The organism is Micromonospora sp. NPDC049257 (assembly GCF_040678915.1).
Lineage (GTDB): Bacteria > Actinomycetota > Actinomycetes > Mycobacteriales > Micromonosporaceae > Micromonospora > Micromonospora antibiotica.
The window spans coordinates 1-57671 of record NZ_JBFAQU010000019.1 but is presented as its reverse complement, the minus strand read 5'-3'; the positions used below and the strand labels follow the sequence as shown (position 1 = coordinate 57671).

The following is a 57671-nucleotide window of genomic DNA, read 5'->3' as shown; positions in this document are numbered from 1 at the left end:
CGTAGTCGACGTAGCGGGTGACCGGCGGGGCGGGTGGTTCGCCACCGTCGCGCAGCGCGGCGTAACCGGCGGCGATCTCGCCGAGCAGCAGGTCCAACGACCATCCGTCGCTGACGATGTGGTGCATGGCCAGGTGCAGCAGGTGCTCGGTGTCGGCCAGCCGGACGACGAGCACCCGCAGCAGCGGCGCGACGGTGAGGTCGAACGGGGTGTGGACCGACTCGGCGACCAGCGCGTGGGCGGCGTCCCCCGTCACTGCGGCGGTGACGGTCACCGGCACCCGCACCTCGGGCAGCACCGTCACCACGGGCTCCCCGTCGACGCTCTCGGTGAACCGCATCCGCAGGCTGTCGTGCCGGGTGGCGGTGGCGTCGAGGGCGGCGCGCAGCAGGTCGACGTCGAACGGCCCGCGCAGCCGCACCGTCGCGTGCACGACGTACGCGGCGGTGCCGGGGGAGAGCTGTTCGGTGAACCAGATCCGTTCCTGACCGAATGACAGACGCGGAGTTCCGGTGGACCGGGGGATGGCGGAATGTGGCGGGGCGGCCCGCGTCGGTACGTCAACGTTCGTCACGCGGTGCCTTACTCGAAACGGTGCGGGCAGTGGCCAGTAGTGTGCACGTCGGGTGCGAACCGTCGGATCGGCTGATCGGTCCACTATGGAAAGCACCTTCGAGCGATTCGGCGACGGTCGTCACGTCGTACGGTCGGGAATGCGATTCGCCGACGCGGTGGTGCCTGCGCAATGGGCGTCCGAGACCCTGGTCCACGCCGAGTTCGCCGGCGCCGGTGCCGGGGTGGCTCCGTTGACCTGGGCCCAGCGGGTGATGTGGCGCTCGATCGCCCGCAACGGCTCGAACCACGTCTTTCTCAACCTGCGCCGTACCGTCCCGGTGTCCCGGCGGGCGGGGGCGGCGGTGCCCGGCGTCGCCCGCGCGGTGGGCGCGTTGGTCGGTCGGCACGGCGCGTTGCGCACCCGGGTCCGGGAGGTCGACGGGGAGCCACGCCAGGAGACGGCGGCGGCCGGGGCGCTGCCGCTGCTGGTCTGCGCCGGGGCGCACGACGGCGCAGAGGCCGCCCGGGAGGCCGCCGGCCGGCTCGGCGACGTCGCTTTCGACCACGCCGCCGAGTGGCCGCTGCGGGTCGCGCTGGTGACGGTCGACGACCGGGTACGACAGGTCGTGGTGGTGTTCAGCCACTCCACGGTGGACGCGTACGCCGCCGAGACGGTGCTGCGGGACCTGCGGCTGATCATGCTGCGTGGTGACGTGTCCACCCCCGCCGGACCGCAGTCGGCGGACGTGGCGCGGGGGCAGCACGGGGCCGACCGGGACCGCTCGGCGCGGGCGGTCGGGCACTGGCTGCGGGAGTTCGACCGGCTGCCGACGTCGCCGCCCGCGCAGCCGGGGCCGGGCCTGGCCCCGCCGTGGCGGCGCGGGGTGCTGGTCTCCTCCGCCGTCGACACGGCCACCCGGCTGATCGCCGCCCGGCACCGGGTCAGCGGCTCCGCGGTGTTGCTGGCCGGGGTGGTGGCGATGGCCGCCGGTGGTGACGGGCAGGACCGTCGCGGCTTATTCCCGATGGCCCACAATCGATTTCGCGCCGGGTACGCGAATGCCGTCGCCAATCTCGGCCAGATCGGTTTCGGTGTGCTGGATCTGTCCGGTCGCCCCCATTTCGGGGAGTTGTTGTCCCGGGTGTGGAGCGCCTCCCTGGACGGCCTGCGGCACGCGTATTACGACCCGGTCGCGCTGCGGCACGCATTCGTCGAACGGGGGGTCGACCCGGCGTCGGCGTTCCAGCCGCACTACTACTTCAATGACATCAGGTTGCCCCTCGGCGGGGTCGACCGGGTGCCGGTGGTGACCCGGGACGCGCTGCGGGCCGCCACGGGCCGGAGCACCTTCTCCTGGACGACGGGGCTCGACCAGGCGTCCTGGCAGTTGCTGACCCACGTGGTCGACGAGCCGTCGGGGGTGGGTGTCACACTCACGGTCGACACCCGGCACCGGACGCTGGACGCCGTCGAACCGTTCCTGCGCGGGCTGGAGGAGTTGCTGGTGGAGGCCGCTTTCCACGAGGTGCCCTGGCCCTGGTCTCCGGCCGCCGGGCCGTCCCCGGCCGCTGAGTCGGCGCTCACCGCCGGGCCGTCCCCGGCTGCCGGGCCGGTGCCCACCGGGGGGCCGGGCGGCGACGCCTGGCCCGGCGGCGACCGGGTGGCGTACGCCGAGTTCGACGGGGGTCGGGACGCGACCGCGCCGTTGACGTGGGGGCAGCGGGCGATGTGGCGGACGGTGGCGGAGTTCGTGGCGCCCGCCGCTTACCGGGTGCTGACCCTGCCGCGCACGCTGGCGGTGTCGGCACGGGCCGGGGTGGACGTGCCCCGGGCGGTGCGGGCGGTGGGGGCGCTCCTCGCCCGGCACGAGTCGTTGCGCACCCGGGTCCGCCCGCACGACGGGCAGCTGTGCCAGGTGGCGTCGGCGGCCGGGCGGCTGCCGGTCGGAGTGCACGCCGTACCCCGGCCGGCCGACGACCCGGACGGCGCGCGCACCGCGGCGGAGCTGGCCGCGCGGCTGGCCGGGGTGCCCTTCGACCACGCCGTGGCGTATCCGCTGCGGGTCGCGCTGGTCACCGTGGACGATCGGGTACGGCAGGTCGTGCTGGTGTTCAGCCACTGCGCCGTCGACTTCCACGCCGCCGGCATCGTCCTGCGGGACCTGCGGTTGCTGCTGCTACGGGGGGTGTTGGACAGCCCGCCCGGGCTCCAGTCGCTGGATCTCGCCGCGCGGGAGCGCACGGTGCAGCGGCGGCGTTCGCAGCGGGCGGTGGCGTACTGGACCAGGCAGTTCGCGGGCCTGCCGATGGACCTGGCCGATCCGACCGGAGCGGGGTCGACGCCCCGCTACCGGCGGGGTTCGCTGGTCTCCCCGGCCGTCCACCACGCGGTGCGGCTGGTCGCCGCCCGGCACGGCGTCAGCACCTCGACCGTCCTGCTGGCCGCGACCGCCGCGGTGCTGAGCGGGGGTGGGCAGGATGCCTGCGGGATGGTGGTGATGGCGAACAACCGCTTCCCGCCGGGGTACGACCAGGCGGTCGCCACCCTGAACCAGATCGGGCTCTGCCGGCTCGACCTGGTCGATCGACCGGACTTCGCCGAGTTGCTGTCCCGGGCCGGGCGGGCGGCCCTGGACGCCTACCGGCACGCCTACTACGACCCGGCCGAGTTCGAGCGTGCCTTCACCGAGCTGGGGCACGACCACCGTAGCGTGCTGGCCCCGCTGTGCTACCTCAACGACACCCGGCTCGCCCCCGAGGTCGGGCCCGGCGCGGCCGGTCCGGACGAGGCCGGCCTGCGGGCGATGGTGACGCCCGGCGCGTTCCGCTGGGTGGGGGAGCTGGACCGGTTCGCGTGGCGGTGCCGGGTGCAGGTGCTCGACGCCCCGGGCGCGGTGGAACTGGTCGTCACCGCCGACACCCGCTACCTGTCCGTCGGGCGGGCCGAGGGGCTGCTGTCCGGCATCGAGGCGTTGCTGGTCGAGGCGGCCTTCCACGGGGTGCCGTGGCCATGGTCCCCGGCGGGGTGAGGGTGCCCCAGAGGCCCGGAGGGACACCCTCACCCCATTGGCCGGGGCGTCGCGGTCCATCGTCCGCGACGCCCCGGCCGGCTCAGGCCGGGCTGCCGGTGACCGTGCTCCCGGACTTCGTGATCCGGTACGTCTTCTGCGTACCGCTCCAGAAGTGGAAGGTCAGGGTGACCGGGCCGTCGTTGACCTCGGCGAAGAACTCCGGCTTCAGCAGGATGGTGTTGGCGCTGTAGTCCGGTTGGAAGTGCGTCCAGAACTCCTTGTAGGAGGTCCAGTTGGCCGGTCCCGCGCCGCTGCCGTCGGCGTACTTGGCCTCCATGGTGGCGAGCTGGTCACCCCGGAACTGGGTGGGGATGGCGAACGAGCTGGTCGTGCCGCTGGCCGCCGACTGGGTCGGCGGGTCGTAGGAGATGATGCTGATCTGCCACGGCACGCCCTGGGAGAAGCGGGCCTCGATGGTGGCGTTGACCCCGGCGGCGCGGTTGCCGGCCAGCCGGCTCAGCGCCGACGCGGTCAGCGTGAGGGTGCTGCCGGAGACCGTGTAGTCGGTGCCGTTGACCAGGTTGGTGCTGCCCTGCCGCAGGCCCTGGAACGACGTGCCGTTGAGGTTGAGGGTGAGCGACCTGCTGGTGATGGTGCCGCTGCGCGGCAGGTAGACCTGGTCGGAGGACGCGGTGGCCGAGCGGGTGGTCAGGTTCGCCTTCATCAGGTCGTAGATGCCCTGGTCCCGCCACTGCAACGTGGGGCGGTTGAGGAAGGATCCCGCGTCCCAGAGCATGGTGGTGAGGTTGCGGGTGCGGGCGTGGTAGCCGACGGCCTCGAAGAACTTCAGCAGTTCGCCGCGTTCGATGATGCCGGGGCGGGTGTAGTCGTAGCTGAGCAGCGCCCACTCACCGATGATCACGGGGATGCCGCGGGCGACGAAGGAGGCGCGGGCCCGCTCGAAGGTGCCGACGAGGTCCTGCTCGACGTTGCTGTCGTAGCGGGTGCCGCCGGCGATGTTGACGCTGAACGGCCAGTACCCGTAGAAGTGGATGGTCGCGGCGATGTTGGGGTCGCGCAGCTGGCTGAGCGTGGTGTTCAGCGCGTCCATCCGGGCCTGCTCGCCACTGGTGTGCAGGGTGGGCAGTACCAGCAGCCGGGTGGCGTTGCCGCCGCCGGACTGGCGGATCAGGCGGACGAAGGCCAGGTGCAGCTCCCGCAGCACCTCGTCGCCCTGGGCGTCGTCGGAGGTGCCGGTGAACTGCGGCTCGTTGATGTTCTCGAAGACCAGCTTGGCCGAGTGGTCGCGGAAGGTGGCTGCGATCTGGGTCCACAACGCGTTGTACCGGTTCAGGACGGTGGTGCGGTCGCCCGGGTACGTGTTGATCCACTGCCAGGAGTCGTGATGCAGGTTGATCATCACGTAGAAGCCCTCGGCCAGCGACCAGTCGACCACCTGCCGGACCCGCGCCAACCAGACCGGATCGATGGTGTAGGTCGGCGCCGGACCGGTGTGGTCGGTCCAGGTCACCGGGATGCGGATGCTGTTGTAGCCCTGTGAGCGCACCTGGTGCAGCAGGGCCTGGGTGGTCAGCGGGTTGCCCCACGCGGTCTCGTCGGGAATGGCGTCGAGGGTGTTGCCCAGGTTCCAGCCGGGCTGCATCGCCGCCACCGTCGCCATCGGGTCCCCACCCGGCGACGGCGACGGGGAGGTCGTCGGCGTCGGGGTGGGGGTCGGCGTCGGCGTCGGGGTCTGGGTGGGGCTGGCGGTCGGGGTGCCGCTCGGGTTCCCGGTGCACGCGACGCCGTTGAGGGTGAACGAGGTCGGTACGGGGTTGCTGCCCGTCCACGACCCGTTGAAGCCGAAGGAGACCGTGCCGTTGGTGGCGATCGCCGCGTTGTAGCTCAGGTTCTTCGCGGTGACCTGGCTGCCGGCGGCGGTGACCGTCGAGTTCCACGCCTGGGTGACGCGCTGGCCGGCCGGGAAGGCCCAGGTCAGCGTCCAGCCGTTGATCGCGTCACCGAGGTTGGTGACCTTTACGTCGGCGGTGAATCCGCCCTGCCACTGCGACGGCACGGTGTACGCCACCCGGCAGCCGGCGGCGGCCTGGGCGCTGCCGGTGATCATCAGGCCCGCGAACAGCAGTGCGGCAAGTGCGCCGGCGAGCAGGCCGGCCCGCCGCCGCATTCTTCGGAGGTGGTGTGAACTCATCTGGGAACTCCTCGCCATGGTGGCACGGTGGTTGGGGTCGTCGGACGTCTCGCCGACCGGGCCGCCCTGACGGGTCCGGGGTGAACCGGATCGGGTGGGGCCACCGCACCGGGCCACCGCAACCGGGAGAACGGGGTTGCGCCGGGCGGGCGTGACTGTCCGACGGCACGGCCGGGCGTGGCGGATACGGACGCTGCCCAGTGCGTCCGTACGGAATGGCGAGGCTCCCGCCTGGAAACAATCGGAGGATGGACTCGGAAAGTTTCCGTCGCAGACCATACAAGTGTCGGTTGACGCACGTCAATGGAGGGGAAGTTCCCGGGTTGTCCGGGACCGGACTCGCTGGTCTGGCCCCGCTGGCGACACGGGAACACCGGAAGGTGCTTCGTTCAGATCGACAGATGACGGAAACTTTTGGTCGTACCCCCGAATGTGCGTCGGGGCCGGACGCCGACCGCCGGGTTATCCTGGTTTCCCTGAACGGTGCCGGCGGCCCGGTCGCGTGGCGATGCCGGCCCGACCGGCAGCCGCCGCAGAGGAGGAGGCCGGGTTGAGGCACGTCGAGTCGGGCAGGCCGGGCGGCGACCTGGCGTCGTTCGTCGATCCGACCAGACCGGTGACGATCGCGGCGATCGCGGAGTCAGCCGGCGTGTCGATTCCGACCGTGTCGAAGGTGATCAACGGTAGGTCCGGTGTCGCGGCGGACACCCGGGCCCGCGTCGAGGCGGCGATCAGCCACCACGGCTACCGCAGGACCGCCCCGGCGACCCGCAGCAACATCATGGAGCTGGTCTTCGACGAGATCGAGGACATGTGGGGCCTGGAGATCATCCGGGGCGTCGAGCGGGCGGCCCGGCAGCAGCGCGTCGGCGTCGTGCTGACGGAGTTCGGGCCGCAACGCAACGCGATCCGGTACTGGATCGACGACACCCTCGCCCGCCGACCGGACTGCCTGGTGATGGTGGCCCAACTGGGCGCGGAGGACCACCAGCGGCTACGGGCCCGGGGCATCCCGTTCGTGGTCTTCGACCCCACCACCGAGCTGCCCGAGGACGTGCCGTTCGTCGGTGCGACGAACTGGGCCGGCGGCCGGTCGGCCACCCGCCACCTGATCGGGCTCGGTCACCGACGGATCGCGATGATCGGTGGCCCGGAACACGTCCTGTGCTGCCGGGCCCGACTGGACGGCCACCGGTCCGCCCTGGAGGCGGCCGGCCTGCCGGTGACCGCCGACCTGGTCGTGCACACCGGCCTGAACCCCGCCGACGGCCAGGCCGCGGCGCTCGACCTGCTCCGCCGGCCCGACCGGCCGACCGCCATCTTCGCGTGCAACGACCTGCAGGCCCTGGGCGTCTACCAGGCGGCCCGGTCGCTGGGGCTGCGGATTCCCGCCGACCTCAGCGTCGTCGGCTTCGACGACCTGCCGATGGCCGCCCTGGTCGACCCGGCGCTGACCACCGTGCACCAGCCGTTGATCGAGATGGCGGCCACCGCCACCGAGCTGGCGCTCGCGCTCGGCCGGGGGGAGCCGACCGGCCAGGTCCGCCTGGAGCTGGCGACCACCCTCACCGTCCGGCAGAGCACCGCGCCCCCGGCGACCTGAGGGGACGGCCGCCCCGCGACCGCCCGCGTGCTGCCCGGTCCGCACCCGGACCGCCCGCCGGACCCGGTCGGGCGGGCGTGGTGTGCCGATCCGCGTGCCGATCTCGATCGCCGCGAGAAACTCCCGGCCCGCTGGCCCCCGGCGGCGACGGTGGACGGTCGGATCGACCCGGACAGATCGCTACGACTTGACGAATGACATGTTATCGCTCACAGTCGATGCGAGGACGACAGCGCCTGATGGCTCACCGGGCGAGCCGTGCTGGTCGCACCTTGGATCGCGACGTCCCCCCAGGGCATGCGGGACGTCGGATCAGGATTCCCGTCAGCAACCGCCGGTGGCGGCGCGACCGGCCCCGTACGCATGGGGTCGGACGGTTCCGCCCGGCCGGCCCGGTCTCCTCTGACAAGGAGGATCATGGCTCCCTTTTCGGGCGGCGCCACGCCGTTCCACCGTACGGGCGATCCTCCCGCCGGCCCGGGCTGCGCCCTCGGCGTCGAGGTCACCGGTGTCGATCGCGTGCGTGGACCACGGCGGGGTCTCCGCCCGTCCGCGCCGTGGCTGACCGGGCGGCGTACCACGCCGGCCGGTGCGGTCCGCCGCACGGGGAGTCGGGCATCCCAACACCACCACCGCTGCACCCACACCGAGAAGGATGCGACATGAGACCCAAGAGAGCCCTGCTAGCGACGGCGACCCTCGCCGTCGCCGGCGCACTCACCGTCGGAATGACGCTGGCGATGGCCCCCTCCGCCAGCGCCGGGACGACCCTGCGGGCGGCGGCGGCCGAGAAGGGCCGCTACTTCGGCGCGGCGGTCGCGACGGGCAAGCTGTCCACCAGCACCTACACCACCATTCTCAACCGCGAGTTCAACTCGATCGTGGCCGAGAACGAGATGAAGTGGGACGCCACCGAGCCGCAGCAGGGCCGGTTCAGCTACACCGGCGGCGACCGGATCGTCAGCCACGCCCAGGCCAACGGGATGAGCGTGCGTGGCCACGCGCTGCTCTGGCACCAGCAGGAGCCGGGCTGGGCGCAGGGCATGTCGGGTAGCGCACTGCGCAGCGCGATGATCAACCACGTCACCCAGGTCGCCACCCACTTCCGCGGCAAGATCTATGCCTGGGACGTGGTGAACGAGGCGTTCGCCGACGGTGGCAGCGGTGGGCGTCGTGACTCCAACCTGCAGCGCACCGGCAACGACTGGATCGAGGCGGCATTCCGGGCCGCCCGCGCCGCCGACCCGGGCGCGAAGCTCTGCTACAACGACTACAACACCGACGGCGTCAACGCGAAGTCGACTGGCGTCTACAACATGGTGCGGGACTTCAAGTCCCGGGGTGTGCCGATCGACTGCGTCGGCTTCCAGTCCCACCTGGGCACCACGATCCCGGGCGACTACCAGGCCAACCTCAAGCGCTTCGCCGACCTCGGCGTGGAAGTCCAGATCACCGAGCTGGACGTGATGACCGGTGGCAACCAGGCCAACATCTTCGGCACGGTCACCCGGTCCTGCATGGCCATCCCGCAGTGCGCCGGCATCACCGTGTGGGGGGTGCGCGACTGCGACTCGTGGCGCGGCTCCGACAACGCGCTGCTGTTCGACTGCAACGGCAACAAGAAGCCGGCGTACGACTCGGTGCTGAACGCGCTCAACGCCGGCCCGGGCAACCCGACGACCACCCCGCCGAACCCGACCACCACGCCGCCGAACCCGACGACGACCCCGCCGAACCCGACCACGCCGCCTCCGGGCGGGGCGGGCTGCTCGGCGTCGGTGTCGTTGAACTCGTGGACGGGTGGTTTCGTGGCCACGGTGAAGGTGACCGCGGGTTCGTCGGGTACCCGTGGGTGGACGGTGAGCGTGACCCTGCCGGGTGGGACGAGTGTGACCGGGACGTGGTCGGCGACGGCCAGTGGTAACTCCGGGACGGTGCGGTTCACGAACGTGGACTACAACGGTGCGCTCGGTGCCGGTCAGTCGACCGAGTTCGGTTTCCAGGGCACGGGCAGCGCGGCGGGTGTGACCCCGACCTGCACCGCCAGCTGAGCACCACCGTCAGATTGAGTACCAGCGTCAGTTGAGTACCACCACCGCCGCCGGCCCGACCCGGGCGCACCCGGGTCGGGCCGGCGGTGCATCACCCCCGACCCGCCGGCCGGTGCGACGCGCCCCGGCCGGACCATCGTCGGCCAGCCCCGGACCGGGCCAGTCCGGACCGTCGTCCCGCACGCCGGGAGGGCCCGTCGTCCGTCGCTGACCACCGACTCCGACAGAGGAACCGCCGATGAAACCCCGACTCGCACTGCTGGCCGCCGCGCTGGCGACCGCCCTGGCGACCGTCACGGCCGTGGTCGCGGCCCCCAACCCGGCGTCGGCCGCGACGTTGACCCAGGTGACCAACTTCGGCACCAACCCGACCAACCTGCAGATGCACCTGTACGTGCCCGACCGGGTGGCCGCCCGGCCGGCGCTGCTGCTGGCCCTGCACTACTGCACCGGCAGCGGCCCGGCGCTGCACACCGGTTACGGGCTCAGTTCGCTGGCCGACCGCTACGGCTACATCGTGATCTACCCGTCGGTGACCCGCAGCAGCAAGTGCTGGGACGTCTCCTCCCCGCAGGCGCTGCGGCGCAACGGCGGCAGCGACCCCGTGGGCCTCAAGTCGATGATCGACTACGTGCGGAACCGCTACCCGGTCGACGCGAACCGGATCGGCGTCGCCGGGTTCTCCTCCGGCGCGATGATGACCAACGTGATGGCGGGGGTCTATCCGGACGTGTTCAACGCCGGGGTCAGCTCCTCCGGTGTCCCGTTCGGCTGCTTCGCCACCACCAACGGCTCGGAGTGGAACAGCGACTGCTCCGGCGGGCGGATCGTGAAGACCCCCCAGCAGTGGGGTGACCTGGTCCGCAACGCCTACCCCGGCTACACCGGCAAGCGGCCCCGGATGCAGATCTGGCACGGCACCACGGACACCACGCTGAGCTACGTCAACTTCGGCGAGCAGGTCAAGCAGTGGACCAACGTGCTCGGTGTCGCGCAGACCCCCAGCTCCACCGACTACCCGCAGACCAGCGCCACCCGTACCCGCTACGGCGGCACCGGTGGCACCGCGCCGGTGGAGGCGATCAGCTTCCAGGGCTACGGGCACTCCATCCCGTTCGACGCCGCCCAGGCCGTCCGCTTCCTCGGCTTCGACAGCGCCAGCCCCACCACGCCGCCGCCGAACCCGACGACCACCCCGCCGAACCCCACCACCCCGCCGCCGAACCCCACCACGCCGCCGCCGACGACTCCGCCGGCCACGGGCGGGTGTTCGGCGTCGGTGTCGTTGAACTCGTGGACGGGTGGTTTCGTGGCCACGGTGAAGGTGACCGCGGGTTCGTCGGGTACCCGTGGGTGGACGGTGAGCGTGACCCTGCCGGGTGGGACGAGTGTGACCGGGACGTGGTCGGCGACGGCCAGTGGTAACTCCGGGACGGTGCGGTTCACGAACGTGGACTACAACGGTGCGCTCGGTGCCGGTCAGTCGACCGAGTTCGGTTTCCAGGGCACGGGCAGCGCGGCGGGTGTGACCCCGACCTGCACCGCCGCCTGACCGACACGACCGGCGGCTCCGGGCGGCGCACCCCCCGCAGAGGTGCTCCGCCCTGAGCCCCGTCGCGCCCGGACACCCCGGGCGACCTCCGACCGGGCGCAGGGCCGGGTTCACTCCCCGGCCCTGCGCCCTGCCTCACCGACGCAGACCCCTGCGCCGTGTCACACCGGCGTACGCCGCCACTGCTGGTTCGTGCCGGCGCCGCAGGTCCACTGCACGACCTGCACCCCGTCGGTCAGCCCGGCGTTGAGCACGTCGAGACACTTGTTGCTGTGCCGGGCCACCAGCTGCACCTGGCCGTCACCGACGTCCTGGATCCGCCACTGCTGGTTGGTGCCCCCGTTGCAGGTCCACTGCACCACCCGGGCTCCGTCGGCGGTCGTGCCGGCGCCGCCGTAGACGTCGAGGCACTTGCCGCTGTTGACGCTCACCACCGTGGACCAGCCGCCGCCGACGTCCGAGAACCGCCACCGCTGGTTGGCCTGACCGTTCGCGGCCCACTGCACGACGTTCGCGCCGTCGGTCGTGGCGGCGTTGTTGACGTCGAGCAGCTTCGCGCTGTGCCGGGCGGTCAGCGTGTACGTCGTCGGGGTCGGGGTGGTGGTCTGCGGCGTCAGCCGGTAGAGCCCGGCACCGTGGGCGGGCAGCGAACGGCTGAACGTCCCGGTCGAGGTGCCCAGGGCCGCGCCGGACCAGAGGTCGGTGGCGGTGGCCGAGCCGATGCCCAGGTCGGCCAGGTTCACCGACACGGTGGCCGCCGCGCCCTCCCGGTTGAACAGCGCGACGTACCGGTCCGTGCTGTCCGGCACGTCGGCGACCCACACCTGCCGGGTGCCGCCGGTGAGCTGGCGGTTGTTGGCGCTGCGCTGGTCGACCGCCAGCACCGCGCTGTTGGTCATCAACGCCAGCTCCGCCGGCCGGTTCTCCACCAGGTTGCCGCCCCACATCAGCGGCGCCCGGTTGATCACCCAGAGCGACATGAGGGTGCGCTGCTCGTCCGCGCTGAGGTTGGAGTAGCGCGGCGAGCCGACCGGGCCGTGCTTCGACAGCCGACCGATCGGGATCATGTCCGGGTCGGGCCAGGCCCCCGCCCTGCGGTACGGCGTCCAGTTGCGCAACTGGTCGAACAGGGCGTCCACCGACGACCAGTTGTCCCACAGGTCGTTGACGATCCGCCACATGTGCGCGTTGTTCTGCACGTGCGGGCCGGCGGACAGCGGCGTGGCCCCCGGCGACAGGCTCAGCACCATCGGCCGGCCGCTGCGCCCGATCGCCGTCCGGTAACCCTCGACCTCCGCCTGCCGGTAGGTAGGCGCGGCGATGTCGTCGACCTTGACGAAGTCGACGCCCCACCCGGCCAGCAGCTGGAACACCGAGTCGAGGTACGCCTGCGCGCAGGGGTTGGACATGTCCAGCCCCCACATCAGGTTGAGCCAGGCCGCGCTGTTGCCGGCGTCGATCTGGTTGGCGCGGCACGAGGTGCCGAGGATCGGCACGTTGTCCGCGACCGCCTGCCGGGGGATGCCCCGCATCAGGTGGACGCCGAACTTCAGCCCCTGGGCGTGCACGTGGTCGGCCAGCGGTTTGAACCCGTTGTCGCCGGCCGCCGACGGGAACCGGGTGGTGTCGGGCAGCAGCCGCCCGTTGGCGTCCATCCGGAGCCGGGGTTGCAGGTTGGCATCCTGGTTGGGGCTGCCGTTGTGCTGCCCGGGGAAGTACCACGCCCAGTCGACGACGATGTACTGCCAGCCGTACTGGCGCAGGTTGGCGCCCATGTAGTCGGCGTTGGCCCGGACGTCGGCCTCGGTGACGCTCCAGTTGAACGAGTCGTAGCTGTTCCAGCCCATCGGTGGGGTGTCGGCGACGCCGTTGTCCCACGCCTGCGCCGGCTGTGGGCTGCCGACGCCGACCAGGTTCGTCACGAGCAGGACGGTGGCGGCCAGCAGGACCGCCGCCCGTCGGGTCGCTGAATGGATGACACGGTGCTGCATCGGACCTCCTCGATCACCGGGTCAGCGGTAGCCGGCGGCGGTGATGTTGGCCTGTACCGCGTTCTCGGTGGCGTCCGACGGGTAGCCGGCGACCATCGCCCCCTCGTAGAAGGTGCCGACGCTCTGGTTGGTGTTGTCGATGCAGCAGTCCCCGCCGCTGCCCAGGATGATCGCGCCCTGCTTCTTCATCGGGCTGTACCCGCGCGGCAGCGACCCGTCATAGAGGGTGTAGAGGCTGCCGGACTGGGCGTTGCTGCCCTTGATGGCGAACCGGGAGGTGCCGTTGTTCTTCAGGGTGGCGGTGACGAACTTGCTGGTGAACGCCCGCTGGTTGGAGTTCCAGGAGCTGCTGCCGCCGGGGTAGAGGCCGTACTCCAGGTCGGCCTGCACCCAGGGGCCGGAGCCGGAGCAGCCACCGAACCAGCAGCTGGTGCCGAAGTAGATCGCGTCCATCGCGCCCGCGCCGTCGGCCCGCCGGGTGGTCTCGCTGTTGCCGTAGTCGAAGCAGCAGCCGCTGTTGACGTGGGTGCCGCTGGTGACCATGTACATGCCCTCCGGCGCGGCGCCGGTCGGCACCCCGGTCAGGTGACCGTCACGCCAGTAGCTGCTCTTACCGGGGATGTAGAGCGAGTACACCTTGTCGCCGCCGACCGTCAGCGACTCCTTGTTCGCCACCGCCGGCTGGACGGCGCCACCGACCCCGCCGGCACCCTGGTAGCCGAGGTTGTTGCCGCGTCCGGACTGGTCGAAGATGATCGTGATGACGCAGGTGGTGTTCGCGCAGAAGCTGTCCTGGCTGGCGGCGTTGGCCCGCCCGCCCGGCGACAGCACGCCGATGTTGCGGGTGGTGTTGTCCGAGGACCGGCGCACCTGGTAGAGCGAGCCGTTGTAGGCGGCGTAGAGCGCCCGGGTGGTGCTGTGCGCCGCGATGCAGGCGGTGCCCCCGGCGGCGTAGATGTCACACGGCTGGCTGGTGCCCGGCGGTGGGGTGGTCGGTGGCGGGGTGGTGGGCGGCGGTGTGGTCGGCGGGGGCGTGGTCGGCGGTGGTCCGGTGGTCGGGTTCACCCCGCCGGTGCAGGTGGTGCCGTTGAGGCTGAACGAGGTGGGGGCGGGGTTGCTGCCGGTCCACGCGCCGTTGAAGCCGAAGCTGGCGGTGCCGTTGGTGGGGATCGTGGCGTTGTAGCTGGCGTTGGTGACGGTGACCTGGGCGCCGGCCTGGGTGTAGCTGCCGTTCCACAGCTGGGTGATGGTCTGTCCGGCGGCGTAGTTCCAGGTCAGTCGCCACCCGTTCACCGCGTCACCGAGGTTGGTGATGGTGACGTTGGCGCCGAAGCCGCCCTGCCAGGACGAGCTGACCGCATAGCTGACCTGGCATCCGGCGGCAGCCGCCGAGGCTTCGGTCTGGGCGGCGACGGCACCGACGAGCAGGAGGGTGGTGGTGGCGGCGACCAGCGCCGGCCGCCGACGGAGGAATCGGGTTTCTGGCACGGGAGCTCCTGATGATGACTGGACGGTGCGGTACGCCCTGGCAGGGCGGGGACGGATCACCCCTCGACGCGGTGCGGGGGGGCTGCGGTCGCGGCGGTTCAGGCGACCACGCAGGTCGCCCCGTTCAGGGTGAATGCCGTGGGGGCGGCGGCGTTGCCGGTGTGGGTGGCCTGGAATCCGATAGTGGTCGACGCTCCGGGGGCCAGCGTGCCGTTGTAACTGACGTTCGTGGCGGTGACCTGGCCGCTGGCCGGTGCGTAGCTGGCGTTCCAGCCGCCGGTGATGACCTGCCCGGCGGGCAGGGTGAACCCGAGGGACCAGCCGTTGAGCGTCGTGCTGGCGGTGTTGACGATGGTGATGCTGGCGGTCAGCCCGCTGTTCCACGCGCTGATCGTGTCGGTGACCCGGCAGGCACCCGACTGCGACGTCGGCGTGGGCGTCGGGGTCGAGGTCGGGGTGACCGTCGGCGTGGGGGTCGGGGTGACCGTCGGCGTCGGCGTCGGCGTGGGGGTGGGCGTGGGGCTGGCGGTGGGGGTGGGGGTGGGCGCGCTACCGTCCAGGCCGAGGAAGGTGATGGCGTACGCGAGCTGTCCGGCCATCGGCAGCTGGTGACCCACCCCGGCGATGCTGATCCCCTCGACGGGAGCCTGCGGGCCCGTCCCGCCGTAGCGGGTGCGCGTCCAGGACGACTGGGGACGGTCGGTGGCGGTGGGCGTGGTGCTCAACCCGTGCAGGTTGGTCCACTGCTTGATCTCCTCGCCGTAGTTGGGGTAGGCGAGGGTGGTGTCGGTGACGCCGTGCCACAACTGCATCCGGGGATAACGGCCCGTGTACCCGGGGTACATCGCGCGGGCCTGGTCGCCCCACTGTTGCGCCGTCTTGATCACCGTGCCGCCGGAGCAGCGGCTGTTCCACAGCGATCCGTCGGTGGTGGCGAAGCAGCCGGCCGGCACCCCGGAGAACGCCGACGCGGCGGAGAAGACGTCGGGGTACTGCGCGGCGAGCACATTGGTCATCATCGCCCCGGAGGAGAACCCGGAGACCACGATCCGCGCCGGGTCGACGTTGTAGCGCTGCCGGGCGTACGCGACCATCGACATGATCCCGGTCGAGTCGCCGCCACCGTTGCGGGTGAGGGCGGCCGGGGTGGAGACGTCGAAGCAGCTTCCGCTGCGGGTGGCCTCGGGCACCACGATGAGGTAGCCGTAGCGGTCGGCGGCGGTCACGTAGTCGTGCCCGTTGCCGTTGAAGATCCCGCTGGCCGAACCGCTGCAGTAGTGCACCAGGAGCAGCAGCGCCGGGCGGGGCGCGAGGGTGCTCGGGGCGTACAGGTACATGTTGAGGTTGGTGGGGTTGTTGCCGAATCCGGTCACTCTGGTCAGGGTCGCCGCGGTCGCGGGCTGCGCCGTCATCAGGACGGTGGATGCCGCGATTGCGAGGACGACGGCTGCCAGCGCGGCGCGCAGACTGCCCTTCATCGGTGGCCTTTCTTTCAGGGGGTGGAGATCGCCGCGCCGGGAGGCGGTGCGGGCGTCGCGTCCGGTCGTCGACCCTTGGGCGCGGACGGCGGTGGCGCGATCCGGTGGCGCGGACCGCTGTGCGCCGGTCGTAGCCGTCCGGCCCTTCGTGGCGTCGGCGTCGGCTCCGCCTACGGTCGGACGAGCGGCCACCCGGCCATCCGGAGTCCGTACCCGATAAATCGACGATCGTCCATTACGTTAACGTTAACAAGAAGTGCTGTCCAGAGCCGGACAGCACTGTGCGGGGCGGGTCGCCGCCAGTCTGGTCAGCGCGGCACGGCGGGTGGACACGCCACCGCGGCGACCGGTGACGGTCCGCCCGTCACCGGGGCGCGGCGACGCTGTCCCGGGTGATCAGGGTGGGGGAGATGGTCTGCCGCAGCGTGTGGTCGACGCCTGCGTCGATCTGCGTCAGCAGCAGGCCGAGGCTGGCCTCGGCCACGGTGTCGAAGTCCGGCCGGACGGTGGTCAACGGCGGGATGAAGTACGCGGCGTCCGGGACGTCGTCGAAACCGACGACGCTGACCTCCTCCGGCACCCGCCGGCCGTGTTCGTGCAGCGCGTGCAGCACGCCCAGCGCGAGATCGTCGTTGGCCGTGAAGATCGCGGTGACCTCAGGGGTCCGGGCCAGCATCTGGCCGCACCGGTATCCCGAGGCGGCGGACCAGTCCGCCTGCAACACCGGGGGAACCTCCGCACCGGCGGCCTGCAACGTCTCCCGCCAGCCGGCGAGACGCCCCGCGCTGTCGAACCAGTCGGCCGGGCCCGACACGTGCCAGACCGTCCGGTGACCCGCGTCGAGCAGGTGCCGGGTGGCCAACCGGCCCCCCTCCACCTGGTCGATGGTGACCAGCGGCACCGGACGGCGGGGGTCGCCGTCCACGGTGACCAGCGGGATGTCGGTGGGAAGGCACTCCAGCGCCTCGCCGGCGGACTCCACCGGTGCGATCACCACGATCCCGGCGACCCGGTGGGCCAGGTGCCGCTCGACGACGGCGGTGATGGAGGTACGGTCCAGGTTGCGGACGCTACCGACGCTGACGGCGAAGCCGGCCTCGGCCGCGGCGAGTTCGAAAGCGGACAGCAGGGACGCCGGGCCGTAGAGGGTGGTGTTGAGCGCCACCACACCGAGCACCTGCGATCGCCCGGTGACCAGGGTGCGGGCGGCCCGGTTCGGGCGGTAGCCGAGCTCGGTGATCGCGGCCTGGACCCGTAGGCGGGTCTGTTCCCGCACGTGGGGATGTCCGTTGAGGACCCGCGACACGGTCTGGTGGGAAACTCCGGCGAGGCGGGCCACGTCTCTCATCGCAGGAGCGCGCACAGTAATCCCACACCTCTCGGTCCGCCCCGCAGCCCGCTGACGGCGAAGCGGCCCGGCCCGGCGTCCGATGAGGGACGTCGGACACGAGGCATGGGCGTGCACGCCGTGGACAACGCTGGATCAGCGAGAGTCTACGCGGCGTGTCGCCCTGATTGGGTCGGCGACGCGGCCGAGTGTCGCCGGCGTGCCGTGATATTCGTCATCACGGATCGCAGGCGGTAGGCGAACTGGCGGTGACGGGTCCCTCTGGCCCTCCCTCGCTCCTCGAAGGTCACTGTCCTACGCCGTGTCGGGCCGGCCAGCCGTGCCGGACGACGGACCTGACCTGGACCCGCACGCCGTACCAGACGTCGGGCGGTGCGCCACCGGTGGAACCGGAGGACACCGTGACCAGGGCGACCGCACCACGACGACCTGCCGTATCGATCGAACCGGATGCTACTCGAAACCGTTCGGCAACGACAAGGACAGGTTTCGAGGACCCGCCCCGGCAACCGCCCCGGACCGGCCGCGCCGCCCCGGACCGGCCGCGCCGCCCCGGACCGGCCGCGCCGAGCGGGTCAGTGCGCCGGTGCCGCCGCGGTGCTGCCCCGCACCACCAGCGTGGTGGCCAGTTCGACCCGGGTCTGCGTGAGGTTCTCGTTGGCGGCCAGGGTCAGCACCATCCGCGTCGCGGCGGCGGCCATCTCGGTCAGCGGCTGCCGCACCGAGGTCATCGGCGGTCCGCAGAACATGGTGTACGGGATGTCGTCGAAGCCCACCACGCTGAGGTCCTGGGGGATCCGTCGGCCGGCCAACCGGGCCGCCTCGTAGACGCCGAGCGCCTGCAGGTCGTTGCCGCACACTATCGCCGTGGGCGTGGGGTTCTGCCGGAGCAGTTCCTGGCCGAGGCTGAGACCGTCCTCGAAGGAGAACCAGTGGCCGAAGCGCAGCCGGCGCGCGGGCAGCCCGGCTCCCGCCGCCTCCAACGCCGCCCGGGCACCGTCCAGGCGGGCCTTGGCGCACAGCCGTTCGGTCGGCCCGGAGATCACCCCGACCTGCCGATGCCCCAGGTCGAGTACGTGCCGGGCGGCCTCGAAACCACCGCTCCAGTTGGTCGTCGTCACCGACGGGACGGCGTGCAGTGGCGGCTCGCCCGTGGGATCGATGACGACCAGGGGGATCGCGCTCGCCGCCAGCAGGGCGTGCTGTTCGGAGGTGAAGCCGAGATTCACCGCGATCACTCCGGTCGGGCGACGGGCCAGCAGGTCGCGGGCCCAGAACCGCCCCTCCGAGACCTGGCGGCGGGCGTCGATGAAGCCGACGGCGAGCCGGTGCGCCCCGGCGACCTGCTGCACCCCCTGCATGATCAGCACCGCCAGGTTGCTCTGCATGCCGTAGAAGACCACCTCCACGCTGGCGTTCGGGGTGCCCAGTTCGGGGCGGCGGTAGCCGTGCTCGCGTAGCAGCGACTCCACCCGGGCCCGGGTCTCCGCCGCGACCCCGGTGCGGCCGTTGAGGACCTTGGACACGGTGGGCGCCGAGACGTCCGCCAGTTGGGCGATCGTGGTCAGCGTCGGTTCGCCCCGGCGTCGGCTGCGTCGTGGCGCCCCGGCCGGCCTGCCGACCGTCGGGGTGGTGGTACGCGCGGGGTCCGCCGCGGCGGTTGCCGGGGGGACGGCGGCGGGGGGCCCGGGGGTGCCACCCGACCTGCCGGCCACCGGGTCGCCGGTCGGGGCGGCAGGCGTGGGCTGTCGTCGTACCCGGTCGAGCAGCCGGCTGCGGACGGCTTCGGCGTGGCGGGCCGCGACCGGGCCGGCGGGCACGGTCTCGGTGAGGTAGCGCCGACGCTTCGACACGGGGTCGATCCCGGCGTACACCCGCACCCGGAGCGAGCCGCTGGGAAGCTGCTCGATCTCGCCGCGAGCGCGCCGTCCGCGTCTGGAGCTATCTGACATGGAGCCAGCGTATTCGATGTCAGGCGGTGCAGATAGCTCCACGATGGCTCCATGTCGCACTGCTGCGTCCCGCGTCCCGGCGTGGTCCGCAGCCCTCGGGGGGCCGCCGGTGGGCCGACCTGCCGACGCCCGGTGATAGAGCGGTAAAAATATGGAAGCAGTTGAATACGCTGAAACGCTTACGTAACATGAGGGGCCGTTGTTAGCGCTCACACCGAGCCGTTCGAGCGCTCACACCCGGGGTGGTTCGAGCCGACTCCCGGACGTCCCGCCCGACGCGGCACCACTGATTGGAGACTTCGTGAAGCGATTCGTGCGAGCCCGGAGCTGGGGGCGGGCGCTGGCGGCCGGTCTGCTCCTGGCCGGCGTCCTGGTGGGCATCCGGATGCCGGTGGCGCAGGCACTGGACAACGGGACGGCCCGGACCCCGCCGATGGGCTGGAACAGTTGGAACTCCTTCGGCTGCAACATCAACGAGGCGCTGATCCGGCAGACGGCCGACGCGCTGGTCAGCAGCGGTATGCGGGATCTGGGCTACCAGTACGTCGTGGTCGACGACTGCTGGTTCAACCCCAACCGGGACTCGGCGGGCAACCTCCAGGGTGACCCGACCCGGTTCCCCTCCGGGATGAAGGCGCTCGGCGACTACATCCACGCCCGGGGGCTGAAGTTCGGCATCTACCAGGTGCCGGTCGACAAGACCTGCGCCCAGTACTTCAACTCCTACCCCGGCGCCACCGGCAGCCAGGGCCACGAGGTGCAGGACGCCCGGCAGTTCGCCAACTGGGGCGTCGACTATCTCAAGTACGACTGGTGCTCGCCGAATGGCTCCATCGACCAGCAGGTCACCACGTTCGCCAAGATGCGCGACGCCCTGGCCGCCACCGGCCGGCCGATCGTCTACAGCATCAACCCCAACAGCATCCACGCCAAGACCGGCCCGCAGCGCAACTGGGGCGACGTGGCGAACATGTGGCGCACCACCGAGGACATCACCAACACCTGGAACAGTGGCCAGACCAACGGCTACCCGATGGGCATCCAGAACATCATCGACGTCAACGTGCCGCTGGCCCCGTACGCGAAGCCCGGCGCCTTCACCGACCCCGACATGATGGAGGTGGGCCGGGGCGGCATGACCGACACCGAGATGCGCAGCCACTTCGCGATGTGGGCGATCATGGCCTCGCCCCTGATCGCCGGCAACGACGTCCGGTCGATGAACTCCGCCACGCAGACCATCCTCAAGAACGCGAACCTGATCGCCATCAACCAGGACGCGCTGGCGTTGCAGGGCGCCCAGGTCTCCTTCGACGGCACCCGCCGGGTGCTGGCCAAGCGGCTCGCCAACGGCGACGTCGCGGTCGCCCTGTTCAACCAGGGTGGCTCGACGACGACGATCTCCACCACCGCCGCCGCCATCGGCAAGTCCGGCTCCTCCTTCACCCTGGTCGACGCCTGGACCAACGCGAGCACCACCAGCACCGGCACCATCTCCGCGAGTGTGCCGTCGCACGGCACGGTGGTGTACCGGGTCAGCGGCGGTGGCACCGCCCCGCCGCCGACGACGCCGCCGTCCACCGCGGGCGCGCTGGCCAGCGTCGCCTCCGGTCGGTGCCTCGACGTCCCGCAGAGCAGCACCGCCAACGGCACCCAACCGGTGATCTGGGACTGCAACGGGGCTGCCAACCAGCGCTGGACGGCCAACGGCCAGACCCTCCAGTCCCTCGGTAAGTGCCTGGACGCGCCGACCAACGCCACCGCCGGCACCAAGGCCCAGATCTGGGACTGCAACGGTGGGACCAACCAGCAGTGGACGTTCAACGCCAACGGCACGATCAGCAGCGTGCAGTCCGGCCTCTGCCTCGACGTGAACAACAACGGCACCGCCAACGGCACCACGGTGCTGCTCTGGTCGTGCACCGGGGCGGCCAACCAGCGCTGGACCCGCCGCTGACCGACCGGCCGCCGCCGTCCGCCCGCTGCCGGTCCGGGCACCGGGCGGGCGGACGCCGGTGAGCGGCCCCGGACCCGGACGGCGTGGTGCGGACGCCGTCCGGGTCAGGTCCGCTTGCGCGTCCGTCCGTCCGGCACGGCGGTGGCCGCCCCCGCGTCCAACCCGGCACGGTGGTGGCCGTCTCCGAGCCCGCCCGGCGCGGTGGTGGCCGCCCCCGCGTCCAACCCGGCACGGTGGTGGCCGTCTCCGAGCCCGCCCGGCGCGGTGGTGGCCGCATCCGCCCGTACCGCTGCGGCCGGGTGGTGACCGCAGGAACGCTCAGTCGGCCGTGCCGGTGGCGGTCAACCCGTCCCCGGCGCGGTAACGGACCGCGATCGGATCGCTCAGCGCACCGACGAACTCCCCGTCGACGTGGTCGTGGAATCCGATGAGGGACCAGTCCCCGGCCGGCCCGGGGACCAGCCGGGGCGCGTAGAGGTGCGGGTGCGGGAACGGGCGGGCCGAGGCGATGTCCCACGGGCCGCGTACGTCGTGACCCTCCGCCACCCAGATGCGGTGGCCGTCGTGGCGGGTGCCGGCGGCGTCGGTGGAGAACAGCAGCAGGGGCTGCCCGTCGACGACGGCGACCTGGGGGACCTCCAGGTGCCCGAAGCCGGCCGGGATCGACAGCGGCGGTTGGACGGTCCAGTTCACCAGGTCCGGTGAGGTGGCGTGACCGACGACCCCGCGTGCCTCGGTCGGCCCGGTGTTGATCCGGGCGGTGACGAGCATGTGCCAGCCGGCGCCGTCCGGATCGGGGAACACCCACGGGTCGCGCCAGGCGTGCTCGTACCACAGCGTCCGGTCGAGCAGTTCGTACCAGGTGGGGTCGGCTTCGACGAGCGGCCCGTCGCCGTGCCGGCGCCAGGTGGTCAGGTCGTCGGAGACGGCCAGGCCGATCCGCTGGACCAGCCCGTCCTCGGCGCGGCCGACCCCGGTGTAGAACAGGTACCACCGCCCGTCCGGGCCGCGCACGGTGCAGCCCGTCCAGGTCGCGAGGTCGTCCCAGCTCGGCGCGTCGGCCGGGACGAGCGCGTCGGCGACCAGGTGCCAGGTGTGCAGGTCGGTCGAGACGGCGTGGCCGATCGTGGCGCGGCGGTGCCGGCGGTGCGGGTCGTGCAGGGCACGGGAGGCGCGCAGGAAGAACGCGTGCCACCGGTCGTTGTCGTCCCGGGCGTACCAGCTGTCCCACACCCAGTGGTCGGGTAGACGTAGCATGGCGGGGAAGCTAGCACTAAATCGGTTTAGCGACCAGTTCGGGTGACCAGCGGCCGGTGGTGGGAGCGCTGCGGCGGGCATCTGCCCGGCGGTCGCGCCGGGGGGTCCCGGCTATCCGGCCGGGATGGCCACGGACCGGCGGCGACGCAGCGGCATGGGGACGAGGGACGGTTCGGCGTCGCCGCCGTCGAGGAGGATCTCGACGGCCCGCCGCCCCATCTGCTCGTGCGGCAGAGCGGTGGTGGACAGGCCGGGGCGCAACCAGGCGGCGATCGGGTCGTCGTCGAACGAGACCACCGAGAGGTCGTCCGGGACGGTCAGCCCGGCCTCGGCGAGCGCCTGGTAGGCGCCGAACGCGAGCCGGTCGTTCATGCAGATGATCGCGGTCGGCCGGGTGGGCCGGCCCAGCAGCGTGCGCATGGCGGCGTAGCCGTGTTCGGGCAGCCACTCGGCGCAGAAGCACTCGGTCAGCAGCTCGACTCCGGCGGCACCGAGCGCCTGGTGCACGCCGCGCAGCCGGGCCCGGGCCGCCAGGGAGACCTCCTCGTCGTCCTCCTTGAGACGGTTGCGGCCGATCAGCGCGATCCGGTCGCGGTGGCCCTGGTCGAGCAGGGTGGTGGCGACGGTGCGGCCGGCCCGCTCGTCGTCGGGGAGCACGCAGGGCAGGTCGTCCGGGCTGGTGGCGTTGAGCAGCACCACCGGGCCGCCGAGGATGGCCGCCGGGACGGTCAGCCGCCGGGTCGCCATCGCGGCGTAGATCACCCCGTCGACCTGCCGGTCGAGCATCGCCTCGATGGCGTACTGCTCGAAGGTGGCGTCGCCCTGCGTCTCGGTGATGAGCAGCACGTGGTCGCGCTCCCGGGCCGCGTCGAGCGCGCCGCGGATGAGGCCGCCGGCGAACCGGGTGGTGGCGACGATGTCGGAGACGAACGCGATGGTGGCGGTCTTGCGGGTACGCAGGCTCCGGGCCGCCAGGTTGGGCCGGTAGCCCAGCTCCTCGGCGGCGGCGAAGACGCGCTGGTGCGCCTCGGCCGACAGCCGGGTGCCCTCCCGGCCGTTGAGGACCATCGACGCGGCGGTCTTGGACAGCCCGGCCCGTCGCGCGACATCGGCCAGGGTTGCTCTGTTGCGGCCCATCAGTCCTCCGAATCGGCGGCGGCGTCGCGGCCGTCGCTCCCGCCCATCATGATGCGTGGTCCGGCCGGGCCCGGTGCCGGCGGTCACCCCGGGTGTGTGTCGGTGACCACCCGCGACGGCCGGTGGGGCGGGTGGCTGAGCGTGAACCGGATGTTTCCGGACCGTTGCCAATTGGTCCTTGACAGCTCAGGTCGCCGCGCGCATGCTCTGCTAAATCAGTTTAGCGGCTACTTTTGACAGGTCGGGCGGCACCCTCGGTGACCCCCGGCGTGGTCATCGGTAACGACATCGCGTGCTGCGGCGGCATGCCGACGGCGACGTACTGTTGCGGCTGGTCACCCACCGTGACGACCCGCCGACCCGGCCCGTACCGCGGCCGGGGCACGCACGGAAGAGTCGAGGAGTCCTCAATTGGCTACACCACTGGCAAGGTTCTCCCGCCGGACGGCGCTCCTGGCCCCCGTGCTGGCGTTGGGGCTGGCCGCCACGGCGTGCAGCGCACCCGGTGCGGACGAGTCGCCGCGCGCCGGGTCCGACGCCGCCGTCAGCACCGAGCTGGGCAGCGACCCGATCACCCTGGAGATGTACGCCGAGACCGGCTTCCCGCTGGCCAAGGCGCTGGCCGACGAGTTCACCAAGCAGCACCCGAACGTCAAGTTCAACATCCGCGAGGACCAGTTCACGGTCATCGTGGAGAACGCGCCCCGGGTGATGGCCTCGGACAACTCGCCGGACATCATCCGGCTCCCCACCATGGTCGACCTGGTCAAGGACGACCTGCTCAAGAACCTCGACCCCTACTTCACCGCGTACGGCTGGGACAAGTTCCCCGCCTCCCAGTTGGTGCAGCTGCGGGTCGGCGAGGGCGGCACCACCCGGGGCACCGGCTCGCTGTGGGGGATGGGCCTCGGCTACAGCGTCACCGGGGTGTTCTACAACAAGAAGCTCGCCGAGCAGGTCGGGATGACCCAGCCGCCGGCCACCATCGCCGAGTTCGAGCAGCTGCTGGCCAAGGCCAAGACCGCCGGCGTGCAGCCGATCATGCAGTTCAACAAGAACACCGCGGGCATCAACTTCCCGCACCAGGCGTTGCAGAACCAGTTCGGTGACCCGGCCCAGGTGGCCGACTGGATCTTCCAGAAGCCGGGCGCGACGTTCGACACTCCGGCCGCGCTGAAGGCCACCCAGACCATCCAGAAGTGGGCCCAGGCCGGCTACTTCCCCAAGGACGCCAACGCCCTGGACTACGCGAGCATGGTGGGCGAGTTCCAGAAGAACAACGGCCTGTTCATGTTCAACGGCGACTGGGAGTCGGCCAACCTCGACAAGACGATGCCCGGCAACGTGGGCTTCTTCCTGTTCCCGAGCGAGTCGGCCGGCGGCAAACACGTGGCGATGTCCGCCCCGAACACCTTCGGCATCAGCGCCAAGGCCAAGAACCCCGACGCCGCCGCGTTCTTCCTGAACTGGGCGCACACCAACCCCACCGCCCGGGAGATCGCCGTCAAGATCGGCGGCTCCAGCCCGGGTGGCCCGAGCGACCTGGCCGTGCCGGCCGCCGCGCCGAACACCGTGCTGGCCGAGACGCTCAAGGCGTCGCAGCAGCTCGGTGAGGAGAACGGCGCGGTGGACTTCACCGCGAACGCCACCGGTGGCATCTTCGCCGCCGCGATCACCCCGGAGATGCAGAAGCTGATCGCCGGTCAGCAGACCCCCGAGGGGTACGTCAAGGCGGTCCAGGCCGAGTACGCGAAGGAACTCTCCCGATGACGTCTGCCTTCGGCAGCGCACCGGTCGGGCGGGGTGACCCGGTGTCCACACCGGCTCGTCCCACCCGTCCCTCCGCCGCGCGGGCCCCCCGGAAACGGTGGGCCCGCGCGGGCGGGACGGGCTGGCTCTTCGTCCTGCCCGCAGTCGTGATGTACGCCGCCTTCGTCCTTCGTCCACTCGTGCTGACCATCCAGTACTCGTTCTACAACTGGAACGGCATCGGGGTGGCCCGCTGGGCGGGACTGGACAACTACCTGACCGTGTTCACCGACAGCGACCTGCTGAAGATCATCGGCAACGCGCTCGTCCTGATCGTCTTCTTCAGTTTCGTCCCGGTCGCGCTCGGCCTGCTGGTGGCCAGCCTGGTCCGCCGCATCACCACCGGCGCGTTCGGCACCGTGGTGCGTACGGTGCTGTTCCTGCCCCAGGTCATCCCCCTGGTGGCGGCGGGTATCGCGTGGAGCTGGCTGCTGTCGTCCAACGGCCTGATCAACCAGCTGCTGCGCGCGGTCGGCCTGGGCGGGGTGGCCCGCGCCTGGCTCGGTGACTTCGACACCGCGCTGCCCGCCGTCGGCGTCATCGGCGCCTGGGTGCTGCTCGGCCTCTGCACGATCCTGCTGGTGACCGGGATGAGCAAGATCGATCCCGCGTTGTACGAGGCGGCCCGCCTCGACGGCGCCGGCCCGATCCGGGAGTTCTTCGCCGTCACCCTGCCCAGCCTGCGCCAGGAGATCGGGGTCTGCCTGACGGTGACCATCATCGCCGCCCTGGCCAGCTTCGACATCGTCTACATCTCGACCAGTGGCGGTCCCGGCCTGCAGACCACCGTGCCGGGCCTGGAGATCTACCGGCTGGCCTTCTCGCAGCGCCAGGTCGGTCTCGCCTCCGCGTTGGCCGTCGTGCTGATGCTGCTGGTGCTGCTCTGCGTGCTGCCGATCCAGCGACTGACCCGGGGGGACAAGTCATGAACCTGAGCCGGCGCGAGAACCTGACCGGCCGGATCTTCCTGCTCGTCCTGGTCGTGGTCACCCTGCTGCCGTTCGTCAGCATGCTCTCCGCGGCGTTGCAGCCCCGGGGCACCGTGCCCAGCGGCCTGGCCTGGCCGTCGGACCCGCAGTGGGGCAACTTCGCCGACGCGTTCACGGTGGCGAACATGGGTGCGCTGCTGCGCTCCAGCCTGCTCATCGTGGCCGGCGTCGTGCCGGTCTCGGTGCTGATCGCCACCATGGCCGGTTTCGGGCTGGGCCAGCTGCGGGTCCCCGGTGGCCGGATCGTGTTCGGTCTGCTGCTACTCGGGCTGACCCTGCCGTTCGAGGCGGTGGTCACCCCGCTCTACTACCAGATGCAGGACCTCGGCCTGCTCAACACCCGGTGGGCGATCATCCTGCCGTTGATCGGGCTCTACATGCCGTTCGCGGTCTTCTGGATGCGGGCGCACTTCAGCAACGTGCCGGTCGAGTTGTCCGAGGCGGCCCGGGTCGACGGCAGCAGCACCTGGCAGCTGTTCTGGCGGGTCCAGGTGCCGCTCGCCCGGCCGGCCATCGCGTCGCTGACCATCCTGATGTTCCTCTGGACGTGGAACCAGTTCCTGCTGGCCATCGTCCTGGTCGACGATCCGGCCAAGCGGACGATGGCGGGTGCGCTCGGGGCGTTCCAGGGGCAGTGGGGCACCGACCTGGTGCTGCTGTGCGCCGGCTCGCTGCTGATCCTCACCCCGACCCTGATCGTCTTCCTGATCTTCCAGCGTCAGTTCATCAAGGCCCTGATCCAGGGCTCACTGAAGGGATAGCAGTGGCCACGCAGCCGCAGATCCACGGCCACGCCGACGAACGCTACGGGCGGGTGGCAGACGTCTTCCGCACCAACTTCACCGACCGGGGGGAGGTCGGCGCGGCGGTCACCGTCTACGTCGGCGGTCGCCAGGTCGTCGACCTGTACGGCGGGACCGCCGACCCCCGTACCGGCCGGCCCTGGACGGCGCACACCCCGGTCGTCGTCTACTCCTGCACCAAGGGCATCCTGGCGGTCTGCGCCTACCTGCTGGTGCAGCAGGGCCGACTCGACCTCGACGCGCCGGTCACCCGCTACTGGCCCGAGTTCGGCCAGCACGGCAAGGCCGACATCCCGGTGCGCTGGCTGCTCACCCACCAGTCCGGCCTGCCCGCGCTCGACCGCCCGTTGACCCTCGACGAGGTGCTCGCGTGGGACCCGGTGATCACGGCGATCGAGGCCCAGGCCCCGCTGTGGCAGCCGGGCACGGCGCACAGCTACCACCCGATGACCTACGGCTGGCTGATCGGCGAGGTGATCCACCGGATCACCGGTCAGCTGCCCGGGGCGTACTTCCGCGACGCCCTGGCGGCACCGCTGGGCCTGCGGACCTGGCTCGGGCTGCCGGCGACTGAACGCGACACGGTCGCCTGGAACCTCGCCCCGCCGCCCGACCCGGAACCGTTCGTCGACCCGGTGGCCGACCGGGGGATCACCATGGGTGGCGCGTTCGCGTTCCCCGCCGACGACGCCGGCCTGGTCAGCTTCAACGACCCGGCCATCCAGGCCGCCGGCATCCCGGGCGCCGGCGCGGTGAGCACAGCCGACGGACTGGCCCGCCTCTACGCCGCGTGCGTGTCTCCGGTGGCCGGACCGCCCGTGCTCGACCCGGCGTCGATCGACGACGCGACGGTCGTGCGGTCCCGGGGCCAGCAGCGGCACGGCCCGCCGGACACCGGCCAACGCTGGGGCAGTGGCTTCCTGCTGCACTCGCCGCCGGCCCGGCCGTTGCTGTCCGAGCGCAGCTTCGGCCACGACGGTGCGGGCGGCAACCTCGGCTTCGGCGACGACGCCCACCAGGTCGGCTTCGGTTACGTGGTCAACCAGATGCAGGGCATGGGCGACGAACGCGCCAACCTGCTGACCGCCGCGCTGCGGTCCTGCCTGGACGACTGACCAGCCAGGTAGGACACCCCCACACAACTCGCACCCCGGACCCCCGGGACCCCCGGACCCCCGGACCCCCGGGACCCCCGGGACCCCCGGACCCCGGACCCCGGACTCCTTTGCGCCCCGGGCACCCCGACGATCGGGGCACCCGGGGCGCACGGCTGTCCCAGTCGCGACGGCCCGCCCACCGCCCACCACACTGCGCCCGTCGCCCGTCGCCCACCCCCGCGCATTCAGGGGAGCGCCTGGCATTGATCGCCTGCTGTCGATGACGACCGCGTAACAGGTTGGAAACCCGGCGGGACGTCGGCGTCGGCGGGTCCGCCGTCCGGTCGCAGCCCGGGGGTGGTGGGCGGGCCGCCGTCGCCGTGTTCACCACGGAATCGACCCCGCGCCGGCCCGGCGGGCGGGACGCCGGTGGGTGGACAAGTCGGAGACGCCCGTTACGAGACCGTGACGTCCGGATTTCCGAGGGGGTGTTGACGGGGGCGATGTGAGCGCTAACACTACCCCGAAAGGTGACAGGTGGTCCCCGCAGTCGGCGGGAGTTCCGGAGAGGAGAAACCTGTGCGCAGGAAATTCCTGGTCGCGCTCGGCGGCGCGGCACTGGCGTTCAGCCTTGCCGCATGCAGCGGCGGGGGAGCGGGTAGCGGGGGCGACAGCAGCGACAAGAAGCCCGCCGATCTGACCATCGGCGTCTCCATGCCGACCCAGACCTCGGAGCGGTGGATCGCCGACGGCAAGGCGGTGAAGGAGAAGCTGGAGGCCAAGGGCTACAAGGTCGACCTCCAGTACGCCGGTGACGACATCCCCACCCAGTCCCAGCAGGTCGACCAGATGATCACGCAGGGCGCGGACGTCCTGATCATCGCGGCGATCGACGGCACCGCGCTCAGCGGCCAGCTGGACGCCGCCGCGGCGGCGAAGATCCCGGTCATCTCCTACGACCGGCTGCTGCTGGGCAACAAGAACGTCGACTTCTACGTCAGCTTCGACAACTACAAGGTCGGCGTCGCCCAGGCGACCGCTCTGCTGGTCGGCCTCGGCCTGCAGACCAAGGACGGTGGCAAGGGCACCGCCACCGGCCCGTTCAACGTCGAGCTGTTCGCCGGCTCGCTGGACGACAACAACACCCAGTACTTCTGGGGCGGGGCGATGGACACCCTCAAGCCGTTCATGGACAACGGCACGCTGAAGGTCAAGTCCGGCCAGACCCGCATCGAGCAGGCGGCGATCCTGCGCTGGCAGCAGGAGACCGCGCAGAAGCGGATGGAGGACCTGCTCACCTCCGGCTACAACGACGGCACCGTGGTCAACGGGGTGTTGTCGCCGTACGACGGGATCTCCCGGGGCATCATCACCGCCCTGCAGAACGCCGGCTACGGCAAGGGCGCCAAGAAGCTCCCCGTGGTGACCGGCCAGGACGCCGAGATCGCCTCGATCAAGCTGATCAACGACGGGGTGCAGAGCTCCACCGTCTTCAAGGACACCCGGCTGCTCGCCGAGCAGGCCGTCATCGCGGCGGAGGCGTTCCTGCAGGACAAGCAGCCGCAGGCCAACGACACCACGACCTACAACAACAAGATCAAGGTCGTCCCGGCGTACCTGCTGCCGATCGAGACCGTCTACAAGGACGACATCACCAAGGTGCTCGTCGACTCCGGTTACTGGTCGGCCGAAGAGGTCGCCGCCGGTCAGGCCAAGAAGTAAGCCGGTCGTCGGGCGCGGCGGTGACCGACCGCCGCGCCCGACGCATCGCAAGCCCGCCTCAGGCTTCGACGATCAGGACGCTGACCATGGACGACACCATCCTCGAGATGCGACGCATCACGAAGACCTTCCCCGGGGTGACCGCGCTGGCGGACGTCTCCCTCGCGGTGCGCCGGGGGGAGATCCACGCCATCTGCGGCGAGAACGGCGCCGGCAAGTCCACCCTGATGAAGGTGCTCTCCGGGGTGCACCCGACCGGCTCGTACGACGGCGAGATCGTGCTGGACGGCAAGCCGATGAACTTCCGCGGCATCCGCGACAGCGAGTCCCACGGCGTCGTCATCATCCACCAGGAACTCGCCCTGGTGCCCTACCTCTCGATCGCCGAGAACATCTTCCTCGGCAACGAGCGGCGCGGTCCGGGCGGCCTGATCGACTGGAACCGGGCCAACGCCGAGGCCGCCGAACTGCTCGCCTCGGTGGGCCTGTACGAGAACCCGGTCACCCCGGTCATCCAGCTCGGCGTCGGCAAGCAGCAGCTGGTCGAGATCGCCAAGGCGCTGTCCAAGAAGGTCCGGCTGCTCATCCTGGACGAGCCGACCGCCGCGCTCAACGACATCGACTCGGCGCACCTGCTCGACCTGCTGCGCCGGCTGCGCGACCAGGGCATCACCAGCATCCTGATCTCGCACAAGCTCAACGAGGTCACCGCGATCGCCGACGCGACCACGGTCATCCGGGACGGACGCACCGTGGAGACCCTCTCCCTGGCCTCCGGGGAGGTCACCCAGGAGCGGATCATCCGCGGCATGGTCGGCCGGGACCTGGACAGCTTCTATCCCGACCGGGTCTCGTCGCCGGGGGAGGAGGTGCTGCGCATCGAGAACTGGAGCGTGCGGCACCCCACCCAGGACCGGCTCGTCGTCGACGACGCCAGCCTGGACGTCCGTGCCGGCGAGGTGGTCGGCATCGCCGGTCTGATGGGCGCCGGTCGTACCGAGTTGGCGATGAGCCTCTTCGGCCGGACGTACGGCCGGGACATCCGGGGTCGGCTGTTCGTGCGCGGCCGGGAGGTCCGGGCGCGCACCGTCGCGGAGGCCATCGAGCACGGCATCGCCTATGTCACCGAGGACCGCAAGCGCTTCGGCCTCAACCTCATCGACGACGTGCGGCACAACGTCTCCGCCGCCGCCCTGGGCCGGCTCGCCCGCCTCGGTTGGGTCAACGGCAACGAGGAGATCAAGGTCGCCGAGCAGAGCCGGCGGGACATGAACATCAAGACGACAAGCGTGATGGCCGTGGTGGGCAAGCTCTCCGGTGGCAACCAGCAGAAGGTCGTGCTGTCGAAGTGGCTGTTCACCAATCCGGACGTGCTGATCCTCGACGAGCCGACCCGGGGAATCGACGTCGGGGCGAAGTTCGAGATCTACACGATCGTCAACCGGCTCGTCGCCGAGGGTAAGGCGGTGATCCTGATCTCCTCGGAGCTGCCGGAGCTGCTCGGCATGTGCGACCGCATCTACACCCTCGCCGCCGGCCGGATCACCGGCCAGGTGCCGGTGGCCGAGGCGACCCAGGAGAACCTCATGGATCTGATGACGAAGGACAAGGAGCGCGTGGGATGACCAGCGTCAAGACCTCATCGCCGCCGTCCCCGCCGCCGGCCGACAAGAGTCCGGGCGTCGCCCTGCACGCCGGCACCAGCGACCTGCGTGCGCTGATCATGAACAACCTGCGGCAGAGTGGCATCTACGTCGCACTCGTCGTCATCGTCGGGTTCTTCGCCGTGCTCACCGACGGGGTGTCGCTGAGCCCCGGCAACATCACCAACATCGTCCTGCAGTACTCGTACATCCTGGTGCTGGCGATCGGCATGGTGATCATCATCATCGGCGGTCACATCGACCTGTCGGTGGGCTCGGTGGTCGCCCTCACCGGGGCGGTCTCCGCCGTGCTGGTCATCCGGGAGGGCTTCCCGTGGTGGGTCGGCATCCTGGCCGCGGTGGCGGTGGGCGTCGCGGTCGGCGCGTGGCACGGCTTCTGGGTGGCGTACGCCGGTATCCCGGCCTTCATCGTGACGCTCGCCGGCATGCTGCTGTTCCGCGGCCTGACCCTGCGGGTGCTGGACAACATCTCGCTCTCCCCGTTCCCTGCCGACTACCAGCAGGTCGCGGCCGGCTTCCTCAACGGGCTGCTCGGCGGGGACGGCTTCGACGCCTTCACCCTGCTGATCGGCGCCGTCGCGGTGGCCGGGTACGCGGTGAGCGGCTTCCGGACCCGGGTGGCCCGGGTCCGCTACCAGCAGCCGGTGGAGTCGTTCCCCCTGTTCGTCGCCCGGGTGGTGCTGGTGGGCGCGGTCATCATGTACTTCGCCTGGCAGTTGGCGCACGCCCGGGGCCTGCCGATCGTGCTGATCATCCTGGCCGCGCTGGTGCTGGTCTACGGCCTGCTCACCCGGCGTACCGTCTTCGGTCGGCAGGTCTACGCGATCGGCGGCAACCTCTCGGCGGCGACCCTCTCCGGGGTCAAGGTGCGGACGGTCAACTTCTGGATGTTCGTCAACATGGGCTTCCTGGCGGCGGTTGCCGGGGTAATCTACTCCTCGCGCTCCAACGGCGCGCAGCCCGCCGCGGGCAACATGTTCGAGCTCGACGCGATCGCCGCCGCGTTCATCGGTGGCGCGGCGGTCACCGGTGGGGTCGGCACCGTGATGGGTGCCGTGGTCGGTGGTCTGATCATGGCGGTGATGAGCAACGGGATGCAGCTGATGGGCGTCGACCAGTCCATCCAGTCGGTGGTCAAGGGCCTGGTGCTGCTCGTCGCCGTGGCCTTCGACGTCTACAACAAGCGGCGTGCCGGCGCCTCCCGCTGACCGGTGACGCGGCACCCGCCCGCGTCGTACCCCTTCGCCCGGACGCCCCGGGCCGCGTCGGAACGGTCCGACGCGGCCCGGGGCGTTGGCATTTGCGCCCGTCGATCGTGTCAACGCTGTTTCAGCTTGACGAGCATCATGTTATCGCTCACAGTCTATGGATAGCTGAAGCCGTTCCCGCAGCGGCTGGTCGGCACCCCCGACCTGTCGCTGTACCGCGTCGTGCGCCATCGCGGACGCGCCGCCGAGTGAACGTTGACATCGGCAGGCTTCGAACAATGCGACGACGGTGGCCCCGGGCCGGACCCAGGGCCCCCGTCGATCGACCGTTGGTGAGGGAGGGTCATGGTAGCCATGGGAGAGGTGCCGATCGCGGTCCGGCGACGGCGCGGCTGGTGGTCACGGGTCGTCGCCGCCCTGCTGACGCTGCTGGTCGGCGGTGGTCTCGTCGTGGTCCAGTCGACCGGCGCGGCGGCGGCGACGGTGGACACCACCGCCTGGTACGTGCTGGTCAACCGCAACAGCGGCAAGGCGCTGGACGTGTACAACTTCGCCACCAACGACGGCGCGCGGATCACCCAGTGGACCCGCGGCGACGGCACCAACCAGCAGTGGCAGTTCGTCGACTCCGGCGGCGGCTACTACCGGTTGAAGTCGCGGCTCTCGGGCAAGGTCCTCGACGTCTACAACCTCTCCACCGCCGACGGCGCGGCGATCGTGCAGTGGACCGACGGCAACGGCACCAACCAGCAGTTCCGGCTCGCCGACTCGGCCGACGGCTACGTCCGGCTGCTCAACCGCAACAGCGGCAAGGCGGTCGAGGTGCAGAACGCCTCCACCGCCGACGGCGGCAACATCGTCCAGTACTCCGACTGGGGTGGCACCAACCAGCAGTGGCAGCTCGTCCGCGTCGACGGCGGCAGCACCCCGACCACGCCGCCACCGACCACGCCACCGGCGAGCGGCTCGTTCACCAACCCGGTGGTGTGGCAGGACTTCGCCGACGTCGACATCATCCGGGTCGGCGACGCGTTCTACCTGTCAGCCTCGACCATGCACTACTCGCCGGGCGCCCCGATCCTGCGCTCCTACGACCTGGTCAACTGGGAGTTCGCCGGGCACTCGGTGCCCAAGCTCGACTTCGGCGCGAAGTATGACATGTCCGGCGGGCGGGCGTACGTCAACGGGATCTGGGCGTCGACGCTGAACTACCGCCCGAGCAACCGCACCTACTACTGGGCCGGCTGCATCGACTTCGCCAAGACCTACATCTACACCGCCGCCGCCGTCGACGGGGCCTGGAACCAGCACTCCACCATCAACAAGTGCTACTACGACGCCGGCATGCTGGTCGACGACAACGACACCATGTACGTCGCCTACGGCAACAGCCAGATCAGCGTCGCGCAGCTGTCCGCCGACGGCAAGAGCGAGGTCCGCAGCCAGCAGGTCTTCTCCACCCCGTCGAGCGTGGGCACCCTGGAGGGGGCCCGGTTCTACAAGCGCAACGGCAGCTACTACATCTGGCTCACCCGGCCGGCCAACGGCCAGTACGTGCTGAAGTCGTCGAGCCCGTTCGGCCCGTACGAGATGCGGCAGGTGCTGCTCAACATGCCCGGCCCGATCTCCGGCGGCGGCGTGCCGCACCAGGGCGGTCTGGTGCAGACCCCGGCCGGCCAGTGGTACTACATGTCCTTCGTGGACGCCTACCCCGGTGGGCGGGTGCCGGCACTGGCCCCGATCACCTGGACCGCCGACGGCTGGCCGCAGATCCAGACGGTCAACGGCGGCTGGGGCGCGTCGTACCCGAACCCGCTGCCGACCCGACCGGTCAAGCCGTTGACCGGCACCGACACCTTCAGCGGCAGCACCCTCGGCCCGCAGTGGGAGTGGAACCACAACCCGGACAACACCAAGTGGTCGGTGAACAACGGCCTGCGCCTGCAGACCGCCACCGTCACCAACGACCTCTACAGCGCCCGGAACACGGTGACCCACCGGATCCAGGGGCCGACCTCCACCGCCACCGTCGAACTCGACTACTCGGCGCTGCGCGACGGCGACCGGACCGGGCTGGCGGTGCTGCGCAACTCGTCGGCCTGGATCGGCGTCCGCCGGGACAACGGCGCGACCCGGGTGTCGATGACCAACAACCTCACCATGGACGGCAGCTGGCGAACCACCAACACCGGTTCGGAGATCGCCTCCGCCCCGGTCAGCGGGGGACGCATCTGGCTACGGGCCACCGCCGACATCCGGCCCGGCTCCGGCCGGCAGGCCCGGTTCTCCTACAGCACCGACGGCACCAACTTCACCGCCCTGGGTAACGCGCTCACCCTCGACAGCAACTGGCAGTTCTTCATGGGCTACCGCTTCGCCATCTTCAACCACGCCACCCAGGCCCTCGGTGGCACCAGCACGATCCGCCAGTTCCAGCTGACCACCCCCTGACCCACCCGGTCGCGGCCGGCAGACGCCGGGGCCGCCCGTACCGTCGGACCGCCCAGCGGGCCCGGTCGGCACGGGCGGCCCCGGCGGCCAGGCTCCGGGTTCGTGCCGGCTCCGGTCCGTGCCGGGTTCAGGGGCAAACGGAATGGGGCTGCCCCGATCGGGGCAGCCCCATTCGTCAGGCCGCAGGTCCGCCGCCGTCTCGCCGGCGGTGGCGGACCTGCGGCCGGTCCAGGCCAACCGCTACTGGTTGGCGACGATCCGCCACCGGTTGTCCGCGCTGCCGTTGTCGGAGTCCTGTACGGCCTGGGCGCCCTGCGCGGTCGAGCCGTTGAGGATGCCGAGCAGCTTCCCGCTGTTGACGTTGCGGATCTTGTAGGTGCCGTCACCCTGGTTCAGCAGGGTCCACCGGTGGTCGGCGGTGCCGTTGTCCGCCCACTGCAGGACGCGGGCGTTGTCGGCGGTGGACATGTTCTCCACGCCGAGGACCTTGCCGCTGTTGACGTTGCGGAACCGGACGGCGTCGCCGTCGGTCACCACCACCCAGTTGTGGTCGGCGGTGCCGGTGTCACCCCACTGGAGGGCGAGCCCGCCGTCGGCGGTGGACATGTTCTGGATGCCGAGGACCAGGCCGCTGCCGACGTTGACGAGCCGCGAGCTGCCGCCACCGGGGTTGCCGCCCCCGGTGGTGCTCCAGTAGACCGTGTAGTTGAAGCCGTGGGCGTCGTAGAACGGCCCGACGTTGACCGTGGACCCGTTGGCGGTGGCGGTGAACGCCAGCGTGCTGGTGCTGGTCCGGGTGACCGACGAGACGTTGAGCGACGGCAGGGAGTTCAGGGTGGTGTTGCCGTAGTTGCCGGCCAGCACCGCCGGCCCGTAGGTGAGGGCGCCGACGTTGGCGTTGTCGTTGGCCTGCTGCACGACGACCTTCATCGGCAGCCGTACGGTGACGGTGTCGCCGGCCGCCCAGGTGCGGGTGACCGTGGCGTAGCTGCCGGGGTTGGTGGCGACGTTCTGCGTCTCGCCGTTGACGGCGATCGTCGCGCCGGTGGCCCAGGCCGGGATGCGGACCCGGATGCTCCACGAGCCGCTCATCGACCCGGAGAGGGTGAGCGTGCTGGTGTCGCTCGCCGGGTAGCTGGTGCTCTGGGTGACCGTGATCCCGCGCTGCGACCAGGTCAGCACCGACGGAACGAACAGGTTCACCGTCAGCGTGGTGTCGTTGTAGAAGTAGATCGAGTCCATCAGCTTGGTGTTGGCCTCGATGCCGGTGCCCTGGCAGCACCAGAACGAGTTGTAGTCGGTGCTGAAGGTGCCGCCGCCCCAGGCCGGCCCGACGCCCCGTCGGCCACCCGGCTTGAGCGGGGTGAAGTAGGTGACGTGGCCGTGCCCGTCGGCCGGGTTCTGCGCGCCGACGACATGGTTGAGCAGGGCACGCTCGTAGAAGTCGAAGTACGCGACCCGGTTCGGGTCGAGCAGCCACAGCTCCCGGGTCAGCTTGAGCATGTTGTGGGTGTTGCAGTGCTCGCAGGTGTCGTTGGTCAGGTACCCGGCGATCGCGTTCGGCGGCCGGAAGTGCTCGGCCTGGCTGTTGCCGCCGATGACGTAGGTGTGCGCGTTGACGGTCATGTTCCACGCGTTGCTGGCGATGTCCCGGTAGCGCGTGGTGCCGGTCGCCTTGAACTCCCGCGCCGCGCCGATCCACTTGGGCACCTGGGTGTTGGCGTGCTTGCCGTTGAGCTGGTCGGAGTTGCTGGCGAGCGGGTTGAACACGCCTGCGTGGTCGAACCGCTGGGCGACGGTCAGCCAGCGCCCGTCGCCGGTGTGCTGGTAGATGTCGGTCAACGCCTCGTTCATGCCGCCGAACTCGGTCTCCAGCATCGACTGCATCTGGTTGTAGCTCAGCCGCGACGTGCGGGTGTCGACCCAGCCGGCCAGCGCCAGCAGCACCGAGCGGGCCTGCGTGTTGCCGATGTAGCGCCACACGTCGAGCAGCCCCATGAGGGTCTTGTGGATGCAGTAGTAGGGCACGTTGCCGTTGGACAGCGTGCGGGCCTCCAGGGCCGCGAAGTCCGACTCCGGGAAGCCGGACAGGTAACCGGCGGTGAATCCGGCCGCACCGTTGTTGGCCTGGCACTTCGCCAGCTCGGCCACCATGTAGTTCGCCTTGTCCCGGCAGGTGGTGTCGCCCAGCACCGCGTACGCCTGCGCCCAGGCGGTCAGGAAGTGCCCCTGCATGTGGGTGCGGAACGGGAACGACGGCGCGTCCCAGCCACCGTTGGAGGCGGCGTTGTTGGTGCCGAGGCGGTGGTTGGCCCGGAAGTTGCGGAGCATCCGGTCGACGTCGACGAACCGCAGGTAGCTCAGTGTCCGGTTCTGGTTGTCCAGCAGCCGGCCGGCGGTCAGCCGGACCTGCCCCAGCTCGAACGGGTACGCGGAGACACCGAGGTCCGATCGGGCCGGGGGGACCACCAGCGCCGCGGCGGCCGGCCCGGATCCGAGTAGGGTGCCACCCGCGGCGGAGACGAGCGCGGTGGCGCCGGCGGCCTGGAGAAGCTGGCGTCGGTTGAGGGACGGGGACATGGGAACCTCCAGTGGACCGGATCACGGGCTGGCGCCCGTCCGGGTGAGTAGTGGGTGTCGGTGGTGGGGTGCCGGCCCGCCCCGGTGGGGCGGAGCGGGCCGGCGCGACTGTCAGCCGCGCGACGGGGTCACGCGGGGGTGCAGGTCAGGTCGGTCGGTGGCTGGTTGCTGCCGGTGGTCGAGCTGATATAGCCGACGGTGGTGGAGCCGCCGGCTCCGAGCTGCCCGTTGTAGGCGGCGTTGGTGACGGTCACCTGGTTGCCCTGCTGGGTCAGGGTGCCGTTCCACGCCTGGGCCACCGTCTGCCCGCTGGGCAGGGTGAAGCTCACCCGCCAGCCGGTGATCGGGGCGGACCCGTTGGTGATGGTCAGCTTGCCCTCGAAGCCGCCCTGCCAGGTGTTGACCACGGTGTTGGTGGCCGCGCAGGTCGTTCCGGAGGGGGTCGTCGGAGCCGGCGTCGTCGGGGCCGGGGTCGTCGGGGTGGGGGTGGGGGTCGCGGTGGGCGTCGTGGTGGGCGTCGCGGTCGGGGTGGGCGTCGGGGTGGTGCCGCTGCCGTTGAACTGCCACCAGTTGACGTTGAACAGGGTGCCGCTGCCGCCGGTGAACCGCAGGTACATGTCGTGGGTGCCGGTCGCGCCGGACACCGGGCAGGAGACGGTCTGCCAGTTCTGCCAGCCGCCGGTGACCGGCACGGAGCAGCTCGCCACCCGGGTGCCGGTGGTGCTGTCCAGCCGGACCTCGATGGTGCCGCCGCTGCCGGCCGAGGCCACCCGGGCGTTGAAGGACGTCGCACCGGTACCGAAGCCGACCCCCTTGACCTTGATGTAGTCGCCGTTCTCGATGAAGCCGACGTTCATCCCGCCCTCGCTGGACGCCTCGGTCTCGATGCCGGAGCCCCAGGCGATCGTCTCGGCCTCCTGCCGCACGTACGGGTTGAGCGTGCCGATCTGCGGTGCGCCGGTGCTGGTCATGTTGATCGTCGGGATGGTGCCATTGGTGCCGTAGGTGAACTTCTCCACCGCGACCGACCGGGTGTAACCGCCACCGCCGGGCAGCGCGCCGTTGTGGTAGAAGAAGTACGACCCGCCGTTGAAGTCGACGATTCCGGCATGGTTGGTGAAGCTGCCGCCCTGCCGGGGCATGACCGTGCCCCGGTAGGTCCACGGCCCGGTGGGGCCGGGCGCCGTGGAGTAGCCGATGAACTCGCTGCAGCACTCGGCGGCGAAGACGTTGTAGTAGGTCCCGTTGCGCTTGAAGACCCAGGGGCCCTCCTCGTAGAGGGTGGGTCGGGTGGCGTTGCCGTTGCGGGTGCCGTATCCGGCGGTGGTCAGCGGAATCTTGGTGACACTGCCGGAGTACGAGATCATGTCGGCGTTCAGCTTGACGTACCACAGGTTGGGGTTGCCCCAGTAGAGGTACGCTTGCCCGTCGTCGTCGATGAAGACGGTCGGGTCGATCTCGCCGTTGGCCGCCAGCGGGCGGCCGATGGCATCCCGGAACGGGCCGGTGGGGCTGTCGCTCACCGCCACCCCGATGGCCATCGAGTTGGTCGACTTCGCGGTCACCGGCACGTACCAGTAGAACTTGCCGTTGCGGGCGATGACCTGGCCCGCCCAGGCGTCCGCCTTCGCCCAGCTGAAGGTGCCGACGTTGAGCGGCGAGCCGTGGTCGGTCCAGTTGACCATGTCGGCGGAGGACCAGACCCGCCACTCCTTCATGGTGAACCAGGTCGAGCCGTCCTCGTCGTGGCCGGTGTAGAGGTACACCCGGCCGTTGTGCACCAGCGGGGCCGGGTCGGCGGTGTAGATGTGCTGGACGATGGGGTTGTCGGCCTTCGCGGTGCCGGCCGGGAGCAGGGTCGAGACCAGGAGCAGGGCCGTCAACCAGGCGAAGGAGCGCCGCAGTCGGGTCAGGGGTGGCAGTGCGGGTTTCACCAGTACCTCCCAGTATGGGCGATGCGTGTCGTGGGGCGTCACGCCTCGGTGGCCTGCCCGGACTCCGCCGACGCCCCGGCCGGTGAGCCGGTGCTGTCGGGACTCGTCCGGACTGCCCGCCGTGCGGGTACGCGGGTGTGGCGTCACGGTCGGCGATCGCGCTCCCGGCCTGCCAGGGACGGCACCGCAGTCGGCGCGCGGTCGTGTCAGGACCCCACGGTGGCGGTGGACGACGTGCGCCGGGGGATCCGGGTGTGTCGAGGTGTCGATGCGACCCGGCGGCGCGCAGCGTCCACGGAGGTGCCCGGAGGTGTCCCACCGACGTCGCCCGTGCCCGCACTCCGCTCCGCCGCCCGGATCCCGGGGGTGGAGCGGGGGAGGCGTGCCCTTCGCTCCCGCGGCCGACGGTATCTTGTTATCGTTAACACCCGCAAGCCATTGACGTTCGTTGGTTACGCGGGCGTCATCGGGGTCCCCCTGCGGGCCCGGTCCGCCGGGCGGGAGCGACGGGTGATCCACCCGCCGCCGGGGGTCAGCGCGCCAATCGCCCGGTGTCCGGTCCGCCGCGCCGGACCAGCCAGGCCTCGGTGATGTGGGTGACCATGGCCGCGGCGGCGCCGTCCGGGTCGTGGGCCGCGATGCGCTCGTAGATGCGCCGGTGTCCCCGGTTGGAGGCCACGCACAGCGCCCGTTCGGAGCGGCCCATGTAGCGGGCGGTGTTGACCACCTGGCTCTCCAGTGACCGCACCACGCCCCGGGCGATCCGGTTGCCGGACGCCTGCATGATCACGTCGTGGAACGCCCGGTCGTGCTCGTGGTAGGCGACCTGGTCGTCGACCAGCTCGTCCATCCGGTCGACCAGGGCACGCAGCCGGTCGACGGTCTCCTGGTCGGCCAGCCGGGCGGCGACGTTGGCCATGTCGGACTCCAGCACCCGCCGGGTGGCCACCAGGTCGTCGAGAATGGTCAGGCTGTCGTCCTCGGCGATCGTCGCGGAGAGCACGAGTTCGTCGAGCATGTCCCACATCGACGGTGGGGTGACGATGGTGCCGCTGCCCTGGCGGACCTGCACCAGGCCCTTCTCCTGGAGGATCTTCACGGCCTCCCGGACGACCGTGCGGCTCACCGAGAACGCCTCGCACAGCGCCGGCTCGGGAGGCAGTGGGGCGCCGGGCGGGTGAACTCCGCGTACGATGCGTCCCACCAGTTCGGCGGTGACGGCGGTCGCGAGGTTGGCGGGTCGTCGTGCCCAGCTCGGGGGCGTTGCCGTGTTCAGGGTGATCTCCCGTGCCGTCATGTCCCCTCCAGTGGATTCCGCGGACCGCGCCACGACCTGCCTGCGGCGAATTCTACGTCCCAGTGTTGACGTCATACGTCATACGAGTTACTTTCTCGTCAATCCAAGTGTCTCGATTCAGCGGGGTCGGCCGACGTCGAAAGTGAGCAGCGATGAAGCACCGAGCAGTGTGGTCAGCCGTTCTCGTCGCGGCATTGGCGCTGGCCGGCTGCGGGAGCGCCGGCGGGACGCGTTCCCCGTCCGGCGGGGCGGACGGGAAGCTGGTCGTCTGGGACTGGAAGTCCGGCGAGGCGTCCGCCCGGGCGTACCTGGAGAAGGCGAAGGCCGACTTCGCCAGGAAGCACCCCGACGTCACCGTCGAGTTCGTCGCCCAGCCCTTCGAGCAGTACTACACCCTGCTCGGCACGGCGATCCAGGCCGGCAAGGGGCCGGACGTGATGCTGTTCAACGGGGGCGGCCAGATCCGGGACCGGGCGGACGCGCTGCTGCCCCTGGACGAGTACCTCACCGACGACCGGCAGCGGCTCGCCGGCTGGGACGCGTTCACCAAGGACGGCAAGACCTATGCCGCCCCGGTGACGCTGCAGGGCCACCCGATCTACTACAACCGGGCTCTTTACGACAAGGCCGGCCTCGACCCCGCCAGCCCCGCCACCACCTGGTCGAAGTTCCTCGCCGACTGCGCCACCATCACCCGGCAGACCGGCGCGAAGTGCCTCGCCCTCGGCAACAAGGAGGGCTACGGCATCCAGTTCTTCCTCTCCGCCTTCGGCTCCGGCGTGTTCAGCGCGCAGGAGTACGACGACTGGATCGCCGGCAAGCGGGACTGGACCTCGCCGCACGTCAAGCGGATCTTCGCGCTCTGGAAGGAGGCCCAGGACGCGAAGCTGAACAGCGACGGGGCGAACTCGACGGCGATGTTCAACGACTCCTTCGCGATCTTCCAGTCCGCGAAGGCCGCCCACGTCATCGGGCTGATGTCGGACGTCGGACACTGGAAGGACTTCAGCGAGTTCCTCACCGCCGAGAAGCTCGGCGTGATGCGCGCCCCCGTCGTCGTACCCGGGGCCACCCCGAGCCTGCCCTACGACGGCGGCATCGGCTACGGGGTCGCCAGGTGGACCAAGGACCCCAGGGTCGCCGCCGACCTGGTGCGTTCGCTGACCTCGACCGACGCGCTGAAGTCCTTCTACGCCGACGCCGGGGCGATCGCCGCCGACACCACCATCGACGTGTCCCAGGGCGGCCCGGCCGTGGCCACCATCGTCGCCGACCTCAAGGCCGGCAAGCCCGCCCTGCACGTGGCGCTCTCCTCCAAGACCCTGGAGCTGATGGGCCGGCTCTCCCAGCAACTGCTGAGCGGCTCGATCAGCGTCGACGAGGCGGTGAAGCAGCTGGCCGCCTCCGATCAGGCCGGCTGACCCCGTGCCGGTTCCCGAGGCGGTACCGTCGGTCCGTCCGGCCCCGACCGGCCGGGCCGGCGGGACGCCGCCGAGATCCGTACCCCCCGCCCCCGCCGTCTCGCGGCGCGGCCGGGGTGGCCGACGGGCGGAACGGCTCGCCCCCTTCGTGCTGCTGGCCCCGGCCCTGCTGATCCTCGCGCTGCTGCGGTTCTGGCCGCTGCTGCTCGGGGTCAACTTCTCCTTCACCGGTGACGGCGACCGTGACGGGCTGATGGTCGGCCTGGACAACTACCGGGAGCTGCTCGGGGACCCGCTGTTCCGGGACGCGCTGGGCAACGTCGGGCTGCTCGTGCTGCTGCTGCCGGTGGCGGTGGCGATCCCCGGCCTGCTCGCGACCCTCATCTACCTGCGGGTCCCCGGGCACCGGCTGTACCGCAGCGTCTACTTCTTTCCGGCCGTGCTGTCCCCGGTCATCGTCGGGGCCATCTTCAACCTGCTGCTCGCCTTCGACGGCCCGCTCAACGCCCTGCTCGGCGGGGTCGGCATCGGGCCGGTGGACTGGCTCGGCGACCCGGACGTGGCGATGTTCGTCGTGGTCGGGGTGCACGTCTGGGCGACCTTCGGGATGGCGCTGGTGGTGTTCCTCGCCGGCTTCGCCACCCTGGACGCCTCGCTGCTGGACGCCGCCCGGGTCGACGGCGCGTCGCTGCCCCAGACCGTCCGGCACGTGATCGTGCCCAGCCTCGCCCGCACCATCCAGTTCGTCTTCGTCACCACGATGATCGGGATGCTGACCTCCATGTTCGGCCTGCTCTACGTGATGACCAGCGGCGGCCCGGAGGGGTCGACCTACCTGCCGGAGTACTACATCTGGATCCAGCAGGGCCAGATGAACCGGCCGGCGCTCGCCTCGGCCGCCTCGACGGTGCTCTTCCTCATCATGCTCGTGGTGGGGCTGCTGCAGATCAGCCTGCTCCGGCGGGCGGTGAGGGAGGCGTGATGTCCCGTGTCCGGTGGGGTCGGTGGCTGCTGGCCCTGCCGATGGCCGTGCTGGCCCTGGCGACCGTCTACCCCCTGGTCTTCACCGCCAACGTGGCGATGAAGACCCGCCGCGACTACGTCCTCGACCGCTTCTCGCTGGTGGACTCCCTGCGGTGGGACAACGTCGCGGCGGCGTGGAACAGCGTCGGGATGGCCCGCTACCTGACCAACTCGGTGGTCGTGGTGACGGTCTCGGTGCTCCTGCTGCTGTTGTTCGGGTCGATGGCCGGCTTCGCGTTGAGCCAGCTGCGTTTCCGGGGTTCGTCGGTGCTCTTCCTGTGCTGCCTCGCGGCGCTCTTCGTGCCGTTCCAGGTGATCATGGTGCCGCTGGCCCGGATCATGTCCGACGCCGGTCTCGTCGACACCTACCCGGGGCTGGTGCTCGCCTACGTGGCGCAGTTCCTGCCCTTCACCATCTTCCTGATGACCAGCTACTACCGGACCATCCCCCCGGAGATCATCGACGCGGCCCGGATCGACGGCAACGACGTCTACGGTGTCTACCGGCGGATCATGCTGCCGCTGGGCGCCCCGGCCCTGCTGTCGGTCGGCATCCTCAACGCGCTGTTCTGCTGGAACGACGTACTGATCTCGTTGCTGCTGATGCCCTCGGCCGAGCACCGGACCCTGATGGTCGGGGTGACCTCGCTGCGGGGGCAGTACTCCGCCGACATCCCCACCTTCGCCGCGGGGGTGCTGATCGCCGCCGTACCCGTGCTGGTGATCTACCTCTTTCTCCAGCGCCAGATCGCCGACGGTGTCGCCGCCGGTGCTACGAAGGGCTGACATGCGGATCACCGGATACCGGACCCTGACCACCGTGCAGGAGTGGGGTCGGCCCGTCGGCGACGCGAACGGCGTCTTCACCGACGGGGTGACCACGGTGCCGATCATCGTGGTCGAGACCGACGAGGGCATCACCGGGGTCGGCCTCGGACCGCACACCGACCTCGAACGGATCTTCGCCGCGATCGACGGCGAGGACCCCCGCGCGGTGACCACCCTTTACGACCGGATGCTGCGGCAGACCTTCAAGGCGGGCCACGCCGGCACGGTGTTCGGCACGATCGGGGCGTTGGACACCGCGCTGTGGGACATCAAGGCCCAGTCGGCGGGGCAACCGCTCTGGCGGCTGCTGGGCGGACGCGACCGGCGGGTGCCCGCGTACGCGTCCGGCCTCGACATCGGCCTGGACGACGACGAGCTGGTGGCGGCCTACACGGTCTACGCCCGACACGGGCTGCGGGCCGCCAAGCTCAAGGGCGGCCTGGACATCGAGCGGGACCGGCACCGGCTGCACGTGGTCCGGGACGTGCTCACCGAGGCCGGTCGGGGGCAGCGCCCCGGCCTGATGCTCGACGTCAACGAGGCGTGGACCCGCAAGCAGGCCGTCCGGCACGTCGGCGAACTCGAACGTACCCTGGACCTCGTCTGGATCGAGGAACCCGTCCGACGGTGGGACGCCGAGGGCCTGGCCGTCGTCGGTCGCGGTATCCGGGCGTCGGTCGCGACCGGGGAGAACCTCACCGGCCTCGAACAGTACCGGCCGCTGATCGCCGCGGCGGCGGTGGACATCGTGCAGATGGCCGCGGTCTGGGGGGTCACCCACTTCCTGCGGGTGGCCGCCCTGGCGCACGCCTACGACCTGCCGGTCAGCCCGATCGGCAACAGCCCCGTGGGGCTGCTGCACGCCGCCACGTCGGTGCCCAACCACCTGGTCAGCGAGCTACAGGACCTCCGGCCCCCGGTCGGGATCACCCGCGACCTGTACGTCGAGGACGGGGCGTTCGTCCTCGGCGACACACCGGGCCTGGGCGTCACGGTCGCCGAGGAGGAGATCCGTACCCATCCCCGCCGTTCGGACGTGCCCACACCCGACGGACCCAACGTGCGGCCGGAACGGGCCGGACGCCGGCTGCTGGCGGAGAACGACCAGATCGTCGCCGGGCCGCAGCGGTACGTCACGCCGCTGCCCGGCACCCCGGCGCACCACCACGACGGCCTGCCGTCCGCCGTCAGGAACTGACCCCGACCCACGAGGGAGTACGCATGCAGGCAGTGGTCTGCCACCGCGCCCGGCACCACCGGCCCGACGAGCTGGTGGAGGCACACCGGTGAGCGCCCTGTTCGACCTGTCCGGCCGGACCGCCGTGGTGACCGGCGCACGCCGGGGCATCGGGCTGGCCATGGCCGAGGCGCTGGCCGTCGCGGGCGCCGACGTGATCGGGGTCTCGGCGCAGCTGGAGGCCACCGGCAGTGAGGTGGAGCGCCGGGTACGCGCGGCGGGCCGCTCGTTCACCGCGTTGCGCGCCGACCTGGCCGACCGGGCCGCGGTCCGCCGGCTCGTCGGTGACCTGCACGACCTCGGCCCGGTCGACATCCTGGTCAACAACGGCGGCACCATCGCCCGTGCCCCGGCGGCCGAGCACCCCGACGAGATGTGGGACCACGTCATCGAGGTGAACCTGACCAGCCAGTTCGTGCTGAGTCGGGAGATCGGCCGGGCGATGGTGGCCCGGGGCCACGGAAAGATCATCTTCACCGCGTCGCTGCTCAGCTTCCAGGGCGGCATCACCGTCCCCGGATACGCCGCCTCCAAGTCCGGCATCGCCGGGCTGACCAGGGCGCTGGCCAACGAGTGGGCGGCGCACGGGGTCAACGTCAACGCCATCGCCCCCGGCTACATCGCCACCGACAACACCCGGGCGCTACGCGAGGACCCGGAACGCGACCGGGCCATCCTGGCCCGCATCCCGACCGGCCGGTGGGGAAACGCCGACGACCTCGCCGGCGCCACGGTGTTCCTGGCCTCCCCGGCGTCGGACTACGTCAACGGCATCGTCCTGCCCGTCGACGGCGGATGGTTGGGCCGATGAGCGCACCGCCCGGCACCGTCGACGCCCACCACCACCTCTGGGTCCGGGCCCGGCACCCGCAACCCTGGATCGACCCGGCCACCATGGCCGCCATCGACGCCGACTTCACCCCGGCCGACCTGGCCCGGGTCACCCGTCCCGTCGGGGTCACCGGGACCGTCCTGGTGCAGGCCAACTCCACCGAGGCGGAGACGGTGGACCTGCTGGGCGTCGCCGCCGACGATCCGCTCATCCGGGGGGTCGTCGGCTGGCTGGACGTCACGGCCCCGGACGTCACCGAACGACTGGGCCGGCTGCGGGCGGCGCGCGGCGGCCACCTGCTGGTCGGCGTCCGCTACTCCGTGCAGGACGAGCCCGACCCGGCGTTCCTCGACCGGGTCGACGTGCGGCGGGGGATAGCCGCGGTGGGCGCCGCCGGTCTCGCCTTCGACCTGCTGGTGCGGCCGCACCAACTGGGCGCGGCCGGTCGGCTCGCCCGCGACCTGCCCGAGGTGCGGTTCGTCCTGGACCACCTCGGCAAACCGGCGCTGGGCGGGACGGACCTCGACGGGTGGGCCCGCGACCTGCACGCCCTGGCGGGCGCGGCCAACGCCACGGCGAAACTGTCCGGCCTGGTCACCGAGGTGCACCGGGCACCGTGGACACCGCAGGACCTGCGCCCCGCCGTCGAACACGCCCTCGACGCGTTCGGCCCGGACCGGTTGATGTTCGGCTCCGACTGGCCGGTCTGCCTGCTCGCCAGCTCCTACCCACGCTGGGTCGACACGCTGGCGGGACTGCTGGACCCGCTCGGCGACGATGAGCGGGCGGCGATCTGGCGGCACACCGCCCGGCGGGTCTACCGACTGGAGTCGTCGTGAACGCCCGCCCGCTGCCGCGCCGACCGGCGGTACGCCTCACCGCGCTGGGCTTCGGCGCGGCGCAGGCCGGCAACCTCTACCGGGCCACCACCGACGAGGAGTTCACCGCCGCCGTCGACACCGCCTGGGCGGGTGGCCTGCGCTACTACGACACCGCACCGCACTACGGGCTCGGCCTGTCCGAACGGCGGCTCGGCGCGGCGCTGCGTACCCGGCCGCGCGACGAGTACGTGGTGTCGACGAAGGTCGGGCGGTTGCTCGTACCGTCGCCGCAGGACGCCCACCGGCGCGACCCGGAAGGCTTCGACGTGCCCGCCGACCACCGGCGGGTCTGGGACTTCAGCCGCGACGGCGTGCTCCGTTCGCTGGAGTCCAGCCTGGCCCGCACCGGCCTGGACCGGATCGACGTCGTCTACCTGCACGACCCCGACGACCACTGGGAGCAGGCCGCCACCGAGGCGGTGCCCGCCCTGGTGGAGCTGCGCGACCAGGGCGTGGTGGGGGCCATCGGGGCCGGCATGAACCAGTCCCACCTGCTCACCCGGTTCGTCGAGGAGACCGACGTCGACGTGGTGATGTGCGCCGGCCGGTACACCCTGCTGGAACAGGGGGCGCTGGCCGACCTGCTGCCCGCCGCCGAACGCCGGGGCGTCGGCGTGGTCATCGCCGGGGTCTACAACTCCGGCCTGCTGTCGCAGGACCGGCCCCCGGCCGACGCCACCTACAACTACCAACAGGCCCCACCGGAGCTGATCGACCGGGCCCACCGGATCGCCGACGTCTGCCAGGCGTACGGCGTCACCCTGCCGCAGGCGGCGCTCGCCTTCGTCCGCTCCCCTCCCGCAGTCGTCTCGACGGTCGTCGGCCTGCGCAACCGCGCGCAGGTCACGCAGGCGCTGACCCGCGCGGACGCCGACGTCCCGGCGGCGCTGTGGCCGGCGCTGCGGGCCGCCGGGCTGCTCGACCCGGCCGCGGCGTGATTCCACCGCGACCGGGGGCACCCCACCACCCCACCAGGATTGGAGTCCCACCCGTGTCCGTCCCGACATCACCCGCCCGGCGCGGGCCGGTGCTGGCCGGCCTGGCCGCCACGGCGCTCGCCGCCACGGTCGCCGTGCTCGCCCCGGCCGGTCCCGCCCTCGCCGCCACCACCACCCTCTACGCGTCCCCCGCCGGCAGCGGCACCGCCTGCTCCAGCAGCCAGCCCTGCTCGCTGACCGAGGCGCAGAACGCCGTCCGGTCCCGTACCGCCGGGATGTCCGGCGACATCGTCGTCGAGCTGGCCGACGGCGTCTACCGGCTGGCCGCGCCGCTGCGGTTCACCGCCGCCGACTCCGGCACCAACGGCTACACCGTGACCTGGCGGGCCGCCGCCTCCGCCCGCCCGCAGCTCAGCGGGGCGCGCGCGGTCACCGGCTGGTCGCAGGTCGACGCCGGGAAGAACATCTGGCGGGCGAGCGTGCCCGCCGGGCTGGACAGCCGGCAGCTCTACGTCAACGGCGCGGTCGCCACCCGGGCGCGGACCGCCGTCAACCGGGCCGACTTCACCTTCACCACCAGCGGCATGCGGTTCAGCAACGGCGCGTTGAGCTACCTCAACAACCTGGGCAACCAGAACCGGGTCGAGGTGGAGAGCGTCGGCTCGTTCACCGACCGGTACTCGCCGGTGCAGAGCATCAGCGGCAACTTCCTGACCATGCAGCAGCCGGCCTGGAACAACAACACCTTCGGCTTCGACACCCTGTCCAAGCCGCACCGCGCCGGCCCGTTCTACCTGGCCAACGCGTACGAGTTCCTGGACAGCCCGGGGGAGTGGTACCTGAATCCGGGCAGTGGGCAGCTCAACTACATCCCGCTGGCCGGGCAGAACATGAACAGCGTCAGCGTGGAGCTGCCGCAGCTGTCGTCGCTGGTGAACGTCGGTGGCAGCTACGACGCCCCGGCGCACCACATCGCGTTCAGCGGGATCACCTTTACCGGCACCAGCTGGCTCGGCCCGAGCAGCAGCAACGGCTTCGCCGACCAGCAGACCGGCGCGCACATCACCGGCACCTGGGCCCGCCCGGCCGACGCGCTCACCTCCTGCCAGGAGGGCTGCCCGCTGTTCGAGGCGACCCGGCCGAACTGGAACCAGATGCCGGCCGCCGTGCAGGTCTCCGCCGCCAACACCATCACCTTCGGCGACTCCCAGTTCGTCAACCTCGGGCAGACCGCCATCGGCATCGGCAACGACGCCAACGCGCACGCCAGCGGGGTCGGCCTGGGGGCCAGCAACATCACCGTCACCCGCTCCGAGATCGCCCGCAACTCGGCCGGCGGCATCGTCGTCGGCGGGGTGCGCGCCGACGCCCACCACCCGGGCGACCAGCGGATGACCAACCGGAACATCACCATCAGCAACAACCGGGTGCACGACCTCGGACTGGAGTACCGGGGTGTGGTGTCGATCCTGACGACGTACGTCAACACCTCGCTGGTGTCGCACAACGAGGTCTACAACATGCCGTACACCGGGCTGTCGGTGGGCTACGGCTGGGGCGCGAACGACGCGGGCGGCAGCCAGCACTACGCCAACCGTGGGCTGTACAACTACCAGCCGCGCTACTCGACGGCGACCACGGCGGCCAACAACCAGGTCGTCGGCAACTACATCCACGACGTGATGCAGCAGATGACCGACGGTGGCTGCCTCTACACGCTGTCGGCGAACCCGGGCGGGACCATCAACGAGAACTACTGCCTGCGGACCAACGGCTGGTTCGGGCTCTACTTCGACGAGGGCTCCCGTTACTACACCGCCCGCAACAACGTCTTCTCCTCCACCGGCACCTGGGCCACCGCCAACTACTGGTACGCCGAGAACATGGGCAACTTCACCGTGACCAACAACTGGTCGACCAACAACAGCACCAACGTGACCAACGGTGACCGGGGCAACGTCGTCAACAACAACACCGTGGTCAGCAACAACAGCTGGCCCTCGGCAGCGCAGACCGTGATGGCCAACGCCGGGGTGCAGGGCACCACCAACCCGCCGACGCAGGGCGCGCAGCTCGTCGGGGTGCAGTCCGGCCGGTGCGCCGAGGTCACCGGTTCCAGCACCACCAACGGCACCCAGGCCCAGCTCTGGGACTGCACCGGCGCGGCCAACCAGCGGTGGACCCAAACCGCCAGCCGGCAGTTGATGGTCTATGGCAACAAGTGCCTGGACGCCTCCGGGCAGGGCACCAGCAACGGCACCAAGGTGGTGATCTGGGACTGCAACGGCGGCACCAACCAGCAGTGGAACGTCAACGCCAACGGCACGGTCACCGGCGTGCAGTCCGGGCTCTGCCTGGACGCGAACGCCGCCGGTACGGCCAACGGCACCAAGTTGATCCTCTGGGCCTGCAACGGCGGCACCAACCAGCAGTGGAGCCTGCGCAGCTGACCGGTCGACCACGGGGTGCGCGGGGTCGGGCGGACGGCCCGGCCCCGCGCACCCGACGTCGTTGCCCACCCGGTGTCGCCACCGCCACGTGCGGCCGGTCAGGAGGTGCGGCGGCAGCGGGCGAGTGCGGTGCGCAGCTCGCGACGCAGTGACCGGTCCACCTCGGGTGCGGCGAGCGCGGCGGCGAAGTCCCGGGCCGCCTCGTCCCACCGGCCCAGCCGGGCCAGCGCGGTGCCCCGGTTGTAGCGGGGCACCGGTGCCGCCGACAGCGCGACCGCCCGGTCCAGGTCGGCCACGGCGTCGGCCACCGCACCCCGGTCGAACCGGACGGCGGCCCGGTTCGTCCACGCCTCGACCAGCTCCGGATCGCCGGCCAACGCCCGGCTGAACAGCGCCTCGGCCTCGGCCGCCGCACCGCGCTCCGAGCGGATCAGCCCGAGGGTGCACAGCAGGGCGGGTTCGTGCGGGGCCAGCACCAGCCCGGCCCGCGCCCCCGTCTCGGCGACGTCGAGGGCTCCCCGGCCGAGGTGCAGGTTGACCAGGGCGATCCGGGCATCGAGGTGTCCGGGCTCGATGGCCAGCACCCGGTCCAGGTCGTCGCGGGCCCGCCCGGTGCGGCCCCGCTCCTGCTGGAGCACCGCCCGGTTGTAGTACGCCTCCGGCAGGTGCGGCCCGAGGCGGATCGCGCTGCCGTAATCCCGGATCGCGGCCCGGTGTCGCCCGGCGGCCCGGTGCAGGGCGGCCCGGTCCACGTAGTACTCGCAGTTGTCGGGGTCGTGGCCGATCACGGTGTCGAGCTCGGCCAGGGCCCGTTGCGGGTCGCCCAGCGCCAGGTGGACCTGGGCCCGGTTGTGGCGCAGCCGGGCCACGTCCTGGGGGCGTTCACCGGGGGCGAGCACCGCCGTCAGCCGGGCCAGCCCGTCGTCGATCAGCCGCAGCGCCCGCTCCGGCTCGCCCGCCCGGCTGTCCAGCAGGGCGACGCCCTGCTCGTAGAAGACCGTCGAGAGGAGCCGCTGCCGGGGGTCGGGCACCGTGCGGGCGAGCCGGAGCGCCTCCGCCAGCCAGTGCCGCGCCCGTGCCGGGTCCTGGGCGGCGGCCGGCAGGTGCCGGGCGTACAACATCGCGGTGGCGTACGCGGCCGACATGGTGATCTTCGGATCGTCGGTGACGGTCCGGGTCTCGTGGTAGAGGTCGAGCGCCTCGGTGGCCTGGTCCAGTGCCGCCAGGGCGGTGGCCAGGCCGGTGGTGAACGACCACCAGTGCGGCAGGTCGTCGGCCGGGGTGACCAGGGCACGCCCCTGTCGGGCGGTGCGGGCCGCGTGGTGGTAGAAGCCGCCGGCCAGGCTCTCGCCGAGGGCGGTGCGCAGCGCCGCCGGGCTCAGGTCGACGGCCGGCAGGGCCGGGCCGTCGTCACACAGTTCCAGCCGCACCGGGTACGCCCCGAGTCGGCCGGCCAGCGCGTCGAGCAGCTCGTGGGTGGTCTCGTCGGCCGCGCCGACGTGGACGAACCGGAGCGTGACCGGTCGGCGCAGGGTGCCCGCCCAGGCCGCCACGAACTCGGTCGCGCCGTAGGCCAGGGCGGCGGTGCGCCGGGCGGGGTGGAACCGGATCGGCGCCTCGTCGGCGGCGGCGCGGGCGGCCGGGTCGAGCCGGGGCGCGATGGCCCGTAGCTCGGTGCGGTGCCGGGCGGCCAGCCGGGGGCGGTCCGCGGCGATCCGCTGGAGCAGGTCGGCGACCCCGGCGTACGGCCCGTGGTCGCGGTGGCAGTCGTAGGGCGGTGGCTCGTCGGTCACGGTCGGGCCGGCGTCGCCGAGGGCGGGCGCCCGGGGGCGCCCGCCGGGCCGGCAGTTACCAGCACCACTCGATCCAGAGCCGGCGGGCGCCGGACACCAGACGCAGTGCACTCGTACGACGGACGGTCATCTTCTTCATGGGCACCTCCGTGGTCGTCCACTCCGGACTGCGCAGAGCCTAATCCCGATCAAGGGAAATGCGAAGGGCGCTCGGGAAACCGGCGGGCCTGGTGGCCTGACCGCCGACCGGTCCGGCGACGTTGCATTGACAGATGTCCCTCAATTAGTAAATATTCTTGTCTGAGAGCGCTCTCACATCCGTCGACAGCTCTGGAGGGTGCAGAATGATCCGTCACCTGGGTGCCGTTCTCGGGGCCGCGACGCTGGTCGGTGCGCTGGCCGCCGCGCCCGCCGGGGCCGCACCGGTCACTGCGCCGGCCTACCCGTCCGCGCCGGCCGCCGTCGACCCGTCCGCCGGCCTTCCCGCCGGGCAACGGGCGGCGCTGCGCCGGGATCTCGGTCTGACCGACGAGCAGCTCCGCCTCCGCACGGTCGTCGAGGCCGCTGCGCCGTCGACCGAGCGTCGGCTCCGGGCCGAGCTGGGCGTCGCGTACGGCGGGTCCTGGGTCGCGGGGGACGGGAGCAGCCTGGTGGTCGGGGTGACCGGTGCCGCCGACGCCGCCCGGGTCCGCCGTGCCGGCGCCCAGCCGCAGGTGGTCCGGCGGAGCCTGGCGGAGCTGGACCGGGCCCGGGCCACCCTCGACCGGGCGGCCGGCCGGGCCGGCCCGGCCGTGTACTCCTGGTATGTCGACCCGGCGAGCAACAGCGTGGTGATCCAGGCCGCCGACACCGCTGCGGCCCGGGCGTTCGCCGAGGCCACCGGCACCGCCGACGCGACCCGTCCGGTCGTCGCCGCGCAGCCCTACCGCCCGGTCTACGACATCCGGGGCGGCGACCAGTACGTCATCAACAACAACACCCTCTGCTCGGTCGGCTTCGCCGTCGCCGGTGGCTTCGTCACCGCCGGTCACTGCGGTGGGGCGGGCAGCACCACCAGCGGCAGCGGCGTCGCGCAGGGCACCTTCCGGGGCTCGTCCTTCCCGGGCAACGACTACGCCTGGGTGCAGACCAACTCCTCGTGGGTGGCCACGCCCACGGTGAACACCTACAACGGCGGCACGACCGCGGTGGCCGGCTCGGCGGAGGCCGCCGTCGGCAGCGCGGTCTGCCGGTCCGGCCGGACCACCGGCTGGCGGTGTGGCACCATCACCGCCCGGGACGTCACGGTCAACTACTCCGGTTCCCTGGTGTACGGCCTGGTGGCGAGCAGCGCGTGCGCCCAGCCCGGCGACTCGGGCGGCGCGTTCGTCTCCGGCAACCAGGCGCAGGGCGTCACCTCCGGTGCCGGTGGCGACTGCAACTCCGGTGGCACCACCGTCTACCAGCCGGTCAACGAGATCCTCGGCGCGTACGGGCTGTCGCTGACCACCACCGGCGGTGGCGGTGCCGGCCAGCTCGTCGGGTACGCCGGCAAGTGCATCGACGTGCCCAACTCCAACGGCGTGGACGGCCAGTACCTGCAACTGTGGACCTGCAACGGCACCAACGCCCAGCGGTGGACCTTCGCCGGGGACGGCACCGTGCGGGCGCTCGGGCTGTGCATGGACGTGGCCTGGGGCTCGACCGCCAACGGAGCGGTCGTCCAGTTGGCCAGGTGCAGCGGCAACCCGGCCCAGCAGTTCGTCCTCAGTGGTGCCGGTGACCTGGTCAACCCGCAGGCCGACAAGTGCGTCGACGTGCAGGGCGCGAACAGCGCGGACGGTGCCCGGCTGGTCATCTGGGAGTGCACCGGCGGGGCCAACCAGAAGTGGCGGCGCGGCTGAGCGACCCGGGCGCGGGGCAGGCGACGACCGGGTTGCCCGCCCCGCGCGCCGTCGCGCCACCGGTCAGCATCGCCGCAGCGCGTGCGGGTGCACCCGACGGCGGCACCCTCGGTCGTCGTCCGGCCGACCCGTCAGGTCGGTGTCGGGGCGCGGTCCGGGGTGGATCGGGGGTCACCGGGCAGCCGGTCGCGGCAGAAGTCCCGGAACGAGCGGGGTGGGCGGCCGGTCACGTCCGCGACGGTGCTGGTGGTCCGGTCCTCCGCGCCGGCCGCGATCGCCGTGTCCAGGCTCGCGAGGAACCGGGCGAAGTCGGCTGGCAGGCCGTTGGCCTCGTGGTACGCCGAGAGCTCGGCCTCGCTGACGGCACGGTGCCGGACCGGTCGGCCGCCGGTGTCGGTGAGGACGGCGGCGATGTCGGCATAGCTCAGGCGTTCGGGGCCGGTGACGAGGTGCTCGGTGTCGTGCGACGTCGGATCGGTGAGGGCGCGGACCGCCACCCCGGCGATGTCGGCCGGATCGACGATGCCGACCCGGGCGTCGCCGGTGGCGCTGATGATCTCGCCGCGTTCCCGGGCGCTCACCCCGTGCGGACGGTCACCGACGAAGTTCTCCATGAACCAGGAGGGCCGCAGCACCGCCCACTCCGGGAAGAGCCCACCCAGCCGGGCCTGCACCTCGCCCAGGCCGGGCGTGCCCGCCTCGATCGCCGAGGAGCTGAGCAGGACGGCCCGCCGCACTCCCCGGGTGCGGGCCAGTTCCAGCAACGGCAGCATGACCGGTGCGGGATCGACCTCGCCGACGGGTGGGACCAGGTACACGCCCGTCACGCCCTCCAGTGCGGCGCGGTGGGTGCCGGGGTCGTACCAGTCGAAGCGGACGTCCCCGGCGCAGGCCCGGCGGCTGGCGACGCGGACCGGGCGGCCGGCGTCGGCGAGGGTGGCGGCGACGAGCCGGCCGGTCGTCCCGGAGCCGCCGATGACCAGGATCACGAGCGCACCAGCCCGCCGTCGAGCAGGTCCTGTGCGGCCTGCGGGTTCCAGTAGTCGCGGTAGTGCACGATGTGGCCGTCCCGGATGGTCAGCACGGCGATGTACCGCAGGCGGTAGGGCCGGTCGCTGGCGACGACGACGCCACCGGCGGTGAACTCGGCGACGAGCACCGCCGGATCGGTGGTCTCGTGCACGGTGACCTCGGTGATCTCGCGAACGTCGAGGATCTCCGGATAGTCGATGAGGTAGTCGTGCACGGCGGCCCGGCCGGTGACCCGGCTCGGTTGCCCGGCCGGCGCGAACGGGAACTCCATGACGCCGTCGTCGGCGAACAGGGCGATGAATCCCGGCATGTCCTTGGCGAGCAACAGGTGCATGGCCCGGTGGAACAGGGCGGTGGAAGGGTTCGACACGGTTGTCCCCTGGTCGTCGGTGCCGTCCCGCTGGGTGGTTACCATAGCGGACGGCCGGTCCGTTTCACTGTAGCGGACTGGCGGTCCGTTTTGCGAGGGGAGAGCGGGTGCGCGCCGACGCGGCACGAAACCGGACGGCCGTACTGGCCGCCGCTGATCGGTTGTTCGATGCCGCGACCGACCCCGACCAGGTCTCGATGGACGACATCGCCGCCGCCGCCGGAGTGGGCAAGGGCACGCTGTTTCGCCGCTTCGGCGACCGGATGGGGCTGCTCCGGGCCCTGTACGCGCAGCGCGGAGACCAGTTGCGGGCGGTACTGACGGCGACGCCACCGACGGGGCCGCCGGCGGAGCGTGCCCTGCACCTGCTCCGCGAGGTGGTGCGGTTCAAACGGGACAGTCGGGTGCTGACGTTGGCCCTGGAGAACGCGGGCGACGGCAGCCCCTACCGCACCGGGTCGTACGAGGAGTGGCACGTCCTGCTGGTCGCGCTCGTCACCGAGGCGCGCGGCCCCGCGTCGGCGGACTACCTGGCCCACGCCCTGTTGGCGGCAGTGCGCAGCGACCTGGTGGAACACCTGCGGGACTGGCCCGACGAGCGCTGGGAGACGGGGTTGGCCGCCCTGACCCGCGCAGTGCTGGACGTCGACGCGTCGCCGGCGGCAGCCGGGGCGGGTGACCCCGTACGCCACTAGGATCGGTGTGGAGGTGGGCGAGGCATGAGACTCGGACTGCACTACTGGAACTACTCGACCCCGACCGATCCGGCGGCGATCGCACCGACGCTGATCGAGACCGCGACGATCGCGGAGGAGGCCGGGGTCGCATCGTTCACCGTGATGGACCACTACTTCCAGATGGAGGCGATGGCCCCGGCCGAGGAGCCGATGCTGGAGGCGTACACGACGCTGGGTTTCGTCGCGGCGCGGACCTCGCGGATGACGCTCGGCGTGCTGGTCACCGGCGTGATGTACCGCTACCCGGGGCTGCTCGCCAAGATCGTGACCACCCTGGACGTGCTCTCCGGCGGCCGGGCCCGGCTCGGCATCGGCGCGTCCTGGTACGAGCGCGAGCAGCACGGCCTCGGGGTGCCGGTGGTGCCGGTGGCCGAGCGGTTCGAACGGCTGGAGGAGACGCTGCGGATCTGCCGGCAGATGTGGAGCGACGACAACGGGCCGTTCGAGGGCCGGCACTACCGGTTGGCCGAGACGCTCAACTCGCCGCAGCCGCTGCGGCGGCCCCACCCGCCGGTCATGATCGGCGGCAGCGGCGAGAAGAGGACCCTGCTGCTGGTGGCCCGGTACGCCGACGCCTGCAACCTGTTCGGCAGCAGCCCCGCCGAGGTGGCGCACAAGCTGGACGTGCTGCGCGGGCACTGCGCCGCCGAGGGCCGCGACTACGACACCATCGACAAGACGGTCATCGTGATGCGACCGCCGCTGGCCGACGTGGACGCGTTCCTCGCCGAGGTGGCCGAGTACGCGGCGCTCGGCGTGACCGAGGTGCAGGTCACCCCGGACCGGCACCCGGTGGAGTTCACCCGACGGGTCGCCGACGAGGTGTTGCCCAGGCTGACCACCATCGGCTGAGCCGGTCGGGCCGCCGTCCGTCTTCCGGGACCGCGTCGCCCACCCTGCCCCGCCGCCCGTTTCGCGGGACCGGCCGTCCACCCCACCGTGCCCCGCCGCCCGTTTCGCGGGACCGGGTCGTCCACCCCACCGTGCCCACCCCGCCACTGTTCACCCCGCCGCCCGGTGGCCGGGCCGCGCCCGCCACCGCACCCCATAGCCAATGATCAGGTACGGACGCCGTACCGACGTGAACGAGGAGTACCACA

General features: G+C 71.4%; 39 protein-coding genes (1 of these 39 running past the window's edge). 24 read left to right on the top strand and 15 right to left on the bottom strand.

What is annotated here, in order from left to right; translation table 11 throughout:
* Nucleotides 1-574, bottom strand: the 5' portion of a protein-coding gene (locus tag AB0K25_RS23860) for a non-ribosomal peptide synthetase/MFS transporter (protein WP_219462922.1). It extends 5042 nt beyond the left edge of the window; only the first 574 of its 5616 coding nucleotides appear in the window; its start codon is at nt 572-574; its stop codon lies off the left edge, out of view.
* A gap of 139 nt (nt 575-713) precedes the next feature.
* Between AB0K25_RS23860 and AB0K25_RS23855 the strand changes: the two genes are divergently transcribed.
* The gene (locus AB0K25_RS23855; RefSeq protein WP_363822759.1) at nt 714-3584 is read left to right on the top strand and encodes a condensation domain-containing protein; all 2871 of its coding nucleotides are present in this window, start codon (nt 714-716) and stop codon (nt 3582-3584) included.
* 82 nt (nt 3585-3666) lie between these two features.
* Here the strand turns inward: AB0K25_RS23855 and AB0K25_RS23850 are convergent, their stop codons facing one another.
* Nucleotides 3667-5778, bottom strand: a complete 2112-nt coding sequence (locus AB0K25_RS23850) for a cellulase family glycosylhydrolase (RefSeq protein ID WP_255597625.1) — start codon at nt 5776-5778, stop codon at nt 3667-3669.
* 550 nt (nt 5779-6328) lie between these two features.
* On the opposite strand from AB0K25_RS23850, the gene AB0K25_RS23845 reads away from it, so the two are divergent.
* The 3 genes from AB0K25_RS23845 to AB0K25_RS23835 all read left to right on the top strand — a co-directional run bounded on the left by AB0K25_RS23845 (nt 6329) and on the right by AB0K25_RS23835 (nt 10984).
* On the top strand, nt 6329-7381 hold the full coding sequence (locus AB0K25_RS23845; protein ID WP_244252077.1) for a substrate-binding domain-containing protein: 1053 nt from the start codon (nt 6329-6331) through the stop codon (nt 7379-7381).
* Between the two features lie 662 nt (nt 7382-8043).
* Nucleotides 8044-9432, top strand: a complete 1389-nt coding sequence (locus AB0K25_RS23840) for an endo-1,4-beta-xylanase (RefSeq protein ID WP_208566767.1) — start codon at nt 8044-8046, stop codon at nt 9430-9432.
* 238 nt (nt 9433-9670) lie between these two features.
* On the top strand, nt 9671-10984 hold the full coding sequence (locus AB0K25_RS23835; RefSeq protein ID WP_219462918.1) for a PHB depolymerase family esterase: 1314 nt from the start codon (nt 9671-9673) through the stop codon (nt 10982-10984).
* A gap of 161 nt (nt 10985-11145) precedes the next feature.
* Here the strand turns inward: AB0K25_RS23835 and AB0K25_RS23830 are convergent, their stop codons facing one another.
* The 5 genes from AB0K25_RS23830 to AB0K25_RS23810 all read right to left on the bottom strand — a co-directional run bounded on the left by AB0K25_RS23830 (nt 11146) and on the right by AB0K25_RS23810 (nt 19241).
* Nucleotides 11146-12975, bottom strand: coding sequence for an alpha-galactosidase (locus AB0K25_RS23830; protein WP_219462916.1), 1830 nt, complete (start codon nt 12973-12975; stop codon nt 11146-11148).
* 21 nt (nt 12976-12996) lie between these two features.
* Nucleotides 12997-14463: an arabinofuranosidase catalytic domain-containing protein gene (locus AB0K25_RS23825; protein WP_219462914.1), complete on the bottom strand. Its 1467-nt coding sequence runs from the start codon at nt 14461-14463 to the stop codon at nt 12997-12999.
* 98 nt (nt 14464-14561) lie between these two features.
* A complete protein-coding gene (locus tag AB0K25_RS23820; protein ID WP_363822751.1) occupies nt 14562-15941 on the bottom strand; it encodes a PHB depolymerase family esterase in 1380 nt (459 codons plus the stop codon).
* A gap of 364 nt (nt 15942-16305) precedes the next feature.
* On the bottom strand, nt 16306-17289 hold the full coding sequence (locus AB0K25_RS23815) for a LacI family DNA-binding transcriptional regulator (protein ID WP_219462911.1): 984 nt from the start codon (nt 17287-17289) through the stop codon (nt 16306-16308).
* Between the two features lie 575 nt (nt 17290-17864).
* Nucleotides 17865-19241 (bottom strand): LacI family DNA-binding transcriptional regulator, encoded by a 1377-nt coding sequence (locus tag AB0K25_RS23810; RefSeq protein WP_357534270.1) that lies wholly within the window; start codon nt 19239-19241, stop codon nt 17865-17867.
* A gap of 385 nt (nt 19242-19626) precedes the next feature.
* Between AB0K25_RS23810 and AB0K25_RS23805 the strand changes: the two genes are divergently transcribed.
* Nucleotides 19627-21198 (top strand): glycoside hydrolase family 27 protein, encoded by a 1572-nt coding sequence (locus AB0K25_RS23805; RefSeq protein WP_208566849.1) that lies wholly within the window; start codon nt 19627-19629, stop codon nt 21196-21198.
* 318 nt (nt 21199-21516) lie between these two features.
* Here the strand turns inward: AB0K25_RS23805 and AB0K25_RS23800 are convergent, their stop codons facing one another.
* A complete protein-coding gene (locus tag AB0K25_RS23800; protein ID WP_363822747.1) occupies nt 21517-22455 on the bottom strand; it encodes a family 43 glycosylhydrolase in 939 nt (312 codons plus the stop codon).
* Nucleotides 22456-22566: 111 nt separating this feature from the next.
* Nucleotides 22567-23592: a LacI family DNA-binding transcriptional regulator gene (locus AB0K25_RS23795; RefSeq protein WP_363822744.1), complete on the bottom strand. Its 1026-nt coding sequence runs from the start codon at nt 23590-23592 to the stop codon at nt 22567-22569.
* Between the two features lie 411 nt (nt 23593-24003).
* Here AB0K25_RS23795 and AB0K25_RS23790 point away from each other — a divergent pair, with 411 nt between their 5' ends.
* The 8 genes from AB0K25_RS23790 (at nt 24004) to AB0K25_RS23755 (ending at nt 35335) form a co-directional block, all read left to right on the top strand.
* The gene (locus AB0K25_RS23790; RefSeq protein WP_208566758.1) at nt 24004-25362 is read left to right on the top strand and encodes an extracellular solute-binding protein; all 1359 of its coding nucleotides are present in this window, start codon (nt 24004-24006) and stop codon (nt 25360-25362) included.
* Nucleotides 25359-26330 carry a sugar ABC transporter permease gene (locus tag AB0K25_RS23785; RefSeq protein ID WP_208566757.1) on the top strand — a complete coding sequence of 324 codons (972 nt, stop codon included), beginning with the start codon at nt 25359-25361 and terminating at the stop codon, nt 26328-26330. The genes AB0K25_RS23790 and AB0K25_RS23785 overlap by 4 nt, the downstream gene beginning before the upstream one ends.
* On the top strand, nt 26327-27151 hold the full coding sequence (locus AB0K25_RS23780; RefSeq protein ID WP_219462904.1) for a carbohydrate ABC transporter permease: 825 nt from the start codon (nt 26327-26329) through the stop codon (nt 27149-27151). Before AB0K25_RS23785 ends, AB0K25_RS23780 begins: the two co-directional genes overlap by 4 nt.
* 2 nt (nt 27152-27153) lie before the next feature.
* A complete protein-coding gene (locus tag AB0K25_RS23775) occupies nt 27154-28308 on the top strand; it encodes a serine hydrolase domain-containing protein (RefSeq protein WP_363822738.1) in 1155 nt (384 codons plus the stop codon).
* A gap of 561 nt (nt 28309-28869) precedes the next feature.
* A complete protein-coding gene (chvE, locus tag AB0K25_RS23770) occupies nt 28870-30012 on the top strand; it encodes a multiple monosaccharide ABC transporter substrate-binding protein (protein WP_363822735.1) in 1143 nt (380 codons plus the stop codon).
* Nucleotides 30013-30098: 86 nt separating this feature from the next.
* On the top strand, nt 30099-31637 hold the full coding sequence (gene mmsA / locus AB0K25_RS23765; protein ID WP_208566753.1) for a multiple monosaccharide ABC transporter ATP-binding protein: 1539 nt from the start codon (nt 30099-30101) through the stop codon (nt 31635-31637).
* Nucleotides 31634-32884, top strand: a complete 1251-nt coding sequence (mmsB, locus tag AB0K25_RS23760) for a multiple monosaccharide ABC transporter permease (RefSeq protein WP_219462898.1) — start codon at nt 31634-31636, stop codon at nt 32882-32884. The genes mmsA and mmsB overlap by 4 nt, the downstream gene beginning before the upstream one ends.
* Before the next feature lie 345 nt (nt 32885-33229).
* On the top strand, nt 33230-35335 hold the full coding sequence (locus AB0K25_RS23755) for a family 43 glycosylhydrolase (protein ID WP_363822732.1): 2106 nt from the start codon (nt 33230-33232) through the stop codon (nt 35333-35335).
* Nucleotides 35336-35575: 240 nt separating this feature from the next.
* On the opposite strand, the gene AB0K25_RS23750 is transcribed toward AB0K25_RS23755, so the two are convergent.
* From AB0K25_RS23750 to AB0K25_RS23740, 3 genes are all read right to left on the bottom strand, one after another.
* Nucleotides 35576-37915, bottom strand: a complete 2340-nt coding sequence (locus tag AB0K25_RS23750) for a beta-L-arabinofuranosidase domain-containing protein (protein ID WP_363822729.1) — start codon at nt 37913-37915, stop codon at nt 35576-35578.
* A gap of 128 nt (nt 37916-38043) precedes the next feature.
* A complete protein-coding gene (locus tag AB0K25_RS23745; protein ID WP_255598279.1) occupies nt 38044-39798 on the bottom strand; it encodes a family 43 glycosylhydrolase in 1755 nt (584 codons plus the stop codon).
* 583 nt (nt 39799-40381) lie between these two features.
* Complete coding sequence (locus AB0K25_RS23740; RefSeq protein WP_363822726.1) at nt 40382-41146, bottom strand: FCD domain-containing protein; 765 nt, start codon at nt 41144-41146, stop codon at nt 40382-40384.
* A gap of 152 nt (nt 41147-41298) precedes the next feature.
* Between AB0K25_RS23740 and AB0K25_RS23735 the strand changes: the two genes are divergently transcribed.
* From AB0K25_RS23735 to AB0K25_RS23700, 8 genes are all read left to right on the top strand, one after another.
* Nucleotides 41299-42567 carry an extracellular solute-binding protein gene (locus tag AB0K25_RS23735; RefSeq protein ID WP_219462889.1) on the top strand — a complete coding sequence of 423 codons (1269 nt, stop codon included), beginning with the start codon at nt 41299-41301 and terminating at the stop codon, nt 42565-42567.
* Nucleotides 42568-42571: 4 nt separating this feature from the next.
* A complete protein-coding gene (locus AB0K25_RS23730; RefSeq protein WP_357534278.1) occupies nt 42572-43549 on the top strand; it encodes a sugar ABC transporter permease in 978 nt (325 codons plus the stop codon).
* Nucleotides 43549-44376: a carbohydrate ABC transporter permease gene (locus AB0K25_RS23725; RefSeq protein WP_208566746.1), complete on the top strand. Its 828-nt coding sequence runs from the start codon at nt 43549-43551 to the stop codon at nt 44374-44376. Before AB0K25_RS23730 ends, AB0K25_RS23725 begins: the two co-directional genes overlap by 1 nt.
* A gap of 1 nt (nt 44377) precedes the next feature.
* Nucleotides 44378-45616 (top strand): mandelate racemase/muconate lactonizing enzyme family protein, encoded by a 1239-nt coding sequence (locus AB0K25_RS23720; RefSeq protein WP_208566745.1) that lies wholly within the window; start codon nt 44378-44380, stop codon nt 45614-45616.
* Between the two features lie 88 nt (nt 45617-45704).
* Complete coding sequence (locus tag AB0K25_RS23715; protein WP_219462885.1) at nt 45705-46466, top strand: SDR family NAD(P)-dependent oxidoreductase; 762 nt, start codon at nt 45705-45707, stop codon at nt 46464-46466.
* Complete coding sequence (locus AB0K25_RS23710) at nt 46463-47326, top strand: amidohydrolase family protein (protein WP_363822721.1); 864 nt, start codon at nt 46463-46465, stop codon at nt 47324-47326. Before AB0K25_RS23715 ends, AB0K25_RS23710 begins: the two co-directional genes overlap by 4 nt.
* On the top strand, nt 47323-48306 hold the full coding sequence (locus tag AB0K25_RS23705) for an aldo/keto reductase (RefSeq protein ID WP_219462882.1): 984 nt from the start codon (nt 47323-47325) through the stop codon (nt 48304-48306). The genes AB0K25_RS23710 and AB0K25_RS23705 overlap by 4 nt, the downstream gene beginning before the upstream one ends.
* A gap of 53 nt (nt 48307-48359) precedes the next feature.
* Nucleotides 48360-50756 (top strand): ricin-type beta-trefoil lectin domain protein, encoded by a 2397-nt coding sequence (locus tag AB0K25_RS23700; RefSeq protein WP_219462880.1) that lies wholly within the window; start codon nt 48360-48362, stop codon nt 50754-50756.
* Nucleotides 50757-50854: 98 nt separating this feature from the next.
* Here AB0K25_RS23700 and AB0K25_RS23695 read toward each other — a convergent pair whose 3' ends face one another.
* Nucleotides 50855-52549 carry a tetratricopeptide repeat protein gene (locus AB0K25_RS23695; RefSeq protein ID WP_363822718.1) on the bottom strand — a complete coding sequence of 565 codons (1695 nt, stop codon included), beginning with the start codon at nt 52547-52549 and terminating at the stop codon, nt 50855-50857.
* Between the two features lie 344 nt (nt 52550-52893).
* Between AB0K25_RS23695 and AB0K25_RS23690 the strand changes: the two genes are divergently transcribed.
* Nucleotides 52894-54432, top strand: a complete 1539-nt coding sequence (locus AB0K25_RS23690; RefSeq protein WP_363822715.1) for a ricin-type beta-trefoil lectin domain protein — start codon at nt 52894-52896, stop codon at nt 54430-54432.
* 131 nt (nt 54433-54563) lie between these two features.
* Here AB0K25_RS23690 and AB0K25_RS23685 read toward each other — a convergent pair whose 3' ends face one another.
* Both AB0K25_RS23685 and AB0K25_RS23680 read right to left on the bottom strand, forming a co-directional pair.
* Entirely contained in the window at nt 54564-55421 is an 858-nt protein-coding gene (locus AB0K25_RS23685; protein ID WP_363822712.1) for an NAD-dependent epimerase/dehydratase family protein, read from the bottom strand.
* Entirely contained in the window at nt 55418-55834 is a 417-nt protein-coding gene (locus tag AB0K25_RS23680) for a nuclear transport factor 2 family protein (RefSeq protein WP_308290798.1), read from the bottom strand. Before AB0K25_RS23680 ends, AB0K25_RS23685 begins: the two co-directional genes overlap by 4 nt.
* 107 nt (nt 55835-55941) lie before the next feature.
* Between AB0K25_RS23680 and AB0K25_RS23675 the strand changes: the two genes are divergently transcribed.
* Together AB0K25_RS23675 and AB0K25_RS23670 are read left to right on the top strand one after the other, a co-directional pair.
* Entirely contained in the window at nt 55942-56529 is a 588-nt protein-coding gene (locus tag AB0K25_RS23675) for a TetR/AcrR family transcriptional regulator (RefSeq protein WP_219462873.1), read from the top strand.
* A 24-nt stretch (nt 56530-56553) separates the two neighbouring features.
* Nucleotides 56554-57423 (top strand): LLM class F420-dependent oxidoreductase, encoded by an 870-nt coding sequence (locus AB0K25_RS23670; protein ID WP_219462870.1) that lies wholly within the window; start codon nt 56554-56556, stop codon nt 57421-57423.
* The last annotated feature ends 248 nt before the right edge of the window (nt 57424-57671 follow it).

Coding starts and splice junctions, on each gene's coding strand:
- AB0K25_RS23800 (WP_363822747.1), bottom strand. CDS start 22,455: ATGCTACGTCTACCCGACCACTGGGTGTGGGACAGCTGGTACGCCCGG.
- AB0K25_RS23795 (WP_363822744.1), bottom strand. CDS start 23,592: ATGGGCCGCAACAGAGCAACCCTGGCCGATGTCGCGCGACGGGCCGGG.
- AB0K25_RS23855 (WP_363822759.1), top strand. CDS start 714: ATGCGATTCGCCGACGCGGTGGTGCCTGCGCAATGGGCGTCCGAGACC.
- AB0K25_RS23780 (WP_219462904.1), top strand. CDS start 26,327: ATGAACCTGAGCCGGCGCGAGAACCTGACCGGCCGGATCTTCCTGCTC.
- AB0K25_RS23710 (WP_363822721.1), top strand. CDS start 46,463: ATGAGCGCACCGCCCGGCACCGTCGACGCCCACCACCACCTCTGGGTC.
- AB0K25_RS23830 (WP_219462916.1), bottom strand. CDS start 12,975: ATGCAGCACCGTGTCATCCATTCAGCGACCCGACGGGCGGCGGTCCTG.
- AB0K25_RS23835 (WP_219462918.1), top strand. CDS start 9,671: ATGAAACCCCGACTCGCACTGCTGGCCGCCGCGCTGGCGACCGCCCTG.
- AB0K25_RS23735 (WP_219462889.1), top strand. CDS start 41,299: ATGAAGCACCGAGCAGTGTGGTCAGCCGTTCTCGTCGCGGCATTGGCG.
- AB0K25_RS23810 (WP_357534270.1), bottom strand. CDS start 19,241: ATGTCAGATAGCTCCAGACGCGGACGGCGCGCTCGCGGCGAGATCGAG.
- AB0K25_RS23850 (WP_255597625.1), bottom strand. CDS start 5,778: ATGAGTTCACACCACCTCCGAAGAATGCGGCGGCGGGCCGGCCTGCTC.
- AB0K25_RS23740 (WP_363822726.1), bottom strand. CDS start 41,146: ATGACGGCACGGGAGATCACCCTGAACACGGCAACGCCCCCGAGCTGG.
- AB0K25_RS23670 (WP_219462870.1), top strand. CDS start 56,554: ATGAGACTCGGACTGCACTACTGGAACTACTCGACCCCGACCGATCCG.
- mmsA (WP_208566753.1), top strand. CDS start 30,099: ATGGACGACACCATCCTCGAGATGCGACGCATCACGAAGACCTTCCCC.
- AB0K25_RS23805 (WP_208566849.1), top strand. CDS start 19,627: ATGCCGGTGGCGCAGGCACTGGACAACGGGACGGCCCGGACCCCGCCG.
- AB0K25_RS23785 (WP_208566757.1), top strand. CDS start 25,359: ATGACGTCTGCCTTCGGCAGCGCACCGGTCGGGCGGGGTGACCCGGTG.
- AB0K25_RS23720 (WP_208566745.1), top strand. CDS start 44,378: ATGCGGATCACCGGATACCGGACCCTGACCACCGTGCAGGAGTGGGGT.
- AB0K25_RS23725 (WP_208566746.1), top strand. CDS start 43,549: ATGTCCCGTGTCCGGTGGGGTCGGTGGCTGCTGGCCCTGCCGATGGCC.
- AB0K25_RS23750 (WP_363822729.1), bottom strand. CDS start 37,915: ATGTCCCCGTCCCTCAACCGACGCCAGCTTCTCCAGGCCGCCGGCGCC.
- AB0K25_RS23815 (WP_219462911.1), bottom strand. CDS start 17,289: ATGAGAGACGTGGCCCGCCTCGCCGGAGTTTCCCACCAGACCGTGTCG.
- AB0K25_RS23840 (WP_208566767.1), top strand. CDS start 8,044: ATGAGACCCAAGAGAGCCCTGCTAGCGACGGCGACCCTCGCCGTCGCC.
- AB0K25_RS23690 (WP_363822715.1), top strand. CDS start 52,894: ATGATCCGTCACCTGGGTGCCGTTCTCGGGGCCGCGACGCTGGTCGGT.
- AB0K25_RS23755 (WP_363822732.1), top strand. CDS start 33,230: ATGGTAGCCATGGGAGAGGTGCCGATCGCGGTCCGGCGACGGCGCGGC.
- mmsB (WP_219462898.1), top strand. CDS start 31,634: ATGACCAGCGTCAAGACCTCATCGCCGCCGTCCCCGCCGCCGGCCGAC.
- AB0K25_RS23820 (WP_363822751.1), bottom strand. CDS start 15,941: ATGAAGGGCAGTCTGCGCGCCGCGCTGGCAGCCGTCGTCCTCGCAATC.